70 protein-coding genes, 2 rRNA genes and 2 other annotated features (2 of these 74 cut by a window edge) are annotated in these 56,871 nt (G+C 39.6%); all 72 genes read right to left on the bottom strand.

The genetic code is table 11. From position 1 onward, the window contains the following. Positions 1-118, bottom strand: partial view of an Mrp/NBP35 family ATP-binding protein gene (locus ACXKY9_RS00855; protein ID WP_000628846.1) — the beginning only. It extends 950 nt beyond the left edge of the window; the window shows 118 of its 1,068 coding nt (coding positions 1-118); its start codon is at positions 116-118; its stop codon lies off the left edge, out of view. 144 nt (positions 119-262) lie between these two features. Continuing rightward, a complete protein-coding gene (gene cwlD / locus ACXKY9_RS00850; RefSeq protein ID WP_000822439.1) occupies positions 263-976 on the bottom strand; it encodes an N-acetylmuramoyl-L-alanine amidase CwlD in 714 nt (237 codons plus the stop codon). A 66-nt stretch (positions 977-1,042) separates the two neighbouring features. Continuing rightward, positions 1,043-1,471 (bottom strand): DUF2521 family protein, encoded by a 429-nt coding sequence (locus ACXKY9_RS00845; RefSeq protein WP_001101005.1) that lies wholly within the window; start codon positions 1,469-1,471, stop codon positions 1,043-1,045. 162 nt (positions 1,472-1,633) lie between these two features. Next, positions 1,634-2,026, bottom strand: a complete 393-nt coding sequence (gene rpsI, locus ACXKY9_RS00840; RefSeq protein ID WP_000079986.1) for a 30S ribosomal protein S9 — start codon at positions 2,024-2,026, stop codon at positions 1,634-1,636. Positions 2,027-2,047: 21 nt separating this feature from the next. After that, entirely contained in the window at positions 2,048-2,485 is a 438-nt protein-coding gene (rplM, locus tag ACXKY9_RS00835; RefSeq protein WP_001260793.1) for a 50S ribosomal protein L13, read from the bottom strand. A gap of 152 nt (positions 2,486-2,637) precedes the next feature. After that, positions 2,638-3,381, bottom strand: coding sequence for a tRNA pseudouridine(38-40) synthase TruA (truA, locus tag ACXKY9_RS00830; protein ID WP_002098927.1), 744 nt, complete (start codon positions 3,379-3,381; stop codon positions 2,638-2,640). Between the two features lie 14 nt (positions 3,382-3,395). Continuing rightward, a complete protein-coding gene (locus ACXKY9_RS00825) occupies positions 3,396-4,190 on the bottom strand; it encodes an energy-coupling factor transporter transmembrane component T family protein (protein WP_001186525.1) in 795 nt (264 codons plus the stop codon). Next, positions 4,178-5,059: an energy-coupling factor ABC transporter ATP-binding protein gene (locus ACXKY9_RS00820; protein ID WP_000406535.1), complete on the bottom strand. Its 882-nt coding sequence runs from the start codon at positions 5,057-5,059 to the stop codon at positions 4,178-4,180. Before ACXKY9_RS00820 ends, ACXKY9_RS00825 begins: the two co-directional genes overlap by 13 nt. After that, on the bottom strand, positions 5,035-5,877 hold the full coding sequence (locus ACXKY9_RS00815; protein WP_000711759.1) for an energy-coupling factor ABC transporter ATP-binding protein: 843 nt from the start codon (positions 5,875-5,877) through the stop codon (positions 5,035-5,037). The genes ACXKY9_RS00820 and ACXKY9_RS00815 overlap by 25 nt, the downstream gene beginning before the upstream one ends. Positions 5,878-5,980: 103 nt before the next feature. Continuing rightward, entirely contained in the window at positions 5,981-6,343 is a 363-nt protein-coding gene (gene rplQ / locus ACXKY9_RS00810) for a 50S ribosomal protein L17 (protein ID WP_000331490.1), read from the bottom strand. Between the two features lie 35 nt (positions 6,344-6,378). Further along, positions 6,379-7,323 (bottom strand): DNA-directed RNA polymerase subunit alpha, encoded by a 945-nt coding sequence (locus tag ACXKY9_RS00805; protein WP_000569643.1) that lies wholly within the window; start codon positions 7,321-7,323, stop codon positions 6,379-6,381. 180 nt (positions 7,324-7,503) lie between these two features. Beyond that, the gene (rpsK, locus tag ACXKY9_RS00800) at positions 7,504-7,893 is read right to left on the bottom strand and encodes a 30S ribosomal protein S11 (RefSeq protein ID WP_000101798.1); all 390 of its coding nucleotides are present in this window, start codon (positions 7,891-7,893) and stop codon (positions 7,504-7,506) included. Positions 7,894-7,917: 24 nt separating this feature from the next. Then, the gene (gene rpsM, locus ACXKY9_RS00795; RefSeq protein ID WP_000090788.1) at positions 7,918-8,283 is read right to left on the bottom strand and encodes a 30S ribosomal protein S13; all 366 of its coding nucleotides are present in this window, start codon (positions 8,281-8,283) and stop codon (positions 7,918-7,920) included. A gap of 21 nt (positions 8,284-8,304) precedes the next feature. After that, the gene (gene rpmJ / locus ACXKY9_RS00790; RefSeq protein ID WP_000868344.1) at positions 8,305-8,418 is read right to left on the bottom strand and encodes a 50S ribosomal protein L36; all 114 of its coding nucleotides are present in this window, start codon (positions 8,416-8,418) and stop codon (positions 8,305-8,307) included. Between the two features lie 35 nt (positions 8,419-8,453). Beyond that, positions 8,454-8,672, bottom strand: coding sequence for a translation initiation factor IF-1 (gene infA / locus ACXKY9_RS00785; RefSeq protein WP_001029884.1), 219 nt, complete (start codon positions 8,670-8,672; stop codon positions 8,454-8,456). 68 nt (positions 8,673-8,740) lie between these two features. Beyond that, positions 8,741-9,487, bottom strand: a complete 747-nt coding sequence (map, locus tag ACXKY9_RS00780) for a type I methionyl aminopeptidase (RefSeq protein WP_000582539.1) — start codon at positions 9,485-9,487, stop codon at positions 8,741-8,743. Continuing rightward, on the bottom strand, positions 9,487-10,137 hold the full coding sequence (locus ACXKY9_RS00775) for an adenylate kinase (RefSeq protein WP_001048989.1): 651 nt from the start codon (positions 10,135-10,137) through the stop codon (positions 9,487-9,489). The genes map and ACXKY9_RS00775 overlap by 1 nt, the downstream gene beginning before the upstream one ends. Positions 10,138-10,193: 56 nt before the next feature. Continuing rightward, positions 10,194-11,495 carry a preprotein translocase subunit SecY gene (secY, locus tag ACXKY9_RS00770; protein WP_000490117.1) on the bottom strand — a complete coding sequence of 434 codons (1,302 nt, stop codon included), beginning with the start codon at positions 11,493-11,495 and terminating at the stop codon, positions 10,194-10,196. Then, the gene (gene rplO, locus ACXKY9_RS00765; RefSeq protein WP_000766081.1) at positions 11,495-11,935 is read right to left on the bottom strand and encodes a 50S ribosomal protein L15; all 441 of its coding nucleotides are present in this window, start codon (positions 11,933-11,935) and stop codon (positions 11,495-11,497) included. Before rplO ends, secY begins: the two co-directional genes overlap by 1 nt. A gap of 33 nt (positions 11,936-11,968) precedes the next feature. Then, on the bottom strand, positions 11,969-12,151 hold the full coding sequence (gene rpmD, locus ACXKY9_RS00760) for a 50S ribosomal protein L30 (protein ID WP_001085234.1): 183 nt from the start codon (positions 12,149-12,151) through the stop codon (positions 11,969-11,971). A 13-nt stretch (positions 12,152-12,164) separates the two neighbouring features. Then, the gene (gene rpsE, locus ACXKY9_RS00755; protein ID WP_000554646.1) at positions 12,165-12,665 is read right to left on the bottom strand and encodes a 30S ribosomal protein S5; all 501 of its coding nucleotides are present in this window, start codon (positions 12,663-12,665) and stop codon (positions 12,165-12,167) included. Positions 12,666-12,686: 21 nt separating this feature from the next. Continuing rightward, on the bottom strand, positions 12,687-13,049 hold the full coding sequence (gene rplR, locus ACXKY9_RS00750) for a 50S ribosomal protein L18 (protein WP_000628816.1): 363 nt from the start codon (positions 13,047-13,049) through the stop codon (positions 12,687-12,689). Positions 13,050-13,080: 31 nt separating this feature from the next. After that, positions 13,081-13,620: a 50S ribosomal protein L6 gene (rplF, locus tag ACXKY9_RS00745; RefSeq protein ID WP_000086558.1), complete on the bottom strand. Its 540-nt coding sequence runs from the start codon at positions 13,618-13,620 to the stop codon at positions 13,081-13,083. A gap of 32 nt (positions 13,621-13,652) precedes the next feature. Continuing rightward, complete coding sequence (gene rpsH, locus ACXKY9_RS00740; protein WP_000245511.1) at positions 13,653-14,051, bottom strand: 30S ribosomal protein S8; 399 nt, start codon at positions 14,049-14,051, stop codon at positions 13,653-13,655. Positions 14,052-14,080: 29 nt separating this feature from the next. After that, positions 14,081-14,266, bottom strand: a complete 186-nt coding sequence (rpsN, locus tag ACXKY9_RS00735) for a 30S ribosomal protein S14 (protein ID WP_001085700.1) — start codon at positions 14,264-14,266, stop codon at positions 14,081-14,083. Positions 14,267-14,299: 33 nt separating this feature from the next. Continuing rightward, positions 14,300-14,839 (bottom strand): 50S ribosomal protein L5, encoded by a 540-nt coding sequence (gene rplE / locus ACXKY9_RS00730; protein ID WP_001080831.1) that lies wholly within the window; start codon positions 14,837-14,839, stop codon positions 14,300-14,302. Between the two features lie 26 nt (positions 14,840-14,865). Further along, entirely contained in the window at positions 14,866-15,177 is a 312-nt protein-coding gene (rplX, locus tag ACXKY9_RS00725) for a 50S ribosomal protein L24 (protein ID WP_000558200.1), read from the bottom strand. 38 nt (positions 15,178-15,215) lie between these two features. After that, complete coding sequence (rplN, locus tag ACXKY9_RS00720) at positions 15,216-15,584, bottom strand: 50S ribosomal protein L14 (RefSeq protein ID WP_000615912.1); 369 nt, start codon at positions 15,582-15,584, stop codon at positions 15,216-15,218. Positions 15,585-15,627: 43 nt separating this feature from the next. Further along, positions 15,628-15,891, bottom strand: a complete 264-nt coding sequence (rpsQ, locus tag ACXKY9_RS00715; protein ID WP_000004106.1) for a 30S ribosomal protein S17 — start codon at positions 15,889-15,891, stop codon at positions 15,628-15,630. 20 nt (positions 15,892-15,911) lie between these two features. Further along, complete coding sequence (gene rpmC, locus ACXKY9_RS00710) at positions 15,912-16,112, bottom strand: 50S ribosomal protein L29 (protein ID WP_000855718.1); 201 nt, start codon at positions 16,110-16,112, stop codon at positions 15,912-15,914. Next, positions 16,102-16,536 (bottom strand): 50S ribosomal protein L16, encoded by a 435-nt coding sequence (rplP, locus tag ACXKY9_RS00705; RefSeq protein ID WP_000928969.1) that lies wholly within the window; start codon positions 16,534-16,536, stop codon positions 16,102-16,104. The genes rpmC and rplP overlap by 11 nt, the downstream gene beginning before the upstream one ends. Before the next feature lies 1 nt (position 16,537). After that, on the bottom strand, positions 16,538-17,197 hold the full coding sequence (gene rpsC, locus ACXKY9_RS00700; RefSeq protein WP_000529956.1) for a 30S ribosomal protein S3: 660 nt from the start codon (positions 17,195-17,197) through the stop codon (positions 16,538-16,540). A 3-nt stretch (positions 17,198-17,200) separates the two neighbouring features. Beyond that, the gene (gene rplV / locus ACXKY9_RS00695; protein WP_001148024.1) at positions 17,201-17,542 is read right to left on the bottom strand and encodes a 50S ribosomal protein L22; all 342 of its coding nucleotides are present in this window, start codon (positions 17,540-17,542) and stop codon (positions 17,201-17,203) included. 17 nt (positions 17,543-17,559) lie between these two features. Next, positions 17,560-17,838 (bottom strand): 30S ribosomal protein S19, encoded by a 279-nt coding sequence (rpsS, locus tag ACXKY9_RS00690; RefSeq protein ID WP_000124454.1) that lies wholly within the window; start codon positions 17,836-17,838, stop codon positions 17,560-17,562. A gap of 60 nt (positions 17,839-17,898) precedes the next feature. Beyond that, a complete protein-coding gene (gene rplB / locus ACXKY9_RS00685) occupies positions 17,899-18,729 on the bottom strand; it encodes a 50S ribosomal protein L2 (RefSeq protein WP_000511583.1) in 831 nt (276 codons plus the stop codon). A gap of 28 nt (positions 18,730-18,757) precedes the next feature. Further along, positions 18,758-19,048, bottom strand: a complete 291-nt coding sequence (gene rplW / locus ACXKY9_RS00680) for a 50S ribosomal protein L23 (RefSeq protein WP_001205558.1) — start codon at positions 19,046-19,048, stop codon at positions 18,758-18,760. Further along, positions 19,048-19,671, bottom strand: a complete 624-nt coding sequence (gene rplD, locus ACXKY9_RS00675; RefSeq protein WP_001127258.1) for a 50S ribosomal protein L4 — start codon at positions 19,669-19,671, stop codon at positions 19,048-19,050. Before rplD ends, rplW begins: the two co-directional genes overlap by 1 nt. A gap of 25 nt (positions 19,672-19,696) precedes the next feature. Next, entirely contained in the window at positions 19,697-20,329 is a 633-nt protein-coding gene (rplC, locus tag ACXKY9_RS00670) for a 50S ribosomal protein L3 (protein WP_000160207.1), read from the bottom strand. Positions 20,330-20,363: 34 nt separating this feature from the next. After that, entirely contained in the window at positions 20,364-20,672 is a 309-nt protein-coding gene (gene rpsJ, locus ACXKY9_RS00665) for a 30S ribosomal protein S10 (RefSeq protein ID WP_001040596.1), read from the bottom strand. 399 nt (positions 20,673-21,071) lie between these two features. Then, on the bottom strand, positions 21,072-22,259 hold the full coding sequence (tuf, locus tag ACXKY9_RS00660; RefSeq protein ID WP_001029614.1) for an elongation factor Tu: 1,188 nt from the start codon (positions 22,257-22,259) through the stop codon (positions 21,072-21,074). Between the two features lie 117 nt (positions 22,260-22,376). After that, positions 22,377-24,455, bottom strand: a complete 2,079-nt coding sequence (gene fusA / locus ACXKY9_RS00655) for an elongation factor G (protein ID WP_000090370.1) — start codon at positions 24,453-24,455, stop codon at positions 22,377-22,379. Positions 24,456-24,663: 208 nt separating this feature from the next. After that, a complete protein-coding gene (gene rpsG, locus ACXKY9_RS00650; protein WP_001137491.1) occupies positions 24,664-25,134 on the bottom strand; it encodes a 30S ribosomal protein S7 in 471 nt (156 codons plus the stop codon). Between the two features lie 29 nt (positions 25,135-25,163). Next, positions 25,164-25,586 (bottom strand): 30S ribosomal protein S12, encoded by a 423-nt coding sequence (rpsL, locus tag ACXKY9_RS00645; protein WP_001142341.1) that lies wholly within the window; start codon positions 25,584-25,586, stop codon positions 25,164-25,166. Between the two features lie 114 nt (positions 25,587-25,700). Continuing rightward, on the bottom strand, positions 25,701-25,949 hold the full coding sequence (locus ACXKY9_RS00640; protein WP_000121837.1) for a 50S ribosomal protein L7ae-like protein: 249 nt from the start codon (positions 25,947-25,949) through the stop codon (positions 25,701-25,703). 113 nt (positions 25,950-26,062) lie between these two features. Next, positions 26,063-29,674: a DNA-directed RNA polymerase subunit beta' gene (gene rpoC / locus ACXKY9_RS00635; protein ID WP_000567939.1), complete on the bottom strand. Its 3,612-nt coding sequence runs from the start codon at positions 29,672-29,674 to the stop codon at positions 26,063-26,065. 37 nt (positions 29,675-29,711) lie between these two features. Then, positions 29,712-33,245, bottom strand: coding sequence for a DNA-directed RNA polymerase subunit beta (gene rpoB, locus ACXKY9_RS00630; RefSeq protein ID WP_000147553.1), 3,534 nt, complete (start codon positions 33,243-33,245; stop codon positions 29,712-29,714). A gap of 291 nt (positions 33,246-33,536) precedes the next feature. Beyond that, positions 33,537-34,136, bottom strand: coding sequence for a class I SAM-dependent methyltransferase (locus tag ACXKY9_RS00625; RefSeq protein WP_000763262.1), 600 nt, complete (start codon positions 34,134-34,136; stop codon positions 33,537-33,539). A 76-nt stretch (positions 34,137-34,212) separates the two neighbouring features. After that, a complete protein-coding gene (gene rplL / locus ACXKY9_RS00620; protein ID WP_000159736.1) occupies positions 34,213-34,572 on the bottom strand; it encodes a 50S ribosomal protein L7/L12 in 360 nt (119 codons plus the stop codon). A 67-nt stretch (positions 34,573-34,639) separates the two neighbouring features. After that, the gene (rplJ, locus tag ACXKY9_RS00615; protein WP_000048716.1) at positions 34,640-35,140 is read right to left on the bottom strand and encodes a 50S ribosomal protein L10; all 501 of its coding nucleotides are present in this window, start codon (positions 35,138-35,140) and stop codon (positions 34,640-34,642) included. A 39-nt stretch (positions 35,141-35,179) separates the two neighbouring features. Beyond that, positions 35,180-35,324, bottom strand: a sequence feature (ribosomal protein L10 leader region). Between the two features lie 49 nt (positions 35,325-35,373). Further along, on the bottom strand, positions 35,374-36,066 hold the full coding sequence (gene rplA / locus ACXKY9_RS00610) for a 50S ribosomal protein L1 (RefSeq protein ID WP_001987630.1): 693 nt from the start codon (positions 36,064-36,066) through the stop codon (positions 35,374-35,376). 176 nt (positions 36,067-36,242) lie between these two features. Beyond that, positions 36,243-36,668, bottom strand: a complete 426-nt coding sequence (rplK, locus tag ACXKY9_RS00605) for a 50S ribosomal protein L11 (RefSeq protein WP_001085872.1) — start codon at positions 36,666-36,668, stop codon at positions 36,243-36,245. Positions 36,669-36,835: 167 nt separating this feature from the next. After that, positions 36,836-37,369, bottom strand: a complete 534-nt coding sequence (gene nusG, locus ACXKY9_RS00600; protein ID WP_000415794.1) for a transcription termination/antitermination protein NusG — start codon at positions 37,367-37,369, stop codon at positions 36,836-36,838. A gap of 131 nt (positions 37,370-37,500) precedes the next feature. Beyond that, positions 37,501-37,680: a preprotein translocase subunit SecE gene (gene secE, locus ACXKY9_RS00595; RefSeq protein ID WP_001241323.1), complete on the bottom strand. Its 180-nt coding sequence runs from the start codon at positions 37,678-37,680 to the stop codon at positions 37,501-37,503. Positions 37,681-37,712: 32 nt separating this feature from the next. Beyond that, positions 37,713-37,859 (bottom strand): 50S ribosomal protein L33, encoded by a 147-nt coding sequence (rpmG, locus tag ACXKY9_RS00590; RefSeq protein ID WP_014481927.1) that lies wholly within the window; start codon positions 37,857-37,859, stop codon positions 37,713-37,715. A 136-nt stretch (positions 37,860-37,995) separates the two neighbouring features. Then, positions 37,996-38,655: an RNA polymerase factor sigma-70 gene (locus ACXKY9_RS00585; protein WP_000387193.1), complete on the bottom strand. Its 660-nt coding sequence runs from the start codon at positions 38,653-38,655 to the stop codon at positions 37,996-37,998. Between the two features lie 67 nt (positions 38,656-38,722). Next, positions 38,723-39,235: an NYN domain-containing protein gene (locus ACXKY9_RS00580; protein ID WP_000997886.1), complete on the bottom strand. Its 513-nt coding sequence runs from the start codon at positions 39,233-39,235 to the stop codon at positions 38,723-38,725. Positions 39,236-39,238: 3 nt separating this feature from the next. After that, complete coding sequence (rlmB, locus tag ACXKY9_RS00575; RefSeq protein WP_000200237.1) at positions 39,239-39,982, bottom strand: 23S rRNA (guanosine(2251)-2'-O)-methyltransferase RlmB; 744 nt, start codon at positions 39,980-39,982, stop codon at positions 39,239-39,241. Then, on the bottom strand, positions 39,979-40,386 hold the full coding sequence (locus ACXKY9_RS00570; protein ID WP_000564261.1) for a Mini-ribonuclease 3: 408 nt from the start codon (positions 40,384-40,386) through the stop codon (positions 39,979-39,981). The genes rlmB and ACXKY9_RS00570 overlap by 4 nt, the downstream gene beginning before the upstream one ends. Before the next feature lie 2 nt (positions 40,387-40,388). Then, complete coding sequence (gene cysS, locus ACXKY9_RS00565; protein ID WP_000152277.1) at positions 40,389-41,786, bottom strand: cysteine--tRNA ligase; 1,398 nt, start codon at positions 41,784-41,786, stop codon at positions 40,389-40,391. After that, positions 41,767-42,432 (bottom strand): serine O-acetyltransferase, encoded by a 666-nt coding sequence (gene cysE / locus ACXKY9_RS00560; RefSeq protein WP_000476497.1) that lies wholly within the window; start codon positions 42,430-42,432, stop codon positions 41,767-41,769. Before cysE ends, cysS begins: the two co-directional genes overlap by 20 nt. 150 nt (positions 42,433-42,582) lie before the next feature. After that, positions 42,583-42,829, bottom strand: a binding site (T-box leader). 47 nt (positions 42,830-42,876) lie between these two features. Beyond that, complete coding sequence (gene gltX / locus ACXKY9_RS00555; RefSeq protein WP_000415143.1) at positions 42,877-44,334, bottom strand: glutamate--tRNA ligase; 1,458 nt, start codon at positions 44,332-44,334, stop codon at positions 42,877-42,879. An 89-nt stretch (positions 44,335-44,423) separates the two neighbouring features. Next, entirely contained in the window at positions 44,424-44,900 is a 477-nt protein-coding gene (ispF, locus tag ACXKY9_RS00550) for a 2-C-methyl-D-erythritol 2,4-cyclodiphosphate synthase (RefSeq protein ID WP_000488391.1), read from the bottom strand. A gap of 116 nt (positions 44,901-45,016) precedes the next feature. Beyond that, complete coding sequence (ispD, locus tag ACXKY9_RS00545; RefSeq protein WP_000288282.1) at positions 45,017-45,697, bottom strand: 2-C-methyl-D-erythritol 4-phosphate cytidylyltransferase; 681 nt, start codon at positions 45,695-45,697, stop codon at positions 45,017-45,019. Between the two features lie 16 nt (positions 45,698-45,713). After that, on the bottom strand, positions 45,714-46,823 hold the full coding sequence (locus tag ACXKY9_RS00540; RefSeq protein ID WP_000919677.1) for a PIN/TRAM domain-containing protein: 1,110 nt from the start codon (positions 46,821-46,823) through the stop codon (positions 45,714-45,716). A gap of 160 nt (positions 46,824-46,983) precedes the next feature. Continuing rightward, on the bottom strand, positions 46,984-48,057 hold the full coding sequence (gene disA / locus ACXKY9_RS00535) for a DNA integrity scanning diadenylate cyclase DisA (protein ID WP_000392158.1): 1,074 nt from the start codon (positions 48,055-48,057) through the stop codon (positions 46,984-46,986). A gap of 3 nt (positions 48,058-48,060) precedes the next feature. Then, positions 48,061-49,437, bottom strand: coding sequence for a DNA repair protein RadA (gene radA, locus ACXKY9_RS00530; RefSeq protein WP_001085202.1), 1,377 nt, complete (start codon positions 49,435-49,437; stop codon positions 48,061-48,063). A 95-nt stretch (positions 49,438-49,532) separates the two neighbouring features. Beyond that, positions 49,533-51,968 (bottom strand): ATP-dependent protease ATP-binding subunit ClpC, encoded by a 2,436-nt coding sequence (gene clpC, locus ACXKY9_RS00525; protein ID WP_000971187.1) that lies wholly within the window; start codon positions 51,966-51,968, stop codon positions 49,533-49,535. 22 nt (positions 51,969-51,990) lie between these two features. Continuing rightward, positions 51,991-53,055 (bottom strand): protein-arginine kinase McsB, encoded by a 1,065-nt coding sequence (gene mcsB, locus ACXKY9_RS00520; RefSeq protein ID WP_000050842.1) that lies wholly within the window; start codon positions 53,053-53,055, stop codon positions 51,991-51,993. Between the two features lie 4 nt (positions 53,056-53,059). Then, on the bottom strand, positions 53,060-53,608 hold the full coding sequence (gene mcsA, locus ACXKY9_RS00515) for a protein-arginine kinase activator protein McsA (protein ID WP_000128398.1): 549 nt from the start codon (positions 53,606-53,608) through the stop codon (positions 53,060-53,062). Between the two features lie 170 nt (positions 53,609-53,778). Continuing rightward, entirely contained in the window at positions 53,779-54,240 is a 462-nt protein-coding gene (gene ctsR, locus ACXKY9_RS00510; RefSeq protein ID WP_001244565.1) for a transcriptional regulator CtsR, read from the bottom strand. A 208-nt stretch (positions 54,241-54,448) separates the two neighbouring features. Further along, a 5S ribosomal RNA gene (gene rrf / locus ACXKY9_RS00505) occupies positions 54,449-54,564 on the bottom strand. A gap of 48 nt (positions 54,565-54,612) precedes the next feature. After that, positions 54,613-56,871 (bottom strand): 23S ribosomal RNA (locus ACXKY9_RS00500) (it continues 663 nt past the right edge of the window).

Here is a 56,871-nt window from a genome sequence, read left to right as displayed (position 1 = left end):
GTTCCTTCTCTGGCTTGACTGTTACCTCTTTAATTGCACTTGTTTCTTTTAATGTTTTATGTAAAAACGGATCTACAATCCCTTCTAACGCTTCAACCACTTGCTCTTTCGTTATCATAATTAGCCCAGCCCCCTGTATGAAAAATAACGTAATGTTAATTGAATTTATCTCTGCTTATCCTTGAAATAAATGCGTTTACATTTCCAGTATAACATATTTTCCGAAAACTTCGTTAACGAGAGAAGCTCAAAAAAATCCTCCTTATTCTGGAGGATTTCCTTTTTCCGTGAAATAACGTAATATACCACGGTATATTGCAGCTGCTACCTTTTGCTGATATTTCTCCGAATTTAACATATACCTTTCGTTCACATTCGATAAAAAGCCAGCTTCAATTAAAGCACCTGGTGTTTTAGAATACTTTAATAAATATACATGCGAAATTGTCTTAGCAGAACGATTCGTGTTTTCTAAACTTGTTCTCAATTCAGCCTGTATAAATTTTGCAGCACGTTCATTTTCAATCGAAGAGCGGTAATAGAACGTTTGTGCGCCTTTCGATCCACTACTAGTTAAAGCATTTAAATGAATACTTGCAAAAAAGTCTACATCAGGTTTATTGATGATTTCTACACGTTTTTTTAAATCCTCTGCTTTACGTCTACTATATGACTTTGTATCTTTGTTAGCTAAATCATAATCTCCCTCACGCGTTAAAATAACTAGTGCACCTTGTTCTTGTAAATAGTCTTGTACCTTTTTTGTAATTTCAAGCGTAATATCCTTTTCTATAATATCCTTTCCACCAACAGCCCCTCCATCTGGTCCACCATGCCCAGCATCTAATACAATTACTTTCCCTGATAAGGGTAAATTCCAAGCTCGCCACGATTTTGTAATTTGAAATTCTTGTTTAACTAAAAAAAACAATACAACCGCAGCGAGTGCAAAAGAGATAATTCGAATTCTCTTCATACCTTTCCTCCTCCAGCTAGTCCCTCTAATTACTTATATGGGACAAGAGGAAAGTTTATGCTTGTCTTAATGAAGCTTTAATCGATATCTTCTTTCACCTTTTTCATACCCTTCTTGCCACCACAATCCTATAAACTGCTGACAAGATTCAAAAAGTAATTCCTCATCTTTCAACTTTATTTCTCGCATAGTCATACTCGTTAAAAATTGAAATAGCGTTTCAGTTAATTGTTGTTCTTCTTCTAAAGCTCTATATTTCACATCAAAAAACGATTCACCATAATAACCAAATTTACTGTATCTCGCTCCTAATAAATAAGATTCTATCCCTAATTCAATACAGTAATCTTCATACTGACGATGAAGCTCTTGCATTTGAAAGGCATCACGAATATTTGAACGCAATGTTTTTAATGATAATTCCCGCAACATCTTCCGCTCGTATTTTAACTGCTTTTCTTTTTGTTTTTCTTGTAAGCTGACAATGACATTCATAGTACTTATAAACCTCCCTAATACGTATTAGTCTAAACTTCTAAAGAAGAAGCATACGCGTGGCGGTAGCACTAAAATATTCCAAGCTATAAAAATTGCAAAAGAGGAATGAAACATAAAAAAACCCCAACCAAAATGGTTGGGGTTTGTAGTTCGCAAAAATTAACGTTTTGAGAACTGAGGTGCACGACGTGCGCCTTTAAGACCGTATTTTTTACGCTCTTTCATACGTGCGTCACGAGTTAATAGACCTGCACGTTTTAGTGTTAGACGGTATTCTGGATCAGCTTTTAATAAAGCGCGAGAAATACCGTGACGAATAGCACCAGCTTGACCAGTGTATCCACCACCATTTACGTTTACAAGTACATCGTAGTTACCTAAAGTTTCTGTTGCAACTAGAGGTTGTTTCACTACTTCACGTAATGCAGCAAATGGGATATAGTTTTCAAAATCACGACCGTTAATGATAACGCGTCCTTCGCCTGGAACTAGGCGTACGCGCGCTACTGAACTCTTACGACGTCCAGTGCCATAGTATTGAACCTGTGCCAAAGTAAGCCCTCCTTTAATTAATTATCCGCGAAGTTCGTAAACTTCTGGTTTTTGTGCTTGGTGTGGATGCTCTGCTCCAGCATACACGTTAAGTTTCTTAGAAACTTGACGGCCTAAGCGTCCTTTTGGAAGCATGCCTTTAATTGCAAGCTCTAACATTTGTACAGGGTAGTTTGTACGCATTTCAAGAGCTGTTCTTTGCTTAAGTCCACCTGGGTGGTTAGTGTGACGGTAGTAAATTTTATCGTTTAATTTATTACCTGTTAAATGAATTTTCTCAGCGTTAATAATAATTACATGATCACCCGTGTCAACGTGTGGTGTAAATGTAGGTTTGTTTTTACCACGTAAAATGGATGCTACTTCACTAGCAAGGCGACCTAAAGTTTGACCTTCAGCATCAACCACATACCATTTACGCTCAACTTCGTTAGCTTTTGCCATAAAAGTCGTACGCATGTGTTTCCCTCCTCGTTATCTTTTCCATAGAAAAAATCTATTGTTTATCTTAAACACGATTTCCTTCCGGGGCTAATCGTGGTTTTAGAAACAATACCATATGTTATGATATACTTTTGAGTTTCTAATGTCAAGCAAATGTTACACCAGGATTAGTTGTTATAGTTTACCTCCCATAAGTAAAGCCCATGACCTGGAGCCATCTTTCCAGCAAACTGACGATTTTGTTTCGCTAAAATCTCTGGAATGCTATCAGGATCAAGCTTTCCTTGCCCTACGCTAAGTAACGTACCAACAATAATTCTGACCATATTATATAAAAATCCATTACCTACAAAACGAAAAATTATTTCATCATTTTGTTCAATTAACTCGATTTCATAAATTGTTCGCACTTTATCTTTTTTGTCAGTTTTTGCCGAACAAAAAGAAGTGAAATCATGTGTTCCAATAAAATAAGGAATTGCTTTTCTTATAGAGTTGATTTCGAGCGGGTATGGATATTGATATACGTAATTTCTACGGAATACATCCGCAGTCTTTGATAATAATACACGATAACGATATTCTTTTTTCTCAACACCGTAACGTGCATGAAATTCTTCTGTTTTTTTCTCTACTTGCCTAATAACAATATCATCTGGCAACATTGTGTTTAAAGCATTAATCCATTGCCACTCTTCAAGAGACAAAGGAGTATCAAAGTGTATTACTTGTCCTTTTGCATGAACTGTAGAATCTGTTCTACCAGATGCCTGAACACGAACAAGTTCTCCCTTATGCAATTTCTGCAATGCTTTTTCTATCTCCTGTTGAACAGTACGATGGTTCGGCTGAATTTGATAACCACAAAAATGCATGCCATCATATGCAACCGTACATTTTATTCTATCCATTTCTCTATTCTCCATTACGATCGCACCCATGCCAAAATACAAGCTAAACAAAATAAGCTGACAATCGTTACTGTATCGCTTTTTTTCCAGCGTAGTTGCCTAAATTTAGTACGTCCTTCACCACTTTGATATCCACGAGCTTCCATCGCAATGGCTAAGTCCTCTGCACGCTTAAAAGCACTGATAAACAGAGGAACGAGCAGTGAAATAATAGCTTTCATTCTATCTTTTATCGGTCCCCCGGCAAAATCAATACCACGTGACGCTTGTGCTTTCATTATTTTACTCGTTTCATCCATTAATGTCGGGATAAAACGAAGAGAAATTGACATCATTAATGCGATTTCATGAACAGGAACCTTTATACGCTTCAACGGCTTTAATAACGTCTCCAAACCATCTGTAATTTCAATAGGTGTCGTCGTTAACGTTAATAATGTCGTCATTAAAATAATAACGAAGAATCGTACAGAAATGTATATCCCTTGCTCTAATCCTTTTTCATATATCGAAAACCAACCAAGCTGGAATAGTACATCCCCCTCCTTATTTGTAAAAATATGCAGGAAAAATGTAAAAAGAAAAATCCATAAAATTGGTTTTAAGCCCGAAAGTACATAACGAATCGGCACTTTTGCAAAAAATAAAGCAATGAGTGCATATAAAAATAAAAATCCATATGAAATCGCATTATTTGCTAAGAAAACAACAAATACATATAAAAAGACAATCAGCAGCTTCGTACGTGGATCAAGTTGATGAATAAGTGAATTCCCCGGGATATATCTCCCAATAATCAACTGCTGCATGATTCATGACCACCTTTTCGTAACACCTGCACAACTTCATGAGTAAGATCCTCTAAAGATAAGGTAGCCTTTGGAATTGAAATACCAAACTTCTCTTCAATTGCACGTTTATACTTTAATGACATAGGAAGATCCACACCAATTTTCTCTAGTTCATCGGCATGTGAAAATACTTCCTCTGCACTTCCTTGCAAAAAGACCGTTCCTTTATGCATAACTACAATCTGCTCCGCATACTGAGCAGCATCCTCCATATTATGCGTTACAAGGATAACTGTAAGCCCCTTTTCCTTGTGCAGCTTATAAAACATCTCCATAAGTTCGTTCTGCCCTTTTGGATCTAGTCCTGCTGTAGGTTCATCTAATACAAGCACTTCAGGTTCCATCGCCAGTACACCCGCTATAGCAACACGTCTCATTTGTCCACCACTTAATTCGAACGGAGAACGTGTTAACAGTTCCGGTTCTAGCCCTACAAGTTCAATTGCCTTTCTAGCCTTTTGCCTTGCTTCGTCTACAGATACTCCAAAATTAGTAGGGCCGAAACAAATATCTTTCTCCACAGTCTCTTCAAACAACTGATGTTCTGGGAATTGAAAGACAACCCCTACTTTTTTACGTAGTGGCTTTAACTTTTTTTCTTTCTTTCCTGCCGAAATCAAATGTTCACCAATTTGAACTGTACCATTTGTCGGCTGCAATAAACCATTTAAATGTTGAATCATCGTTGACTTACCTGAACCAGTATGACCAATAATGGCATAATAGCCCCCACTTGGAAACGACACATCTACATCATAAAGTGCGCGTCTTTCAAATGGAGTTTTATATTGATAACGATGCTCTACTTTTTGGAATGTAATCTCCAAAGTTCGTTCACCAAGCTTTCCATTGTAAGATGCGTATTTTGCAAGAGAATTTCATTTCTTTTTAATAATTCTGCTATTTTCACTGAAAACGGTACATCTAAGCCAATTTCTTGGAGCATATGAGAGGATTTGAAAATTTTTTCTGGAGTCCCTTCCTCTAATATTTCTCCCTTATTTAAAATAATGACACGATCTGACTGTGCCGCTTCTTCTAAATCGTGCGTAATCGATAACACGGTAATACCTTTTTGAGTAACAAGTTGTCTAACCGTTTCTACTACTTCACGTCTCCCTTGAGGGTCTAGCATTGACGTTGCTTCATCTAATATTAAAATAGATGGTTGAAGTGCTAAAACGCCTGCTATTGCCACTCGCTGCTTTTGCCCACCAGATAAGGAATGAGGCTCATCATTAAGAAAATCTTCCATACGGACAAGTCGCAAGGCCTGTTCTAATCTTTCAATCATTTGTTCTCTTGGCATTCCGATATTCTCTAAGCCAAATACAACATCATCTTGCACTGTTGTTCCAACAAATTGATTATCTGGATTTTGAAATACCATTCCAATTTGTTTTCGAACATCCCATACCGTTTCCTCTGATAAAACCATTGTATCATTTACTGTAATAGTCCCTGCTTCTGGCAAAAACAAACCATTCAATAATTTTGCAAGTGTAGACTTTCCTGAACCGTTTTGTCCAATAATAGATACCCATTCTCCCTCATATAAGGAAAATGAAACATCTTTTAATGCATAAGTGGCTGCCCCAGGATATTGAAATGATATATTTTCTATCCGAAGTTTCTCTTTTTTCAATATAAGGCACCCTTTCCTTCGCACAGTTAGCCTATTTTTATATTTAAAAAAAAGGGCCATGACCAGTTTCTTGAAAAGAACTGTCCTGCCCTTTTAATTATCATTATACTAACTCGATAATTACCATTGGTGCTGCGTCTCCGCGACGTGGACCAATTTTTGCAATACGAGTGTATCCGCCTTGGCGCTCAGCATAGCGTGGAGCTACATCAGCGAATAGTTTTTGAAGTGCATCTTGACCAGTCTCAGCGTTAGCTACTTCATTGCGAATGAAAGCTGCTGCTTGACGACGAGCATGAAGATCTCCGCGTTTACCTAAAGTGATCATTTTTTCCACTACAGAACGAAGTTCTTTTGCACGAGTTTCTGTCGTTTGGATGCGCTCGTTGATAATTAAATCAGTAGCTAAATCACGTAACATAGCTTTACGTTGCGCACTTGTACGGCCTAATTTTCTGTATGCCATTCGTAGTTCCCTCCTTTGTTGATGGGTTTAAATCCTCAGTCGTCTTTACGTAAACCTAAACCTAATTCCTCAAGTTTATGTTTAACTTCTTCTAAGGATTTACGTCCTAAGTTACGAACTTTCATCATATCTTCTTCTGTTTTGTTCGCAAGCTCTTGTACAGTATTAATTCCTGCACGTTTTAGGCAATTATAAGAACGAACAGAAAGGTCTAGTTCTTCGATAGTCATCTCAAGAACTTTCTCTTTTTGATCTTCTTCCTTCTCGACCATAATCTCAGCATTTTGTGCTTCATCAGTTAAACCAACAAAGATATTTAAATGCTCAGTTAAGATTTTGGCACCTAAAGAGATAGCTTCTTTTGGCCCGATGCTTCCATCCGTCCATACATCAAGCGTAAGCTTATCATAATTAGCCACTTGTCCGACACGTGTCTTTTCCACTTGGTAAGTCACACGTGATACTGGAGTATAAATAGAATCAATAGGAATTACTCCTATTGGTTGATCTTCGCTTTTATTTGCATCAGCTGGCGTATACCCACGGCCACGCTTTGCAGTTAAACGCACGCGGAAATGCGCATCTTTTGCTAACGTTGCAATGTGTAAATCTGGATTTAAGATTTCTACATCACTATCGTGAGTAATATCAGCAGCTGTGACAATACCTTCGCCCTGTACATCAATTTCCAACGTCTTCTCTTCTTCAGAGTAGATTTTAAGAGCTAACTTTTTCAAGTTTAAGATGATCGTCGTAACGTCTTCTACTACGCCCTCAACTGTTGAAAATTCATGTAATACGCCATCGATTTGGATAGCAGTAACAGCGGCACCAGGGAGTGAGGATAAAAGAATACGACGTAAGGAGTTACCCAAAGTAGTACCATATCCACGCTCAAGCGGTTCAATTACGAATTTACCATATTTAGCATCTTCGTTAAGTTCAACCGTTTCGATTTTCGGCTTTTCGATTTCAATCATTAACTAAACCCTCCTTCAAAACGTCGAAACCCCGGTTAAACAAAGGTATAACCCCTGTCTAACCGAAAGTCCCCCTTAGGCAGTTCCCGATTGTGCACAACAAGCGATGTTTCTGTACGAAATTTCTCGATAATGCATCATATCCATTATAGACAAAAGGGAAAATTCTATACAGAAAAATTACACACGACGACGTTTTGGTGGACGACATCCATTATGAGGAACTGGAGTAACATCTCTAATTGCTGTTACTTCTAGACCTGCAGCTTGAAGAGCACGAATTGCAGCTTCACGACCAGCACCAGGACCTTTAACAGTAACCTCTAAAGTTTTTAAACCGTGTTCCATTGCAGCTTTAGCAGCAGTTTCAGCAGCCATTTGCGCAGCGAATGGAGTAGATTTACGAGATCCACGGAAACCAAGTGCACCAGCACTAGACCAAGAAAGTGCGTTACCGTGAGTATCTGTAAGTGTTACGATTGTGTTGTTGAAAGTAGAACGAATATGAGCTATACCAGCTTCAATATTCTTTTTCACACGTTTTTTACGAGTGTTTGTTTTACGTGCCATTGTTAGTTCAACCTCCTTTACTTATTATTTCTTTTTATTTGCTACTGTACGACGTGGACCTTTACGTGTACGAGCATTGTTTTTAGAGTTTTGACCACGAACTGGTAAACCACGACGGTGACGAAGACCACGGTAAGAACCGATCTCCATTAGACGTTTGATGTTAAGAGATACTTCACGACGAAGGTCTCCCTCAACTTTAATACGATCGATGATATCACGGATACGTCCTAATTCGTCTTCCGTTAAATCACGAACTCGTGTTTCTTCAGAAATACCTGCTTCAGCAAGAATTTTTTCAGCAGTTGTGCGACCAATGCCGAATACGTAAGTTAAAGAAATAACAACGCGTTTGTCTCGAGGAATATCTACACCTGCGATACGTGCCATTACGAATGCACCTCCTTCTGATTAACCTTGTTTTTGTTTATGTTTAGGGTTTTCACAAATAACCATTACTTTTCCACGTCTACGAATAACTTTACATTTTTCGCAGATTGGTTTAACTGACGGTCTTACTTTCATGTCTCGAACCTCCTTAAAGATTACGGAGTGCTATATTATTTAAAACGGTACGTAATACGACCACGATTTAAATCGTACGGAGATAATTCTACCGTAACTTTGTCTCCTGGTAAAATACGAATGAAGTTCATACGGATTTTACCAGAAACGTGAGCCAATACGACATGCCCATTCTCTAATTCTACTTTGAACATAGCATTTGGCAACGTTTCAAGAACGGTACCTTCGACTTCAATTACATCATCTTTAGCCATTCAATAGTTCTCCCTTCTTCAAATCAGTAACATTTTACACTGCTCTGAAATCCCGGAGAGCCAGCTACTTATAAAGTGGTAAGGATTTCGTATCCTGCTTCTGTAAGAGCAATCGTGTGCTCAAAATGGGCACACCATTTACCATCTACCGTTACCACTGTCCAGTCATCAGATAGTGTTTTTACATATCGTCTTCCTTGATTCACCATCGGCTCAACACAGATGACCATTCCCGGCTTTAATCTAGGGCCTCTATTTGGTGGACCATAGTGCGGGATTTGAGGGTCCTCATGTAAGTCTTGCCCGATTCCGTGACCAACATACTCCCTAACGATCGAGAATCCATTCTCTTCAGCATGGGTTTGAACCGCATGTGAGATATTTGATAATCTCTCGCCTGGTTTTACTTGTTCTAGACCAAGATACAACGATTTTTCTGTGACATCAAGTAGCTTTTGAACAGATTCAGAAATGTTTCCAACTGGATACGTCCATGCAGAATCTCCATGGTACCCATTGTATTTCGCACCAATATCGATACTGATGATATCGCCCTCTTTGAGCTTGCGCTTCCCTGGAATTCCGTGTACAAGCTCTTCATTTACAGAAGCACATATGCTCCCCGGAAATCCGTTGTATCCTTTAAAAGATGGCGTAGCACCATATTTTTGAATCGTCTTTTCCGCTATTTGATCGAGCTCTTTCGTTGTAATTCCTGGAGTAATGTGCTGTTTCAACTCTTGATGAGTCAAAGCAACGATCCTGCCAGCTTCTCGCATGATTTCTATCTCGCGAGGAGTTTTGCAGATTATCATTACGCTAAGCCTCCGATGAGAACATCGATATCAGCAAATACTTTATTGATATCTTGCTCACCATTAATGCTTTGTAAGTAACCAAGCTCTTCGTAGAAATCAAGCAAAGGTTTTGTTTGCTTAATATTTACATCTAAACGATTTGCTACAGTTTCTTCATTGTCATCAGAGCGTTGATATAATTCGCCACCACATTTATCGCACACATCAGCTTTTGCTGGTGGATTGAATTCTAAGTGGTAAGTCGCACCGCACTCTTTACAAATGCGACGGCCTGTAAGGCGTTTTAATAACAACCCTGAATCCACATTAATGTTTAAAACATAGTCGATTTTTTTGCCAAGATCTTTCATAATTTCTTCAAGAGCTGATGCTTGTGCAACAGTTCGTGGGAAACCGTCTAGTAAGAAACCTCTTACGCAGTCGTCTTGACTTAAACGTTCACGAACGATTCCGATCGTAACTTCATCTGGAACAAGTGCACCTTTATCAATAAAAGATTTTGCTTGTAGACCCATTTCAGTTTCAGCCTTCATAGCTGCACGGAACATGTCTCCTGTTGAAATGTGAGGGATGTTATACTTGGCAACAATCTGTTCGGCTTGTGTACCTTTACCAGCACCAGGAAGCCCCATTAAAATTAAGTTCATCCTTGTTCCCCCTCAGAGTACATGAGCATGTAGGGAAGACAATTCTTCCCACTTACTCACTGCTTGATAAACCCTTTGTAATGGCGTTTTACCAGTTGGCTTTCTAGCTGCTTCATTGTTTCTAAAGCAACGCCGACAACGATTAACATACTCGTTCCACCGATCTGTGCAGATGGAGGAAGATTTCCCAATTTCGTAAAGATAACTGGTAAGATTGCAATCGCTGCTAGGAAAATTGATCCTACAAAGGTCAAACGATACAAGATTTTTGTTAGATATTGTTCCGTATTCTTACCCGGACGAATACCTGGAACATATCCACCTTGCTTGTTTAGATTCTCTGACATTTGCTCTGGATTAACCTGAACAAATGCATAGAAATATGTGAAGGCTACAATGAGCGCAACATATATGATCATTCCCACTGGGTGAGAATAGTTAAAGTTTGCAATAATCCACTGCGATACATCATGTTTCGGGAAGAACTGTGCAATAGTCGGAGGCGTAATTAAGAATGAAACAGCAAAAATTACTGGAATAACACCAGCACTATTCACCTTAAGCGGTAAATGTGTGTTTTGTGCTCCAGCATAACCACCATTTCCTCCTGTTACACGCTTCGCATATTGAATTGGGATCTTTCTAACAGCCTGTTGAATGAAAATAACACCCACAATAACTGCTAGCACAGCTAGTAAAATCAATGCAACTTTAACGATACTCATGAACAATTGATCTCCGATATTTTGAAACTGTTGCTGATACACTTGAGATATAACACTTGGGATCGCTGCGGCAATACCGCCAAAGATAAGGATGGAAATACCATTACCTACACCTTTAGCTGTAATCTGTTCACCTAACCACATTAAAAATGCAGTACCAGCAGTCAGTACCGTAGCAATGTATAAATAAGTGCTCCAACCTGGATTCAAAATTAATTGTCCACCTACCATACCGTTAAAACCGATTGACATACCAAACCCCTGAATAAACGCAAGAACAATTGTAAAGTAACGCGTGAATTGCGTTAATTTACGACGGCCCATTTCACCTTGCTTCGACCATTCCGAAAATTTAGGAACAACATCCATCTGCAATAATTGCACGATGATGGATGCTGTAATATACGGCATGATTCCCATCGCAAAGATGGAGAAGTTTTTCAAGGCTCCACCGCCAAATGTATTTAGAATACCTAAAGCATTTAATTGATCTTGTGCCTTCAGTACGTCTCCATTTGTAAATGGCACGGGGATAAACGTGCCAATCCTGAATACGATTAACATCGCTAAAGTGAATAATATTTTACGTCTTATCTCAGCAACGCGCATAAAGTTGGAGATTGTACGAAACATTAGATCACCTCAACTGATCCGCCAGCTGCTTCAATTGCTTCTTTAGCACTTGAAGAGAACTTGTGCGCTTTAACAGTTAGTTTTTTCTCTACTGCTCCGCTTGCAAGAACTTTAACACCGTCGTTTAACTTGCTGATAACGCCAGTTTCCAGCAATAATTCAGGTGTTACTTCTGTACCATCTTCAAAACGATTTAACGTTGATAAGTTTACAATAGCAAACTCTTTACGGTTAATGTTTGTGAAGCCGCGTTTGGGTAAACGACGGAATAATGGAGTTTGACCACCTTCGAAGCCAAGACGAACACCGCCGCCAGAACGTGCGTTTTGTCCTTTATGACCTTTACCAGCAGTTTTACCGTTACCAGAACCGATACCACGACCGACACGGTTACGTACTTTACGAGAACCTTCTGCAGGTTTTAATTCATGAAGTTTCATTCCCAGGCACCTCCTTATATTAATGAGTTATCCTTAAGCTTCTTTTACAGTTACAAGGTGAGAAACTTTGTTGATCATACCAAGAATAGCAGGAGTTTCTTCCTTAACTACAGTTGAATTCAACTTTTTAAGACCTAAAGCTTCTACCGTCGCACGTTGATCTTGTGGACGACCAATTACACTACGAGTGAGGGTAATTTCTAACTTTTTCGCCATTTGTTTTCCCTCCTTAACCTAGTAGCTCTTCTACAGATTTACCGCGTAATTTTGCAACATCTTCAGCGCGCTTAAGTTCGCTTAATCCGTTCACAGTAGCGCGAATCATGTTGATTGGTGTGTTAGAACCAAGAGATTTCGAAAGAATATCTTGTACACCAGCTAATTCAAGGACCGCACGAACAGGTCCACCAGCAATAACACCAGTACCCTCAGCAGCAGGTTTTAAGAATACTTCACCAGCGCCAAAATGACCGTTGATTGTGTGTGGAATTGTTGTACCAACTAATGGTACAGCGATTAAGTTTTTCTTAGCGTCTTCGATAGCTTTACGGATTGCGTCTGGTACCTCTTGTGCTTTACCAGTACCGAATCCAACATGACCGTTTTTATCGCCAACTACAACTAGTGCAGCAAAGCGGAAACGACGACCACCCTTAACAACTTTCGCGACACGATTTATCGTAACTACACGTTCTTCAAGTTCTAATTTACTTGGGTCAATGCGATGCATCAATTTTCCCTCCTTTGACCATTAAAATTGTAATCCAGCCTCACGAGCAGCTTCAGCTAGAGCTTTAACACGGCCATGGTATAAGTAACCACCGCGATCAAATACTACTTCTTTAACGCCTTTCTCTACAGCACGCTTAGCAACTGATTCTCCAACTTTCGTAGCAGCTTCAATATTGCTAGTACCGTTAAGAGCAAGGTCTTTATCAAGAGTAGATGCACTTACTAACGTTACACCATTCACATCATCAATAACTTGAGCGTAAATATGTTGGTTAGAACGGAACACGTTTAAACGTGGACGCTCTGCAGTACCAGTAAGTTTAGCACGTACACGTGCATGTCTTTTCTTACGAGTCGCATTTTTATCAGCTTTAGTGATCATTCTTGTCACTCCTTTCTCTCACCTAACGGGTTTACTTAGCAGTTTTACCTTCTTTACGACGAACAACTTCGCCTTCGTAACGAATACCTTTACCTTTGTAAGGCTCAGGAGCACGTACAGCACGGATGTTAGCAGCGAATTCGCCAACACGTTGCTTGTCGATACCTTTAATTACGATCTTAGTTGGTGCAGGTACTTCAACTTCAAGACCTGCTTCCGGAGTCATTTCTACTGGATGAGAATAACCTACGCTTAATACAAGTTTATCACCTTGTTTTTGAGCACGGTAACCAACACCGACTAATTCAAGTCCGCGTGCGAAACCTTCAGTTACACCTTCAACCATGTTTCCGATTAAAGCACGAGTTGTACCGTGTAATGCACGGTGTTCCTTCTGTTCAGATGGACGCTCAACTGTTAATGTATTCTCTTCAATTTTGATAAGCATATCAGCATTGAAAGTACGAGTTAATTCACCTTTAGGGCCTTTTACTGTTACAGTATTGTCTTCTGCAACTGTAATAGTAACACCTGCAGGGATTTCAAGAATCTTTTTACCAATACGAGACATGTGGTCACACCTCCGTTCGTTTTAAATATATATTACCAAACGTATGCTACTACTTCTCCACCAGTTTGTAATTGACGAGCGTCTTTGTCTGTCATTACTCCCTTAGATGTAGAAACAAGAGCGATACCTAATCCGTTAAGTACACGTGGTACTTCGTCAGCTTTAGCGTAAACGCGTAAGCCAGGTTTACTGATACGTTTTAATCCAGTGATTACACGTTCATTGTTTGCACCATATTTCAGGAAAATACGAAGGATACCTTGTTTGTTATCCTCGATGTATTCTACATCACGAATGAAACCTTCACGTTTTAAAAGTTCAGCGATCTCTTTTTTGATTTTAGAAGCAGGAACCTCTAATTTCTCATGACGTACCATGTTCGCATTACGGATGCGAGTAAGCATGTCTGCAATTGGATCTGTCATCACCATGTGTTTTACCTCCTTCCCATTTGTGGGTTTTACCAACTAGCTTTTTTAACACCAGGAATTTGACCTTTATATGCAAGTTCACGGAAACAAATACGGCAAAGTTTAAATTTGCGGTATACAGAATGCGGACGACCGCAGCGTTCGCAACGTGTATACTCTTGTACTTTAAACTTAGGAGTACGCTTTTGTTTCGCTATCATAGATTTTTTAGCCACGTTTTCGCCTCCTCTACTTAGCGTTGGCTTCCATTATTTTTGGAATGGCATACCGAATTGTGTTAAAAGTTCACGAGCTTCTTCATCAGTTTTCGCTGTAGTAACGATTACGATGTCCATACCGCGGACTTTGCTTACTTTATCATAATCAATCTCAGGGAAAATAAGTTGCTCTTTAACACCTAATGTATAGTTTCCACGACCATCGAATGATTTCTTAGAAACACCACGGAAATCACGTACACGTGGTAAAGAAACTGATACTAATTTGTCGAAGAACTCATACATTTGCTCGCCGCGTAAAGTTACTTTCGCACCGATTGGCATACCTTCACGAAGACGGAAACCAGCGATTGATTTTTTAGCACGAGTTACAACAGGTTTTTGACCTGTGATTTGTGTTAATTCTTCTACTGCGTTGTCTAACGCTTTTGAGTTAGATACCGCGTCACCAACACCAGTGTTGATTACGATCTTTTCGATTTTTGGTACCTGCATTACAGATTTATAGTTAAACTTGCTCACTAGAGCAGGAGTAATTTCCTTTTGGAACTTCTCTTTAAGGCGATTCAATGAAGTGACCTCCTTTCTTAAGAAAATTATTTATCTAATAATTCACCAGATTTTTTTGCAATACGAACTTTTTTACCATCTTCTACTTTGAAGCCTACACGAGTAGGTTCACCTGTTTTCGGATCTAAAATCATAACGTTAGAAACGTGAATAGGTGCTTCTTTAGTAATAATTCCACCTTGTGGATTTAATTGAGATGGCTTAGAGTGCTTCTTAACGATATTGACACCCTCAACGATAACACGGTTTTGCTTTGGGAAAGCCACAAGGATAACGCCTTGTTTTCCTTTGTCTTTACCAGTGATTACCTGTACTTTATCACCTTTTTTTACATGCATCTTAATTCTGCACCTCCTTAGCAAGGCAATACCTTAAATTATAGAACTTCTGGAGCTAAAGAAACGATCTTCATGAAGTTGCTATCACGTAATTCACGAGCTACTGGTCCGAAGATACGAGTACCACGTGGGCTCTTATCGTCTTTAATGATAACCGCTGCGTTTTCATCAAATTTGATGTAAGAACCGTCCGGACGACGAGCTCCGCTCTTCGTACGTACCACTACTGCTTTAACAACGTCACCTTTTTTAACAACGCCACCTGGTGTTGCTTGTTTTACCGTAGCAACGATAATGTCACCAATGTTAGCATATTTACGACCAGAGCCGCCTAATACTTTAATTGTTAAAAGTTCACGTGCACCAGAGTTGTCAGCAACTTTCAAACGAGATTCTTGTTGGATCATGTTATGAAACCTCCCTTCGGACTAAAAATTCCGATTCGTCTATTTAGATAATAACCGCTTCTTCAACGATTTCAACTAAACGGAAACGCTTAGTAGCAGAAAGCGGGCGAGTTTCCATGATTTTAACGATATCGCCAAGTTTCGCTTGGTTTTGCTCATCATGGGCTTTGTACTTCTTAGAATACTTAACACGTTTTCCGTACAAGGAATGAGTTTTGTAAGTTTCAACTAAAACTGTAATCGTTTTGTCCATTTTGTCAGACACTACACGACCAGTATAAACTTTGCGTTGGTTACGTTCGCTCACTATGCAAACCTCCCCTCAATTTATCGATTAATTCCGATCTCTCTTTCACGAACTACAGTTTTCATACGAGCAATTGCTTTACGCACTTCACGAATGCGAGTTGGATTCTCTAATTGTCCTGTAGCAAGTTGGAAGCGAAGATTAAACAACTCTTCCTTTAAAGCTTTAACTTTTGTTTCGATTTCGGCAGTGGTTAATTCACGAATATCATTAGTTTTCATTAGATTCACCACCATTTTCTTCACGTTTTACGAATTTACATTTCACAGGTAACTTGTGAGCTGCAAGACGTAATGCTTCGCGTGCTACCTCTTCAGATACACCCGCGATTTCAAACATAATTTTCCCAGGTTTTACTACTGCTACCCAGCCTTCTGGTGCCCCTTTACCGGAACCCATACGTACTTCTAGAGGTTTTGCAGTGTAAGGTTTAGAAGGGAAAATTTTAATCCATACTTTACCGCCACGTTTCATGTAACGAGTCATTGCACGACGAGCAGCTTCGATTTGACGGTTTGTAATCCATGAAGCAGCTTGTGCTTGTAAACCGAATTCACCGAAAGCAATTTCAGTTCCACCTTTAGCACGACCACGCATTTTACCACGATGCTCTCTACGATATTTTACGCGTTTTGGCATTAACATATTATTTTCCTCCTTCCTCAGAAGCTTTCTTTTTTGTAGGAAGGACTTCTCCACGGTAGATCCATACTTTTACGCCTAATTTACCGTATGTTGTATCAGCTTCAACTGCTGCATAGTCAATATCAGCGCGAAGTGTATGAAGTGGAACAGTTCCTTCACTGTAAGATTCTGCACGAGCGATATCAGCTCCGCCAAGACGACCAGAAACCTGTGTTTTAATACCTTTAGCACCTGCACGCATAGCACGTTGAATAACTTGCTTTTGTGCACGACGGAATGATACACGGTTTTCTAATTGACGAGCGATGTTTTCGCCTACTAATTTAGCGTTAAGATCAGCTCTCTTAACTTCTAAAATGTTGATGTGTACACGCTTGCCTGTTAATTGGTTAAGAGCTTTACGAAGTGCTTCAACTTCAGTACCACCTTTACCAATTACCATACCAGGTTTTGCAGTGTGAATTGTAACATTTACACGATTTGCTGCACGTTCGATTTCTACTTTAGCAACAGCAGAATCTTTTAAGCGTACATTAATGTACTCACGGATTTTGATGTCTTCATGTAATAATGTAGCGTAATCTTTCTCAGCGAACCAACGAGATTCCCAGTCACGGATAACGCCGACACGAAGACCAATTGGATTAACCTTTTGACCCATCGATTATCCCTCCTTCTTTTCTGATACCACAACTGTGATGTGGCTTGTGCGTTTGTTAATTTGGCTTGCACGACCCATTGCACGTGGACGGAAACGTTTTAACGTTGGACCTTCGTCAACGAAAACTTTTTCAACAACTAGGTTGTTAATGTCCATCTCATAATTGTGCTCTGCATTTGCGATTGCAGATTTTAAAACTTTTTCTACAACTGGAGAAGCAGTTTTTGGTGTGTGGTTAAGGATAGCAATCGCTTCACCCACTTGCTTACCTCGGATTAAGTCTACTACTAAACGAACTTTACGAGGAGCAATACGAACTGTTCTCGCTACTGCTTTAGCTTGCATTGAAGTGCCTCCTCTCATTATCTTCTAGTTTTCTTATCGTCAGCAAGGTGACCTTTGTACGTACGAGTTGGTGCGAATTCACCTAACTTATGGCCAACCATATCCTCAGTGATGTACACAGGTACGTGTTTACGACCATCATATACAGCGATTGTGTGTCCGATGAACTGAGGGAAGATTGTTGAACGGCGAGACCAAGTTTTAACAACTTGTTTTTGCTCAGATGCAACTAATTTTTCCATTTTGCTCATTAAGTGATCATCGACAAATGGTCCTTTTTTTAAGCTACGAGCCATTTTGGTGCCTCCCTTCGTGATTGGCGTACGGTTCTAGAAATGAACCGTACTACAATCCCATTATTTTTTACGACGACGAACGATGAATTTGTCAGACGCTTTGTTTTTCTTACGAGTCTTGAATCCAAGAGTTGGTTTACCCCATGGAGACATTGGAGACTTACGTCCGATTGGAGAACGTCCTTCACCACCACCGTGTGGGTGATCAACCGGGTTCATTACAGAACCACGAACTGTTGGGCGTTTACCTAACCAGCGAGAGCGACCTGCTTTACCGATTTTGATAAGTTCGTGTTGTTCGTTACCTACTTGACCGATTGAAGCGCGACAAGCAGATAATACAAGACGTACTTCACCAGAAGTTAAACGTACAAGTACGTATTTACCTTCTTTACCAAGTACTTGAGCAGATGTACCAGCAGAACGAACTAATTGTCCGCCACGACCAGGCTTAAGCTCGATGTTATGAACAACAGTACCTACTGGAATGTTGATTAATGGTAATGCGTTACCGATTTTAATGTCAGCTTCTGGGCCAGACATAACTTCCATACCTACTTCTAAAGATTTAGGAGCAAGAATGTAACGTTTTTCACCGTCAACGTAGTTAATTAATGCGATATTCGCAGAGCGGTTTGGATCGTATTCGATCGTAGCAACGCGTCCTGGAATTCCATCTTTGTTACGCTTAAAGTCGATGATACGGTATTGACGCTTATGTCCGCCACCTTGATGACGTACAGTGATTTTACCTTGGTTATTACGACCAGCCTTCTTGCTTAAAGGAGCAAGTAATGACTTTTCGGGTCTATCAGTCGTGATTTCAGCGAAATCATTCGTAGTCATATTACGACGACCGTTAGTAGTTGGATTATACTTTTTGATTCCCATCTCAATTTCCCTCCTTCTTTAGTAAGAATTAAACGCCTTGGAAGATTTCGATTTCTTTGCTGTCAGCAGTTAGCTTAACGATTGCTTTACGACGACGGCTAGTAAAACCAGCGTGACGACCAACGCGTTTTGCTTTCGGCTTGTAGTTCATGATGTTCACTTTTTCTACTTTAACACCAAAGATCGCTTCAAGAGCATCTTTAACTTCTGTTTTATTAGATTTAACGTCCACATCGAACGTGTATTTTTTTTCAGCCATCATTTCCATAGAACGTTCAGTGATAACTGGGCGCTTAATGATATCACGAGGATCTCTCATTATGCAAGCACCTCCTCTACTTTTTCCACTGCCGCTTTTGTCATGATTAGCTTATCATGATGAAGCACGTCTAAAACGTTTACGCCATCAGCAGTGATTACTGTTACTCCAGGGATATTGCGAGCAGATAACTCTACAGATTCGTTTGCATCAGCAGTTACGATAAGAGCTTTCTTCTCAACAGTTAATCCTTTAAGTACTGCTAGCATATCTTTTGTTTTTGGTGCATTTAACACTAGGTCTTCAAGAACTACAATGTTGTTCTCAACTACTTTAGTAGCTAATGCAGATTTGATTGCTAAACGACGAACTTTCTTAGGAAGTTTGTACGCATAGCTTCTTGGTGTAGGTCCGAATACCGTACCACCACCACGCCATTGAGGAGAGCGGATAGACCCTTGACGAGCACGTCCAGTTCCTTTTTGACGCCATGGTTTACGACCACCACCGCGAACTTCAGAGCGAGTTTTTACTTTGTGTGTACCTTGACGTAAAGATGCACGTTGCATCATTACAGCTTCGAAAAGTACAGCTTCATTTGGTTCGATACCGAAAATAGCTTCAGCTAATTCGATTTCACCAACCTGTGAACCAGTTTGGTTATATACAGTAACTTTTGGCATTGGAATTCCTCCTTCCTATTGTGAATTATTTGCTAACCTTCACAGCGCCTTGAACAACTACAAGAGATTTCTTAGCACCTGGAACGTTACCTTTTACTAGTAATAAGTTGCGCTCAGTGTCAACTTGAACGATTTCTAAGTTTTGGATAGTAACTTGGTCTCCACCCATACGTCCAGCAAGTTTTTTGCCTTTGAATACACGGTTCGGAGCAACTGGGCCCATTGAACCTGGACGACGGTGATAGCGAGAACCATGAGACATAGGTCCGCGAGATTGTCCGTGGCGTTTGATAACACCTTGGAAACCTTTACCTTTAGAAATTCCTGTTACATCAACGATTTCACCTGTAGCGAATACGTCAACTTTTACCTCTTGACCAACCTCTAATCCGTCCACGTCTGCATCGCGGATTTCGCGAATGAAGCGCTTAGGAGTTGTAGATGCTTTAGCAGTGTGGCCTTGTTCAGGTTTGTTAGTTAACTTTTCACGTTTATCTTCAAATCCTAACTGAATTGCATTGTAGCCATCAGTTTCAGTTGTTTTCTTTTGAAGAACAACGTTTGGATTAGCAGCGATAACTGTTACTGGGATTAACTCACCGTTCTCAGCAAATACTTGAGTCATACCGATCTTTCTTCCTAAGATTCCTTTGGTCATGAGTTACACCTCCTACATTTTTAAGTTATATAAATTATAGTTTGATTTCGATATCTACACCAGATGGTAAGTCTAAACGCATTAATGAATCTACTGTTTGTGGAGTAGGACTCACGATGTCGATTAGACGTTTGTGCGTGCGCATTTCGAATTGCTCACGAGAATCTTTGTACTTATGAACAGCACGAAGAATTGTGTAAACAGTTTTTTCAGTTGGTAATGGGATCGGACCAGAAACTGTTGCCCCAGAACGCTTAGCTGTTTCTACAATTTTCTCAGCTGACTGATCAAGAATACGGTGATCGTAAGCTTTTAAACGGATACGAATTTTTTCTTTTGCCATTATTTTCCCTCCTTCGTTCGCCTATTTCTAAAATAGACCTTCTCCATGGAAATTTCCCCACACCATGCCATGGCAAAGCGGCCGGGTGTGTCAGCAACCTTCCACTTCATCGCAGTCAAAGACCAACATTGTCTATTATACAATGTTATTCGTCTAGATGCAAGCATCTTTTTGTTTGCATCTGCTTTTCTCTACTTTTGCTATTATACATGGCACTTTAAAGAATTTCAAGTTTTCATCTAACAGAATTCATTTTACAGTTTCTGGATTATCTTTTATTGTTTTTATATTACTATAGAAGAAACTCGTCAAAACAAAAAAACACTCTCTTATCCCTTATATAAACGCAAACAAAAAACCTAAGGGAAAATCCCTTAGGTTTTTTTATATCAGTTAAGATTACTCAACGATAGTAGCAACTACACCGTAACCTACTGTACGTCCACCTTCACGAATAGAGAATTTAGTTCCCTCTTCGATAGCGATTGGAGCGATAAGTTCGATAGTCATTTCGATGTTGTCACCAGGCATTACCATTTCAGTACCTTCTGGTAATTGGATGATACCAGTTACGTCAGTTGTACGGAAGTAGAACTGAGGACGGTAGTTAGCGAAGAATGGAGTGTGACGTCCACCTTCTTCTTTAGATAATACGAAAACTTCAGCTTTGAATTTAGCGTGAGCTTTTACAGAACCGCTTTTTGCAAGTACTTGTCCACGTTGGATGTCTTCACGAGCAACCCCACGAAGTAAAGCACCGATGTTGTCTCCAGCTTGAGCTTGGTCAAGAAGTTTACGGAACATCTCTACACCAGTTACAGTTGTAGAAGCATTTTCTTCAGCAAGACCGATGATTTCTACTACGTCACCAACTTTAACGATACCGCGCTCAACACGACCAGTAGCAACTGTACCACGACCTGTGATAGAGAATACGTCCTCTACAGGCATTAAGAATGGTTTGTCAGTTTCACGTTCTGGAGTTGGGATGTAAGCATCAACTTCAGCCATTAATTCAATGATTTTTGCTTCCCAATCAGCTTCTCCTTGAAGAGCTTTAAGAGCAGAACCTTTGATTACAGGAATGTCGTCGCCTGGGAATCCGTATTCAGATAATAGGTCGCGAACTTCCATTTCTACTAATTCTAATAATTCTTCGTCATCTACCATGTCGCATTTGTTTAAGAATACAACGATGTAAGGAACACCTACTTGACGAGAAAGAAGGATGTGCTCACGTGTTTGAGGCATTGGGCCATCAGCAGCAGATACTACTAAGATACCGCCGTCCATTTGAGCAGCACCAGTGATCATGTTTTTAACATAGTCAGCGTGACCTGGGCAGTCAACGTGTGCATAGTGACGAGTTTCAGTTTCGTACTCAACGTGTGCAGTTGAGATTGTGATACCGCGCTCTCTTTCTTCTGGAGCAGCATCGATTTGATCGTATCCGCGTGCTTCAGCACCACCAGCTTTTGCAAGAACTGTAGTGATCGCAGCAGTTAATGTAGTTTTACCATGGTCAACGTGGCCGATTGTACCGATGTTAACATGGGGTTTAGAACGTTCGAATTTAGCTTTAGCCATTCTAAATTCCTCCTTAGTTTATATAGGTTATTTTATATTTAGACTAGAAAGTGAAACTTACGTCCCACTTTCTAAGCTTACATAAGTAGTTATACTTGAACAATCGATAAAAATCAATTATTCACCTTTATTTTTTTTGATAATTTCTTCAGAAACAGACTTTGGTACTTCTTCATAGTGGTCAAACACCATAGAGAATGTTCCGCGTCCTTGAGTGTTAGAACGTAATGACGTTGCATAACCGAACATTTCAGAAAGTGGAACCATAGCGCGAACAACTTGTGCGTTACCGCGAGCTTCCATACCTTCTACACGTCCACGACGAGATGTTACGTCACCCATAATGTCACCCATGTACTCTTCAGGAATTACAACTTCAACTTTCATCATTGGCTCAAGAATTACTGGGCTACATTTAGAAACCGCAGCTTTAAGTGCCATAGATGCAGCGATTTTGAACGCCATCTCAGATGAATCGACATCATGGTAAGATCCGTCAACTAATGCAGCTTTAATGTCAACTAGTGGATAACCAGCTAGTACACCATTTTTAAGTGCATCTTCAAGACCTGCTCCAACAGCTGGGATGTATTCACGAGGAACTACACCACCGACGATCTTGTTTTCGAATTCGAATCCTTTACCTTCTTCGTTAGGTTCAAACTCAATCCAAACGTGACCGAATTGTCCACGACCACCAGATTGACGAGCGAACTTACCTTCAACTTTCGCAGCAGCGCGGAAAGTCTCACGGTATGCTACCTGAGGAGCACCAACGTTTGCTTCCACTTTGAATTCACGACGCATACGGTCAACGATGATATCAAGGTGAAGTTCACCCATACCAGCGATGATAGTTTGGCCAGTTTCTTGGTCAGTGTGAGCACGGAATGTTGGATCTTCTTCAGAAAGCTTAGATAATGCTGTACCCATTTTATCTTGGTCAGCTTTAGATTTTGGTTCGATAGCTACAGAGATAACTGGCTCTGGGAATTCCATAGACTCAAGGATAACAAGGCTCTTCTCGTCACAAAGAGTATCACCAGTAGTAGTATCTTTTAAACCTACAGCAGCAGCGATATCACCAGCGTAAACTGTTGAAATCTCTTCACGGCTGTTAGCGTGCATTTGTAGGATACGACCTACACGCTCACGCTTACCTTTAGTTGAGTTTTTCACGTATGATCCAGAGTTTAACACACCAGAGTACACACGGAAGAACGTTAACTTACCAACATAAGGGTCAGTCATGATTTTGAATGCTAAAGCTGCGAATGGTTCTTCATCGCTAGACTTACGTTCTACTTCTTCATCTGTATCCGGTAGAGTACCTTTAATAGCAGGTACATCTAGTGGAGATGGAAGGTAGTCGATAACTGCGTCTAACAGAATTTGAACACCTTTGTTTTTGAATGCAGAACCACAGATTACTGGGAAGAATTCTACAGAAGTTGTAGCCTTACGGATACCAGCTTTAAGCTCTTCTACAGTGATTTCTTCACCTTCTAGGTACTTCATCATCATTTCTTCATCAAGCTCAGCTACCGCTTCAATAAGTTTTCCACGGTATTCTTCAGCTAATTCTTTGTGCTCTTCAGGAATTTCAACACGTTGAATGTCTGTTCCTAAATCGTTACCGTACATGTAAGCACACTCTTCAACAAGGTCAATGATACCATTGAACTCATCTTCAGCACCGATTGGTAACTGAATTGGATGTGCGTTTGCTTGTAAACGATCGTGGATTGTTCCTACAGAGTATAAGAAATCTGCACCGATCTTATCCATTTTGTTAACGAATACGATACGAGGTACGCCGTAAGTAGTAGCCTGACGCCAAACAGTTTCTGTTTGTGGTTCTACACCAGATTGCGCATCAAGTACTGCTACAGCGCCATCAAGTACGCGTAAAGAACGTTCTACTTCTACTGTGAAATCTACGTGTCCTGGAGTATCAATGATGTTTACACGATGACCTTTCCATTGTGCTGTAGTTGCAGCAGAAGTAATTGTGATACCACGCTCTTGCTCTTGCTCCATCCAGTCCATCTGAGATGCACCTTCGTGAGTTTCACCGATTTTATGAATACGTCCTGTGTAGTACAGAATACGCTCAGTTGCTGTTGTTTTACCAGCATCGATGTGAGCCATGATACCAATATTACGAGTGTTTTCTAAAGAGAACTCTCTTGCCATTTGGTGTCTTGCTCCTTCCATATATGGATTGGATTTTTTTATTTTAAGTAGCAAAAAAGCCACTTTATATTGTTACACATGTCAGTATGTCCAGTACTCTCATTATGTAAAACGAGCGCCCGATGAAAGGGAGAGGCATTCTCCCTCTCCACACTTCCATAAGCGACAAATAAAGCGGTTTATGCTTACATTTATTTTACGTTGAATCCTACCAACGGTAATGAGCAAATGCTTTGTTAGCTTCTGCCATTTTATGAGTGTCTTCACGTTTCTTAACAGATGCACCAGCGTTGTTAGCTGCATCTAAGATTTCGTTAGCAAGACGCTCTTCCATAGTTTTTTCACCACGAAGACGAGCGTAGTTTACTAACCAACGAAGACCTAAAGTTGTACGGCGTTCTGGACGAACCTCAACTGGAACTTGGTAGTTAGCACCACCAACACGACGAGCGCGTACTTCAAGAACAGGCATGATGTTCTTAAGAGCTTGCTCGAATACTTCCATTGGCTCTTTACCAGTACGTTCGTTTACGATATCGAACGCATTATAAAGAATTGTTTGAGATTTACCTTTTTTACCGTCAACCATCATTTTGTTGATAAGGCGTGTTACTAGCTTCGAATTGTACATTGGATCTGGTAACACGTCACGTTTCGCAACAGGTCCTTTACGAGGCATATTGAGTTCCTCCTTTCATTTTAAAGTTATTATTTTTTAGCAGGTTTTGGTCTCTTAGTACCATATTTAGAACGTCCTTGCATACGTTTGTCAACACCAGCTGTGTCAAGCGCACCACGAACGATGTGGTAACGTACCCCCGGTAAATCCTTTACACGACCACCGCGAATTAATACTACGCTATGCTCTTGTAGGTTATGACCGATACCTGGGATGTAAGCTGTAACCTCGATACCGTTTGTTAAACGTACACGAGCGTATTTACGTAACGCTGAGTTAGGTTTCTTTGGAGTCATTGTACCAACACGAGTACATACACCACGTTTTTGAGGTGCAGAGATATCAGTTGATTTTTTCTTTAAAGAGTTAAAACCTTTGTTTAACGCAGGTGATTTAGATTTCCATACTTTATCAGTACGACCATTTCTCACTAATTGGTTAATAGTAGGCATTTGATTATCCTCCCTTCGCATGTTTGTATGACCACATATCCAGGTGGTTCATTATTAGTTGAAAACAAAGTTTTTGCAAGGAAGAGCAAATGCTCTCTCCTCACAAAAACAGTTTTAACTTATTATTCCTATTGCTGAAGCTCCCACTTGAATCCCCGAAGCTTTACCAAGCTTACGAACTGATTCAACTTTTGTTATGGGCACGTTATATTGCATTGCAACACGAATGATAGCATGGGTTAACCGCATGTCAGCATCCTCTGCGATGACAACTTCTTTAACTGTACCATTTTTGATTGCCTCCAATGTGCGTTTATGACCAACGACTACATTTTCAGCAGTTGATACTTTTTGATAAGACATATAAATATCCTCCAAAGCATCGTTCAGGAGCAACCTTGATTATAGTAACATTTTGACTCATACAATGTCAACTAAGATTAATTGTTTTTATACAAAATTTATGCCGGAAAATTTTACTGTTCCACATAAACCTCATCGTTTTCTACATTCATGTCATCTTGTGTTGTTTTTACAAGATCCACTTTGCGATAACGATTCATACCTGTTCCAGCAGGAACAAGTTTACCGATAATAACATTTTCTTTTAATCCTAGAAGTTCATCGCGTTTACCCTTAATTGCTGCATCAGTTAAGACACGAGTTGTTTCTTGGAACGATGCTGCAGATAAGAATGAATCTGTTTCAAGTGAAGCTTTTGTAATACCAAGTAGAACAGGTCTAGCTGTTGCTGGTTGCTTACCTTGCAGTAAGACCTTAGCATTCGCATCAGTGAACTGATGGATATCTAGTAATGTTCCTGGTAATACATCTGTTTCACCTGCATCACTTACACGAACTTTACGTAACATTTGACGTACCATTACTTCTACGTGTTTGTCACCAATTTCTACCCCTTGCATACGGTATACTTTTTGAACTTCACGTAATAAGTATTCTTGAACCGCCGTAATGTCCGTTACTTTTAGTAATTCTTTCGGATCAATAGAACCTTCTGTTAACTCTTTACCGTGGCTAATTGGCTGTCCTGGAGTTACTTTCAGACGAGCACCGTAAGGAATAGCATACGTACGAGCTTCAACTTCACCCTGTACAACTACTTCTTGGCGATCTTTAACGTCGTTGATCGCTGCGATAACACCGTCGATTTCACTGATAACTGCCTGACCTTTCGGATTACGAGCTTCGAAGATCTCTTGGATACGAGGTAAACCTTGAGTGATATCATCTCCGGCAACCCCACCTGTATGGAATGTACGCATCGTTAACTGTGTACCTGGCTCACCGATAGATTGAGCTGCGATAATACCTACCGCTTCTCCTACTTCTACGTCTGTTCCAGTTGCTAAGTTACGACCGTAACACTTCTTACATACACCGTGGCGAGTGTTACACGTAAACGCTGAACGAATGTTTACAGTTTCAACACCCGAATTTTCAACGATATGAGCGATATCTTCAGTAATTAATTGATTTTCAGCAACTAATACTTCACCTGTTTCAGGATGTTTTACAGTTTTTCTTGCAAAACGTCCAACAAGACGATCATATAATGACTCGATAACTTCATTACCCTCTTTAATCGCACCGATTAATAAACCGCGATCTGTTCCACAATCATCTTCACGAACGATTACATCTTGTGCAACGTCAACAAGACGACGTGTTAAGTAACCAGAATCGGCAGTTTTAAGTGCTGTATCAGCAAGACCTTTACGCGCACCGTGCGTAGAGATGAAGTACTCAAGTACTGTTAAACCTTCACGGAAACTCGATTTGATTGGAAGTTCGATGATACGACCAGATGGATTGGCCATAAGACCACGCATACCAGCAAGCTGAGTAAAGTTAGATGCGTTACCACGGGCACCTGAGTCACTCATCATGAAGATTGGGTTGCGTTTATTCAAGGATTTCATCAGTTTTCCTTGGATAACATCTTTTGCATTACTCCAAATAGAGATAACGCGATCGTAACGTTCTTCTTCCGTGATTAAACCGCGACGGAATTGTTTAATTACATTATCTACTTTTGCTTGTGCTTCGTGGAGAATTTCATCTTTTTCGCCTAATACAAGAATGTCAGATACCCCAACTGTAATACCAGCTTTTGTAGAGTACTTGAATCCTAAGTTTTTCATACGGTCAAGCATGCGAGACGTTTCTGTAATTTGGAAACGTTTGAATACTTCCGCAATGATGTTACCAAGGATTTTCTTGCTAAATGGCGCCACTTCTTCGCGACTAGCAATAATTTCTTTAATGTTCGCACCTTTTTCAACAAAATATTTCGCTGGTGTTTCTTTTTCAAGGTTTGAATTTGTTGGTTCATTAATATAAGGGAACGACTCTGGTAAGATTTCGTTAAATATTAATTTACCAACTGTTGTTAATAGAAGCATACTCTTTTGCTCTTCAGTAAATGTTGCGTTGTTTACTGCACTTGCAGCTACTGCAACACGTGTATGAAGATGAACATATCCATTTTGATATGCAAGCAATGCTTCGTTTGCATCTTTGAAGACCATACCTTCACCGATTGCACCTTCACGCTCAAGTGTTAAGTAATAGTTACCTAATACCATATCCTGAGATGGAGTAACAACTGGTTTACCGTCTTTCGGGTTCAAGATGTTTTGTGCCGCTAACATAAGAAGACGAGCTTCAGCTTGAGCTTCTGATGATAAAGGTACGTGAACGGCCATTTGGTCACCGTCAAAGTCCGCGTTGTATGCAGTACATACAAGTGGGTGAAGACGGATTGCGCGACCTTCTACTAATGTAGGTTCAAACGCCTGGATACCAAGACGGTGAAGTGTTGGTGCGCGGTTTAGAAGTACTGGATGTTCTTTAATCACAGACTCTAAAACGTCCCAAACTTCAGGTTGTACACGCTCGATTTTACGTTTCGCACTCTTAATGTTATGTGCTAATCCTTTTTCAACTAACTCTTTCATTACGAAAGGTTTGAACAGTTCAAGCGCCATTTCTTTTGGTAATCCACATTGATACATCTTTAAGTTCGGTCCTACAACGATTACAGAACGACCAGAGTAGTCAACACGTTTACCTAATAAGTTTTGACGGAAACGTCCTTGTTTACCTTTAAGCATGTGAGATAGTGATTTTAATGGACGGTTACCTGGTCCAGTAACTGGACGGCCACGACGACCATTATCGATTAATGCGTCTACAGCTTCTTGTAACATACGTTTTTCGTTTTGAACGATGATGCTTGGTGCACCTAAGTCCAATAGACGTTTTAAACGATTGTTACGGTTAATTACACGACGGTATAAGTCGTTTAAGTCAGAAGTAGCAAAACGTCCACCGTCTAACTGTACCATTGGGCGTAGTTCTGGCGGAATTACTGGTAGAACATCTAAGATCATCCAAGACGGTTCATTTCCAGAGTTACGGAATGCTTCTAATACTTCTAGACGTTTAATAGCACGAGTACGGCGTTGTCCTTGTGCTGTTTTTAATTCTTCTTTTAAGAAGTCTACTTCTTTATCTAAATCGATGTCTTGTAGTAGCTTTTTAATTGCTTCTGCACCCATAGCAGCTTGGAATGTGCTACCATATCGATCACGATATGCACGGTATTCTTTTTCAGAAAGTAATTGCTTCTTATCAAGTGGTGTATCTCCACTTTCTGTTACAACATAAGAAGCGAAATAAATTACTTCTTCAAGCGCGCGAGGGGACATGTCTAAGACAAGTCCCATGCGGCTCGGGATACCTTTGAAATACCAAATATGAGATACAGGAGCAGCTAATTCGATATGACCCATACGTTCACGACGTACTTTTGCACGCGTTACTTCAACGCCACATCGATCACAAACTACACCTTTATAACGTACACGTTTGTATTTTCCGCAATGACATTCCCAGTCCTTTTGTGGTCCGAAAATACGCTCACAGAACAAGCCATCTTTTTCAGGCTTTAACGTACGATAGTTAATAGTTTCTGGTTTCTTAACTTCACCGTATGACCAAGAACGAATCTTGTCAGGTGAAGCAAGTCCAATCTTCATATATTCAAAGTTATTTACATCTATCAAGGGGCCTACCTCCCTTTTAGTCTACAGGTTATCCCAATTATTCCTTAGTTGTCTCAACTTCGACATTCAATTTATCTGCTGATTGATGATCATCGTCATCTTCTGTATCACGCATTTCAATTTCTGTATCGTCGCTAGACATCATTTTAACGTCCATACCTAAACTTTGCAGCTCTTTAATCAATACTTTGAATGATTCAGGAACGCCTGGTTCTGGAACATTTTCGCCTTTAACAATTGCTTCATAAGTCTTAACACGTCCAACAACATCATCAGACTTCACTGTTAAGATTTCTTGAAGAGTATAAGCAGCACCGTAAGCTTCAAGTGCCCAAACCTCCATCTCACCGAAACGCTGTCCACCGAACTGAGCTTTACCTCCAAGAGGTTGCTGCGTTACAAGTGAGTATGGTCCAGTAGAACGAGCATGAAGTTTATCGTCAACCATGTGCGCAAGTTTAATCATATACATGACACCAACAGATACGCGGTTATCGAATGGTTCACCAGTACGTCCGTCATACAGGATTGTTTTCGCGTCATTTGCCATACCAGCTTCTTCAATTGTGCCCCAAACATCTTCCTCACGAGCACCATCGAATACTGGTGTTGCAATGTGAATGCCAAGGTATCTTGCTGCCATACCAAGATGAAGCTCTAATACCTGACCGATATTCATACGAGATGGTACCCCTAATGGGTTTAACATGATATCGATTGGCGTACCGTCTGGTAAGTAAGGCATATCTTCTTCTGGTAAAATACGAGAAATAACACCTTTGTTACCGTGACGTCCGGCCATCTTGTCACCTTCAGAAATTTTACGTTTTTGAACGATATATGCACGTACAAGTTGATTCACGCCTGGTGGCAATTCATCGCCATCTTCACGGTTGAATACTTTTACGTCTAAGATAATACCGCCACCACCGTGTGGTACACGTAGTGATGTATCACGTACTTCACGCGCTTTTTCTCCAAAGATAGCATGTAATAGACGTTCTTCAGCTGTTAATTCTGTTACACCTTTAGGTGTTACTTTACCAACAAGTAAATCTCCATCTTTTACTTCAGCACCAACGCGAATGATACCGCGCTCGTCAAGGTTACGTAATGCGTCTTCCCCAACGTTTGGAATGTCACGTGTAATTTCTTCTGGTCCAAGTTTCGTATCACGAGCTTCTGATTCATATTCTTCAATATGAATAGAAGTGTACACATCATCTTTTACAAGGCGCTCACTCATGATGATCGCATCCTCGTAGTTATAACCGTCCCAAGTCATGAAGCCAACAAGCACGTTACGTCCAAGTGCTAGTTCACCTAATTCCATAGAAGGACCATCCGCAAGGATTTCACCTTTTACAACTTCATTTCCAACACTTACGATTGGACGTTGGTTGTAACAAGTTCCTTGGTTAGAACGAATGAATTTTTGCATTTTGTAGCGATCTAAGTCGCCTTTTACTGTTTGACCGTCAACTTCTACATAGCGACGTACCCAAACTTCACGTGCTTCTACGCGCTCAACAACACCAGGATGTTTACAGATTACTGCAGCACCTGAGTCTTTTGCTGATACGTACTCCATACCTGTACCTACAATCGGAGATTCCGGATTCATTAACGGAACCGCCTGACGTTGCATGTTCGCTCCCATAAGTGCGCGGTTAGAGTCATCGTTTTCTAAGAACGGAATACAAGCTGTCGCTGCCGACACTACTTGTTTTGGAGATACATCCATGTAGTCGATGCGTTCTCTATTTGTGACAATGTTTTCACCACGGAAACGAGCTACGATATCTTCACTTAGGAATTCACCTTCGTCAGATAATTTCATATTCGCTTGGGCTACAACATAATTATCTTCTTCATCTGCTGTTAAGTAATCAACATGCCCTGTTACAAGACCAGTTTCTGGGTCAACACGACGGTATGGTGTTTCAATGAAACCAAACTCATTTACTTTCGCGAACGAAGATAATGAGTTAATCAAACCGATGTTTGGTCCCTCTGGTGTTTCAATCGGACACATACGACCGTAGTGAGAGTAATGAACGTCACGCACTTCAAAGCCTGCGCGCTCACGCGTTAAACCACCAGGTCCTAATGCAGATAGTCTTCGTTTGTGAGTTAACTCTGCTAATGGATTTGTTTGGTCCATAAACTGAGATAACTGAGAACTTCCGAAGAACTCTTTAATAGATGCAATAACAGGACGAATATTAATTAGTGCCTGTGGTGTAATCGCATTTGTATCTTGGATCGACATTCTCTCACGAACAACACGTTCCATACGAGAAAGACCGATACGGAATTGATTTTGTAATAGTTCTCCAACAGAACGCAGACGACGGTTTCCTAAATGGTCAATATCATCTGTATCCCCTACTTTGTATAGTAGGTTGAAGAAGTAACTGATAGAAGCAAGGATATCACCTGGTGTGATGTGTTTCACATCACGAGTAATGTTTGCATTACCAATTACATTAATTACGCGTTCGCCTTCCGACTCAGGAGCATAAATCTTAATAGATTGCAGCTCAACATCGCCTTCTACCACTCCACCCATTGGTTTCGCTGTTTTGAATCCAATGTTTTTCTCTAAGTAAGGTAAAATGCGATCAAGTGTACGACGATCTAAGATTGTTCCTTCTGCCGCTAAAATTTCACCAGTTTCTGGATCCACTAATGTTTCAGCTAAACGTTGATTAAACAATCTGTTTTTAATGTGTAACTTCTTGTTGATCTTATAGCGACCTACATTTGCTAAATCGTAGCGCTTTGGATCGAAGAAACGAGACACAAGTAAGCTCTTAGCATTTTCTACTGTTGGTGGTTCACCAGGACGTAGACGCTCATAAATTTCAAGCAATGCTTTTTCTGTGCTATCTGTGTTGTCTTTTTCTAATGTGTTGCTTAAGTATTCGTTATCACCTAAAAGCTCGGTGATTTCTTGATCAGAGCCAAACCCTAATGCGCGTAACAAAACAGTTACAGGAAGTTTACGCGTACGGTCAATACGCACATATACAACATCCTTAGCATCTGTCTCATACTCTAACCAAGCTCCGCGGTTTGGAATTACAGTAGCAGTAAAACCACGTTTTCCGTTTTTATCCACTTTGCCACTATAGTATACGCTTGGAGAGCGAACTAACTGGGAAACGATAACACGTTCTGCACCGTTAATTACGAATGTTCCAGTCTCTGTCATGAGTGGGAAATCTCCCATGAACACATCTTGTTCTTTTACTTCACCAGTTTCCTTGTTGATTAGACGCACTTTTACACGAAGTGGTGCTGCATACGTCACATCACGCTCTTTGCATTCGTCTACAGAGTATTTAGGTTCACCTAAGCTGTAGTCGATAAATTCAAGCGATAGATTTCCCGTAAAGTCTTCAATCGGAGAAATGTCTTGGAACATTTCTCGCAAACCCTCATCAAGAAACCACTGATAAGAAGAGGTTTGAATTTCGATAAGATTTGGTAACTCTAATACTTCACTAATACGGGCATAACTTCTTCGTTGGCGGTGGCGTCCGTATTGAACTAGTTGACCTGTCAACTGCTTCACCCCTCAAATCATGAGTATTATAAATGCACAAAAAAATTTGTGCAAAATCACAAATAAATACAACTACTGCTATTAGCGTAGTCTCTTTCTCTTAAAGATAAATACGTTGAGTCTTTCTACCTGCTCAAAAAAGAAAAATGGCTTCTATAAGAAAACCATCATTCTGTTTCATAATCTGCTGATTTTACTATCTTTTCCAAGAGAAACAAAAATATACATCTTTCTCAACGCAGAAAATCATATATTGGCATTGTATAATGTTAACATAGCCAAAAATAACCGTCAACGTTTTTTTGATTTTATGATATAATATCCTTTTTTCTTTTCTACAACCTCAACTTCAGAAAATACTTCTTCTAGTTTTTTTAGCGCAGACGGTGCACCTTGTTTCTTTTGAATAACAATCCAAAGCTCTCCATCTGGAACTAAATACTCCACAGCTTTTTCTAAAATCTCATGTACGATATCTTTACCCGCACGAATTGGAGGGTTAGATAGAATAGCAGCATACTTACCATCTACATTTTCATAGACGCTACTTTGAAAAATACGTATATTCTCGATTTTGTTATTAGCGGCGTTTTCTTTCGCAAGCCCAAGTGCCCTCTCGTTCACATCCACCATGTGAACTTCACGACCTTGAAACTCTTTCGCTAACGACAAACCAATAGGACCGTATCCGCAACCTACGTCTAATATATCACCTTTAATATCTGGCATTTGAAACGCTTCAATTAAAAGACGGGAACCAAAGTCCACTTCGTTTTTCGAGAACACCCCATGGTCAGATAAGAAAGTGAATCGAGATCCACGAAGGGCAAACTCCCATCGCTTACGATCACTTTTACTAGAAGGGTCGTTAGAAAAATAATGGTCTGCCATATGGCCACCTCTTTTCTTTACAGTTAAAAAAAAAGCTCGCATGAGAGCGAGCTTTTTTTAAAGCATCAAAAGTTAATTACTTAACTTCTACAGCAGCGCCAACTTCTTCAAGTTTAGCTTTGATTTCTTCAGCTTCTTCTTTAGCAGCAGCTTCTTTGATTACTTTTGGAGTGTTGTCAACTAATTCTTTAGCTTCTTTTAAGCCAAGACCAGTGATTTCACGAACAACTTTGATAACTTTGATTTTTTGTGCACCAGCGCTAGTTAGTTCCACATCAAATTCAGTTTTCTCAGCAGCAGCTTCTCCAGCGCCACCAGCAACAGCTACAGGAGCAGCAGCAGTTACGCCGAATTCTTCCTCGATAGCTTTTACTAAGTCGTTAAGTTCTAATACAGTCATAGATTTAACTGCTTCAATGATTTGTTCTTTAGTCATTGTAAATATCCTCCCTTAAATAGGTTTGTATTGTTTTATCGATAATACGTAATTATCTTTTAAAAAATTAAGCGCCTTGCTCTTCCTTTTGGTCTGCAACTGCTTTAGTAGCAAGTGCAAGGTTACGGATTGGAGCTTGAAGAACGCTAAGAAGCATAGAAAGTAAGCCTTCACGTGATGGAAGAGTAGCGATTGCTTTAACCTCATCAAGTGTTACAAGTTTACCTTCGATTACGCCCGCTTTAATTTCTAAAGCTTCATGATCTTTAGCGAAGTCGTTTAATACTTTCGCAGGAGCAACTACATCCTCGTTACTGAACGCGATTGCGTTTGGTCCTGTTAAGAATTCATTTAACTCAGCCATTTCAGCAGATTCTGCAGCACGACGAGTTAGAGAGTTTTTGTAAACTTTGAACTCAACGCCAGCTTCACGTAATTGCTTACGTAATTCTGTTGCTTCAGAAACTGTTAAACCACGGTAGTCAACAACGATTGTAGATTTACTAGCGCGAAGTTTGTCCGCGATTTCAGTTACAACTTGTTGTTTAGTTTCGATTACTTTGCTCATGTTATTACACCTCCTGTAGATTATATAGAAGATGTACCGAAAGTGCACTAAAAACCTCCATGCCCAACTTGTAGACATGGAGGCATATAGTCACAGAAAAAAGATTCCGCTTCGTATATTAACACCTAGGTAGGAAATTAAGTCTATTGACACCTACTGTCTACGGTACACTAATTAAATTCACAACATAAATGATTATATTAAAACTTCTTTATGAAGTCAACTTCCAAAATTTACGCTAATGTAGAAACGTCTACACGTACGCCAGGTCCCATTGTAGAAGCAACTGTTACGTTCTTCATGTAAGTACCTTTTGCAGCAGCTGGCTTAACTTTTTGTAAAGTGTCAGCAATTGTTTTGAAGTTTTCTACTAATTTAGCATCTTCGAAAGATACTTTACCGATTGGAACGTGGATGTTACCAGCTTTATCAACGCGGTATTCAACTTTACCAGCTTTGATTTCGTTAACAGCTTTAGTTACATCGAAAGTAACTGTTCCAGTTTTAGGGTTTGGCATTAAACCTTTAGGTCCTAATACGCGACCAAGTTTACCAACTTCACCCATCATGTCAGGAGTTGCTACTACTACATCGAAATCGAACCAACCTTGTTGGATTTTACCGATGTAATCAGTATCGCCTACGAAGTCAGCTCCAGCAGCTTCAGCTTCTTTAGCTTTTTCACCTTTAGCAAATACTAATACACGTTGTACTTTACCAGTACCGTGTGGAAGAACAACTGCACCACGGATTTGTTGGTCAGCTTTCTTAGGGTCAACACCTAAACGGAATGCAGCTTCTACAGTTGCATCAAATTTAGCTGTGTTTGTTTTCTTTACTAATTCTACTGCTTCTGTTGCAGAGTAAGCAGCTGCACGATCAACAAGCTTTGCAGCTTCTACGTACTTTTTACCTCTTTTAGCCATTTTTATTTCCTCCTCGAATGTGGTTTTAGCGGAATAACCTCCCACGTTTACGCCTGTTTTCAGGTATAACCTGAGGATGAGCGCCATCCATTTATTTAAAAACGATAATCATTTACGATAATAAAGGTTGCGAATTGGAATTCCAGACCCGCAACCTTTTTTAAAAACAAATCGAATTAGTCTTCGATAACGATGCCCATACTGCGTGCAGTACCTTCAACCATACGCATTGCAGCTTCTACGCTAGCAGCGTTTAGGTCAGGCATTTTAGTTTCAGCGATTTCGCGTACTTTATCACGCTTAACAGTTGCCACTTTATTACGGTTTGGTTCACCAGAACCAGACTCAATACCAGCTACTTTCTTAAGAAGAACAGCAGCAGGAGGAGTTTTAGTAATGAAAGTGAATGAACGGTCCTCAAATACCGTAATTTCAACAGGGATGATAAGACCAGCTTGATCTGCTGTACGAGCGTTAAACTCTTTACAGAAGCCCATGATGTTAACACCTGCTTGTCCTAATGCTGGACCAACTGGTGGAGCTGGGTTAGCTTTACCTGCAGGAATTTGAAGCTTTACCATTTTAATTACCTTTTTAGCCACGAGACACACCTCCTTAAGTCCGTGATGTGGTCAATTGGACAGTGATTTGCCCTCCCACGTCATATTTTATCTGTAAGGATAAAATCTTTCAAAAAACGTCTCCGATAACGAAGACGTACTGACTTAAAAGATATTATCACTTTTTACAATTCATTTCAAGTTTCATTTTATAATTTTTCAATTTGATGGAAGTCAAGTTCAACTGGAGTCTCGCGACCAAACATATCCACAAGCACGCTAACCTTTTTCTTCTCCACATCAATTTCTTCAATAGCACCTGTATAATCTGCGAATGGCCCCTCATTTACACGTACTGTCTCATGAAGTTCAAAGTCGAAATCAACCACTTCGTTGTCCATTCCCATATGTTTCATAATGGTAACAACTTCCTCTTCTAATAGAGGTGATGGTTTAGATCCAGAACCAGAAGAACCAACGAACCCAGTTACACCCGGCGTGTTACGTACAACATACCAAGAGTCATCAGTCATGATTAATTCTACTAATACATAACCTGGGAACACTTTTCTTTTCATTAATTTTTCTTTTCCGTTTTTCATTTCTACTTCTACTTCTTCCGGGACAACAACACGGAAAATTTTATCTTGCATACCCATTGATTCTACACGTTTCTCTAGGTTTGCTTTTACTTTATTTTCATATCCAGAATAAGTATGGACAACATACCAACTTTTTTCCATTCATTTAGGACGAGCGTCCTTCCCTCCCTGACGTACATTTTTTTGCGCAAATGAAAAAACCCGTTCACCGGGCTTTTACACAGTTCTTATAAATAACATTATATCATGGATAAGTGCTTCTTATTCAAGAATTAACCAAGAATTAACCGAATTAAAGAAGAAATGCCCATATCAACTACTGCGAAGAAAATCGCAAAGAACACAACTGTAGCAACAACAGTCGCTGTTGAGCGGAGTAATTCATCTTTTTTAGGCCAACTTACTTTTTTCATTTCGCGACCTACATCGCCGAAAAAGTTCGTTAAACGCATCTGCGGGACCTCCAGTGTATTATTTCAATTATTTATTTTGTTTCCTTGTGAACTGTATGCTGATTGCATGTTTTACAAAACTTTTTTATTTCAAGTCGCTCTATTGAGCTCGTATCTTTCATAGTAGAGTAGTTTCGATTTTTACACTCTTCACATGAGAGTACAACTTTTTTCCTCATTAGTTACACCAACCTTGTAACATTATGTCCCTAAAAATGTATCATACAATAAAAGACAATGTCAATGACATGCATTTTGTACTCTCTACAAAAGAAAACAGGTGATTTATTTTACACCTGCAGCACTTGTTACTTCTTATGAATTTAAAGTTGTACTTTCTCTCATTTCCATATATCGTTCCAATTTCCTCTTTACTCTTTGTAAAGCGTTATCAATAGATTTCACATGCCTGTTTAACTGTTCTGAAATCTCTTGATAAGAACGACCATCTAAATATAAAGAAAGCACTTTCCTTTCTAAATCGCTTAATAATTCAGATATTTTTGATTCTATGTCTGTATATTCTTCCTGGCTAATGATCATCTCTTCAGGATCAGTCACCTTCGCTTCAGAAATAACATCCAATAACGTTCGATCAGATTCCTCATCGTAAATCGGCTTATCTAAAGACACATACGAATTTAAAGGAATATGTTTTTGTCTTGTTGCCGTTTTAATAGCGGTAATAATTTGTCGAGTGATACATAGTTCAGCAAATGCTTTGAATGAAGACAGCTTGTCCTCTTTATAATCACGAATTGCTTTAAACAACCCTATCATACCTTCTTGAACAATGTCTTCTCGATCGGCACCCACTAAAAAGTAAGATCTTGATTTCGCACGAACAAAGTTCTTATACTTGTGAATTAAATATTCTAGAGCGTCAGTATTACCTTTTCGAACTAACTCAACGATTGCCTCATCCTCTAAATCACGAAATGTAACGTCGCCTATACTTACGAAGCCTGCTTCCACCTTGATCCCTCCGACCGCTATTTATTTAGCAATATTATACAGTAAAAAGATAAAGAGCGTCAATGCTTCAACGCTCTCCTCTTCTTAATTTTTCTAATTTTTCTGTAATATCCTTACTAAATATCTTTCGCATGGCGGGCTGCTGTTCTTTCGTGTCTTTTGTACGCCTTCTTACTTGTTGTTCCATCGCTTGTACTTCCAACTCTAATTCACGCGCAGATTTTCGAAGGGCACCTTGCCCAAATATAACCCATTGTTCTGTATAATCAGAAGTCGCAACATATATTTGTGTATTTATATTTCTAAGCTCTATCGCAAGTTGCTCTATCTTTTCGTCTGCAGTTTGATTCTTTCGTGTGAATATTACTTCTACACGAGATTGTTTCATCTTTTTTTCAATACCATGGACTGTATAGGCATCAAAGACTATCATCACTTTTGTGCCTGTATAACCTTGATAATCCGCCATCTTATCAATAAGCGCATCTCTTGATGATTGTAAATCTACATCCCGCAGTTTCTTCAAATCTCCCCAAGCTCCGATAATGTTGTAGCCGTCAACGATTAAAATATCGTTCATTTTTTATTTACCAATTTCGTGACGTTTACGATATACCTCATACATTAACAAACTTGCGGCTACTGAAGCATTTAAGGATGTAACTTTACCAACCATCGGTAGAGTGATTAAGAAATCACACTTTTCACCAATAATACGACTCATACCTTTTCCTTCACTACCAATTACTAATCCAATCGGCATTGTACCATCTAAATTACGGTAATCCGTTTTCCCTTTGGCATCTGTACCAGCAATCCAAAGTCCACGCTCTTTTAATTCATCAATTGTACGAGATAAGTTTGTTACGCGCGCAACAGGAATGTATTCAATCGCTCCTGTTGATGCTTTCGCAACTGATGCGGTAAGTCCCACAGCTCTTCTCTTCGGAATAATAATTCCATGAGCTCCTGTTGCATCAGCAGTACGCATAATAGAACCTAGATTATGCGGATCTTCAATCTCATCTAAAATCAAGAAGAACGGATCTTCATTACGTTTTTCTGCCACTTTGAATAAATCTTCTAACTCTGCATACTGATATGCAGCTACTTGAGCAATTACACCTTGATGATTACCCTCAACTAATTGATCTAACTTTTTCTTTGGTGCATGTTGTAAAATAATCTTATTTTCTTTCGCTAACGCTAGTACAATTTGTACTTGTCCTTTGGCAGCACCTTCTGCGATCCAAATTTTATTAATATCTCTCCCTGATCTTAACGCTTCAATTACAGGGTTACGTCCGATAATATATTCACTAGTCATGATGATGTGCCCCCTTCCTTTTCTTCTAAAACTGCAATTGCCTTATATACAATTTCGTCTAATCTTTCACGATTATTTAATAAATGATGATAACCAATTAGTGCTTCAAAGGCTGTACTATGTCGATATGTTTGTACATCCGTATTTTTCGGAACTGTACCTGAATTTGCATTACGCCCTCTTCTTAATACCGCCTCTTCTTCCTCTGTCAAAAATGCCGTCTCTAATAAATGATAAACAACTTTCGCCTGTGCTTTTGCTGAAACAAAGCTCGTCCCTAAGCGATGTAATTGATTAGGGCGAACTTTTCCTTTTTGAAGGAGGTGATAGCGGATATATTGTTCATATACCGCATCACCCATATACGCTAACGCCAAGCTGTTTAATTGCTTTGCATCAATCATCCTTATCCTCTTTTCCATCTTGTACCTTGAGCGGTATCTTCTAAAATAATATTACGTTCTTTTAAATCGTCACGAATTTGATCAGACAATGCGAAATCGCGATTTTTACGAGCTTCAATGCGCTTTTGGATAAGCTCTTCAATTTCTTTATCCAGTAATTCTTCTTTTGATAATTCTAATCCTAAAATATCAAATAACGTTTCCAGTTGTTTTACGTATGCTTCAATCACAACTTTAGATGTATGCTCTTCAAGTAAATATTGATTTGCATGATTTGCTACGTTGTATAATTCGGTAATTGCATTTGCAGTGTTAAAGTCATCATTCATTGCCTCTTCAAATGCAGTCTGGAATTTCTCTATTTCAGCTAACCATTTCTCATTATGGTCCGTTAAATCCGTACTACTCTCCATACGATGCTTTAAGTTTCCATAAGCTGTTTTAATTCTTTCCAGTCCATTATTCGTACTTTGTAATAACTCTTCACTAAAGTTAATCGGGTGACGATAGTGTACTGATAACATAAAGAATCTAATTAACTGCGGGTCGTATTGCTTAATAATATCGTGAACTAAAATAAAGTTACCCAGCGATTTAGACATCTTCTCATTGTTAATATTAATATATCCATTATGCATCCAGTAACGTGCAAACGTTTTTCCAGTCAATGCCTCTGACTGCGCAATTTCATTTTCATGATGCGGGAACGCCAAGTCTTGCCCACCAGCATGAATGTCAATTGTATCCCCTAAATACTTACGCGCCATTGCTGAGCATTCAATATGCCATCCTGGACGTCCTTGCCCCCAAGGGCTTTCCCAGAAGATTTCTCCTTCTTTCGCAGCTTTCCATAAAGCAAAATCAAGAGGGTCTTGTTTCTTTTCCCCTACCTCAATACGAGCACCGTGACGTAAATCTGCGATTGGTTGATGTGATAATTTACCGTAACCTTCGAATTCCTTCGTCTTAAAGTACACATCACCCTCTGATTCATATGCATACCCTTTATTCACAAGTTCTTGAATAAATTCAATAATGATATCCATATTTTCTGTTACACGAGGATGAACTGTTGCGTGTTTGCAACCTAGTGCTGTTACATCTTCAAAGTACGCTTCAACAAAACGATCAGCAATCGTTGGTACATCTTCACCTAATTCATTTGCCGCTTTAATTAATTTATCATCTACGTCCGTAAAGTTAGATACATATTGCACATCGTATCCTTTGTATTCTAAATAACGACGCACTGTATCGAATACCATAGGAGGTCTTGCATTCCCAATATGAATGTAGTTATAAACTGTAGGTCCGCATACATACATCTTTACCTTATTTTCTTCTAATGGAACAAACTCTTCTTTTTGACGTGTTAACGTATTATAAATGTGAATAGTCATTTTTATCCTTCCTTTCTACCTTTAATTCCAATTGTTTCTTCAATTTATCAAGTTCTACTTCCATAGCCTTTAATTTATCAAAAATCGGATCTGGAAGGTCAGAGTGATTTAATTCTTGACCAATCTTTACTCCATTTTGAATAACGACACGGCCAGGTATACCTACAACTGTAGAATGTGCAGGAACTTCTTTTAATACGACAGACCCTGCTCCGATTTTAGAATTCTCTCCCACAGTAATAGACCCAAGAACTTTAGCACCCGTCGCAATTAATACATTATCCTGAATTGTTGGGTGCCTCTTCCCTTTTTCTTTTCCTGTACCACCTAATGTAACCCCTTGATAAATCGTTACATTATCACCAATTTCACAAGTTTCTCCAATTACAACTCCCATTCCATGATCTATAAAAAAGCGTCGACCAATAGTTGCTCCTGGATGGATCTCAATGCCAGTAAAAAAGCGGCTCACTTGTGAAACAAAACGTGCAAGAAAGAAAAAATTTCTTTTATAAAAAGCATGTGCAATTCGATGGGCCCAAACTGCATGTAATCCAGAGTAAGTTAAAATGACTTCGAAATAACCTCTTGCCGCTGGATCCTGTTCAAAAACGACTTCAATATCTTCCCGAAGCCTCTTAAACATCGGTGTTCCCTCCCCTTTATGGGCTGCTTTTTTGTCGAACGAACTAACTCCCCTAACTCATCACTTCTCCCCTAATTCTTTATATAAGGAGATAAATTCTATATTCATACCTATTTACACGGTATAAAAAAAAGGCGTCTCTGTCATATTGACAGAGACGCCTTTTAAGCGCGGTTCCACTCTGTTTAGGCTTAAAAAAGCCTCAAACTCATCCATGATAACGGTGTACACCGCTCCTGCTTACTTTGCGGCCTAAGACATCCCACGAAGCAATTCGCTGTTCAGCAGAAGACTCGAAGGGGCATTTCAAAAATCCGCTTATAAACCACTCCCAGCCTAAAGGTGGTTCTCTCTGTAAAAAGCCTGATTTTCTACTTCTCCTTCTCGTCGCTTTTCCTTATTAGGTTTTAGGTATACTTATTATATTTCTAAACCTAGAAAATGTTAACCAATTACTTTTTGAAGACGATTTAAAACTTTTTCTTTTCCAAGAAGTGCAATAGCATTCGGAAGCTCTGGACCATGCGTTTGTCCTGTAGTTGCAACACGGATTGGCATAAATAAATTTTTACCTTTATGTCCTGTTTCCTTTTGAACTGCTTTAATCGCTGCCTTAATTGCTGCTGGCTCCATTGCTTCTAGAGCTTCTATTTGACCAGCAAATGCACGAAGTACTTCAGGTACTTGTTCACCATTTAATACTTCTTGTCCTTCTTCTTCATAGTCAACATGATCTTTAAAGAACATTTCAGAAAGCTCTACAATTTCAGCTCCAAAACTCATTTGTTCATGGTATAAAGCAATTACATCACGAATCCAAGCTTGGTCTTGTTCGCTTAAAGTTTCTCCCACACGTCCAGCTTTCACTAAATGCGGTAAGCTTAACTCTACAACCGTATCTAAATCTTGCTTTTTCATATACTGGTTGTTCATCCATTTTAGTTTTTGAGAATCAAATAATGCAGGTGATTTTGATAAACGAGCTGCATCGAACATTTTGATAAACTCATCTTTAGAGAAGATTTCTTCTTCTCCTACCGGAGACCAACCTAGTAGTGCAATAAAGTTAAAGATTGCTTCTGGAAGATACCCAAGCTCTTTATATTGCTCAATAAATTGAATAATAGATTCATCACGCTTACTTAACTTTTTACGACTTTCATTAACAATTAGAGTCATATGACCGAATTGTGGAATATCCCAGCCGAAAGCTTCATAAATCATCATTTGTTTCGGTGTATTTGAAATATGATCATCACCACGAAGTACATGTGTAATTTCCATTAGATGATCATCTACTGCTACTGCAAAGTTATAAGTTGGAATTCCATCTTTTTTCACAATAACAAAATCACCGAAATCATTTGAATGGAACGCAACTTCATCTTTTACAATATCTTTGAATGTGTAGTCACGATCAGCTGGTACACGGAAACGAATACTTGGAATACGTCCCTCAGCTTCAAATTCTTTCACTTGTTCTTCAGTTAATTCACGGTGGTTACCTGCGTAACGAGGTGTTTCACCGCGAGCGATTTGTCCTTCACGCTCTGCTTCTAGCTCTTCTTCTGTCATATAACATTTATAAGCTAGACCACGCTCTAATAAATCTTCATATAATTTTTTATAAATATCTAAACGCTCTGTTTGGCGATATGGTCCAAATTCACCACCAACATCAACACCTTCATCCCAGTCCATACCGAGCCATTTCAAGTATTTTAATTGGCTTTCTTCTCCACCAGCCACGTTACGTTTTACATCAGTATCTTCAATACGAATAATAAATTTGCCATCTAAATGACGAGCAAATAAATAATTAAATAATGCCGTACGCGCATTTCCGATATGTAAGTGTCCTGTTGGACTTGGCGCGTAGCGTACTCTCACTTGCTTTTCCATAATTGGTACACCTTCCATCCTTAATGTCAACACATTCTATAATTGTACACCAAAAAAATGTGATTATCCATCTTACGAATTAAAAACCATTATTTTTTCTGTAATAAAACAACCGCTTGAGAAGCAATCCCTTCTTCTCTACCTGTAAATCCTAATTTTTCTGTTGTTGTTGCCTTTACATTAATGTTATCGATAGACGTTTCTAACAGTTCACTAATGCGCTTACGCATGCTCTCAATATGTGGTGCCATTTTTGGTTGTTGAGCAATAATTGTACAATCTAAATTTCCTAACTCGTAACCTTGTTCACGCACAAATTCCCAAACTTTTTGTAACAATACAGCTGAATCTGCATCTTTAAAAGCTGGGTCTGTATCAGGAAAGTGCTTTCCGATATCTCCTGCTGCAATCGCACCTAAACATGCATCAGCAATCGTATGTAACAATACATCTGCATCTGAATGACCGATTAATCCTTTCTCGTGTGGAATTGTAATTCCACCAATAATCAACGGGCGCCCTTCCGCAAATTCATGTACATCAAAACCTTGTCCAATTCGAAACATCCTTACTTCCTCCTTAAGCTAAACTACTGAGCTTTATGACTCTATATTATATCGCTATCCTTATAAAGAAAAGCCCGGCTGTTGCCGAGCTTTTCTTTATTAACACATCATCAACGTTATTTCTTCTGAACACGTAGGAAACTTTCAGCAATTAATAGATCTTCCGGAGTCGTCACTTTAATATTATAGTAACTCCCCTCTACTACACCTACTTGCTTCCCAACACGTTCTACGAGACTTGCATCATCTGTGCCAAGAAAACAACTTTGCTTTGCGCTTCTATGAGCTTCTAGCAAAAGAGAAACAGAGAATCCTTGTGGTGTTTGTACAGCGTTAAGTTGAGATCGCTCTACCGTTTCTACAACAACACCCTGCTCTACTTTCTTAACAGTATCTTTTACTGGCACTGCACAAATGGAAGCTCCATATTTTTCTGCTGCAATTAATACATCGCGAATCACTTTATTCGTTACGAACGGGCGCGCCCCGTCATGCACAAGAACATATTCGACACCACTCGCATACTGAAGTGCGTTATATACGCTATCTTGTCTTTCGGCTCCACCCTGAATAAATTGTACGTGCTTTTCAATCTGGTACTTCTGCATTAACTCTTCAAAATACGGGCGTTCTTCTTCGTTAATTGCCATAATAATACTTTTGCACGCTTTATCTTTTTCAAAAGCACGCAATGTGTGCACAATAATTGGTACTTCATCTATAAGTAAAAATAACTTATTTTTACCAGCACCCATTCGTTTTCCTTGGCCCGCTGCCGGAATAATTAATGTATACATATTAATAATCCTCTACTTATAATGCTTTTTCTAGCAATTTACGTTTTGCAAAAATCATACGACCAGCCGATGTTTGTAATACGCTAGTAACAAGTACGTCAAGTTGTGAACCCACATACTCTCTACCATCTTCTACTACAATCATCGTACCATCATCTAAGTATGCAACACCTTGATTTTGTTCTTTACCATCTTTCACAACATAAACACTTAATTCTTCACCAGGGAGTACGACTGGTTTAATCGCATTAGCTAAATCATTAATGTTTAACACCGTAACCCCTTGTAATTCAGAAACTTTGTTTAAATTGAAATCGTTTGTTACTACAGTTCCACCAGTGATTTTTGCCAACTTTACAAGCTTGCTATCTACTTCTTGGATATCATCGAAATCGCCTTCATAAATTTCTACCGGAATTGGCATCTCCTTTTGAATACGATTTAAAATGTCTAGCCCTCTGCGGCCACGATTACGCTTTAAAGCATCTGAAGAATCGGCAATATGCTGAAGCTCTTCTAATACGAATTGCGGAATGACAATTGTTCCTTCTAAAAACTTTGTTTGGCAAATATCTGCAATACGTCCGTCAATAATTACACTCGTATCGAGAATTTTCCAATGAGTCGTAGATTTTTCTGCTTCGACCTCTACCTCTTCATTCTCACTATTGTTTTTCTTCTTACCTCCGCGTTGGGGTAATGTAAATAATCCTAGCAATTCATTCCTCTTTTTAAATCCTACTTGGAATCCTAAATATCCAAGTAAAAGGGTGAAGAACACTTGCAACACCGTACTAATAACTGGAATTGTAAATTCACGAATTGGTATCAAAATTAAATATGCAACAATAAGACCAGAGATTAATCCTAATGTACCAAATAAAACATCTGCTACAGGCGCCTTTACAAGAGCCTCTTCAATATGCTTAATAAGTTGAACAATATAATCTACAAGCCAAAATGTTGTTAAAAATAAAATAATTGCACCAATAATTGCACGAACATACGATCCTTCCAACAAAGGAACCGCACCGATATCTAATACATTAATAATTTTTGGGATTAAGTAAATCCCTAACGCTCCCCCGATCACTAAAAAGAAGAGCTGTACAATCCGTTTTAACATCCAACCACCTCCTACTCATTATTAACCATTGTTTCGCTAATCAAAACGCCGAATGCAAAAGCGGACGTGTTTTTTTGTAAATAGTTTTATTTACCAATATATCATATCATATACCAAAAATGTTCTAGTGTCGTTATATTATAGAATCAATGTAATATTCTTAATTGTGTCTACTCATATAGAGATGCTCTTGAATTCTTTTTAGACCTTCTCGTATTTTCTTCGCTCTCACTTCTCCAATTCCTTCCACATCATCCAATTCATTAATAGTTGCTCGGCAAACACCTTGCAATGTTTTAAATCGATTAATTAAATTCTCGATAATAAGTGGCGGAACACGAGAAATCTTGCTTGTGATTCGGTACCCTCTAGGTGTCACACTTTCTTCTAAACTTGTTTGTCCTGGATACCCAAGTAATTTAACTAAATCACTATCCTCTAAAAGTTGTGTATTTGCAAGATCTTGTAACTTTTTCAAGATTTGATGATGGTCTTGTGTTTTCTCCTGGTGATAATCTTTAATTAACAATGCTGCCTCTGCCTCTAAATCAGCTAGTAATTCTGTAAGCTGTAAACGAATTAACCTACCTTCTGTTCCTAGCTCATGAATATAGCTCAATATTTCATTTTTTATACGCAGCACCATTTCAACACTATGTAAAACGTGAACCACCTCGGACATTGTAACGACCTCTTCAAATTCTAGAATACCCAAATTCGTAATGCCGTCATTCCATACAGCCTTATATTTTTCTAGCGTTTGAATTGCTTGATTTGCCTTCGTTAAAATGACACCTATATCTTTTAGTGTATAACGTAAGTTCCCTTGATATAGCGTAATTACATTACGTCTTTGTGAAATGGCCACAACAAGGCTGCCCGTCTGCTTTGCTACACGCTCTGCTGTTCGGTGACGCATACCTGTTTCAATAGAATCAATAGATGAATCCGGAACTAACTGTGCGTTTGCAATTAAAATTTTACTTCCAGTTTCATTTAAAATAAGTGCTCCATCCATTTTTGCTAATTCATATAAACTAGCAGGAGAGAATGCGCAATTAATATGAAAACCACCATCAACAATGCTTTTAATCTGCTCATTATACCCAAGAACAATTAGTCCCCCTGTTTGTGCACGAAGTACATTATCTATCCCTTCGCGCAGTGGTGTTCCCGGGGCCACGAGCTGTAAAATATTAATTATACTTTTGACACGTTGCTTATTTTCTTCCATAGCCTAGCCTCCTAATGTCAAACGAAGCGCTTCTCCTAAATTAGAAACACCTACAACCTCAATCCCCTCTGGAATTGTCCACCCCCCTAAATTTTTTCTAGGAATGATAGCACGTTGAAATCCTAATTTAGCTGCTTCTTGTACACGTTGTTCGATTCTTGATACTCTTCTTATTTCTCCAGTTAATCCAACTTCTCCTATTACCGCATCAGTTGGTGCCGTAGATTTATCTCTAAAACTTGAAGCTATACTTAAGGCAACAGCTAAATCAATTGCCGGTTCATCTAATTTCAAACCACCAGCTACTTTTAAATACGCATCTTGATTTTGTAATAGTAAACCTGTTCTTTTCTCTAGTACCGCCATAATAAGCGAGACACGATTATGATCAATTCCTGTCGCCATTCTTCGAGGATTTCCAAAACTAGTAGGGGAAATTAATGCCTGTATTTCTACTAAAACTGGTCTTGTTCCTTCCATTGAGGCAACTACTGTTGAACCTGCAACTCCAACTGGTCTTTCCTCAAGGAAAATTTCAGAAGGATTTAAGACTTCTGCAAGGCCAAGTTCTTTCATTTCAAAGATACCCATTTCATTCGTAGAACCAAAACGATTCTTTACAGCTCGTAAAATACGATATGTATGGTGTCGATCTCCTTCAAAGTAAAGAACTGCATCGACCATATGTTCTAACATACGCGGCCCCGCAATTGCACCTTCTTTTGTCACATGTCCTACGATGAAAATTGGGATTCCCTTTGTTTTTGCAAGTTTCATTAATTCTGCTGTACATTCACGTACTTGCGCCACGCTACCAGGAGCTGATGTCACCTCAGGTAAATGTATCGTTTGAATAGAATCAATAACAACAAAAGCAGGATTCATCTCTTCAATATGTGCTGCAATACGCTGTAAATCTGTCTCTGATACAACAAATAGATTACTACCATTTACATGTAAACGATCTGCACGAAGTTTAATCTGCTTTGCTGACTCCTCACCTGATATATACAATACATCATATGAAGCATCTGCTAATTGCGAGGAAATCTGTAATAATAACGTTGATTTTCCAATCCCAGGGTCCCCACCAATAAGTACTAAAGATCCATCTACAATTCCGCCACCTAGTACACGGTTAAACTCCTGAAATTTTGTTTCAATACGTGCCTCAGACTTTGTTTCTACTTCTGTAAGACGTCTTGGTTTTGTTACTTCTGTTTGAATTGCATTTGCATAATTTAGGCGTCTGGATGATACAACGGGTTCCATCTCTTCAACAAGCGAATTCCATTGACCACACCCTGGACATTTACCCATATATTTTGGTGATTGATAACCACACTCTTGACATGTGAATTTTGTTTTCTTTTTAGCCATATCTTTTTATATTTCACTTCGCTTTCATCTATAAACATTTGACCTTCTCGTACAAGAAAGAGGGCTATCTCGTAGCCCTCTTAGTTTGTCTATACTTATTTTACCTTTTCAGCACTATGAATGACAAATGTTTCCCCTTCTACATCAAAGATAACTTTTTGTCCTTTCTCAATAGCACCTTTTAAAAGTTCTTCCGATAGTCTATCTTCTACATGCTTCTGAATTGCTCTACGTAGTGGACGAGCACCATATTCACGATCAAACCCTTTATCAGCAATAGCTGCAATCGCCCCTTCTGTTAATTGCAATTCAATTTCTTGTTCTTTTAAGCGATTCACTAACTGATTTACCATAAGAGTCACAATTTCTTGAATATGTTTTTTCTCAAGCATATGGAATACGATAATTTCATCAATACGGTTTAAGAATTCTGGACGAAATGCCTTTTTCAGCTCATCCATTACTTTACCTTTCATATCCGAATAATCACGACTTTCATCTTGTACGTTAAATCCAAGATGTTTGTTACGTTTTAACGCCTCAGCACCAACGTTAGACGTCATAATAACAATCGTATTACGGAAGTCAACTGTACGTCCTTTAGAATCAGTTAAACGACCATCTTCCAATACCTGTAGTAAAATATTAAATACATCAGGATGCGCCTTCTCTACTTCATCTAATAGGACAACTGAATACGGCTTACGACGAACCTTCTCTGTTAATTGTCCGCCTTCTTCATACCCAACATATCCTGGAGGAGAACCAACTAAGCGAGAAGTTGAATGTTTCTCCATATACTCAGACATATCAATGCGAATCATTGCATCCTCATCACCGAACATAGATTCTGCCAATGCTCTTGCTAATTCTGTTTTACCTACACCTGTTGGTCCTAAGAAAATAAATGAACCAATTGGACGTTTCGGATCTTTCAGTCCTGCTCTTGCACGACGAACAGCTTTCGCTACAGCCACTACCGCTTCATCCTGGCCGATGACACGATCATGAAGAATGGATTCTAAGTTTAATAATTTATCAGTCTCTGTTTGTGCAAGTTTAGAAACAGGGATACGTGTCCATGTAGAAACGACATTTGCAATATCTTCTACCGTAACCTCTGAATTTTCTTTTCCTTGTTGTTCTTTCCACTGACGCTTTGTATCTTCCAATTTCTCACGTAAGCGTTGTTCCATATCACGTAAGGAAGCAGCCTTTTCAAACTCTTGACTTTGTACAGCCGCATCTTTTTCTTTTCGAATTTCCTCAAGATTCACTTCAAGCTCTTTTAAGTTTGGTGGTGTTGTATAAGAACGTAAGCGAACCTTTGAAGCAGCTTCATCAATTAAATCAATTGCTTTATCTGGTAAGAAACGATCCGTAATATAACGATCGGAAAGTTTCACAGCTGCATCAATTGCATCATCTGTAATAGACACACGGTGATGGGCCTCATAACGATCGCGTAAACCTTTCAAGATTTGAGTTGATTCTTCTAGACTCGGCTCATCAACATGAATTGGCTGGAAACGTCTCTCTAAAGCTGCATCCTTTTCAATATATTTACGATACTCATCTAAAGTTGTCGCACCAATACATTGTAATTCTCCGCGTGCTAAAGATGGTTTTAAAATATTTGATGCATCGATTGCACCTTCTGCTCCACCTGCACCGATTAATGTATGAAGTTCATCAATAAATAGAATAATATTCCCTGCTTGACGTATTTCATCCATTACTTTCTTTAAACGATCTTCAAACTCACCACGATATTTCGTCCCAGCTACCACTGTTCCCATATCTAGTGTCATAACACGCTTATCTCTTAACGTTTCAGGAACTTCATTATTTACGATTTGCTGTGCTAACCCTTCAGCAATTGCTGTTTTACCTACACCAGGCTCTCCAATTAACACTGGATTGTTTTTTGTTCTACGGCTTAACACTTCAATTACACGTTGAATTTCTTTACTACGTCCAATAACAGGATCCAAACGATTCTCACGTGCAACAACTGTTAAGTCGCGCGCTAAACTGTCTAGTGTCGGTGTATTGGCATTTGTCGATGAACCACCTTGGTGACCTGAACTTGCCTCGTTACTTCCAAGAAGTTGTAACACTTGTTGTCTTGCTTTGTTAAGGCTGACGCCTAAATTATTTAAAACACGTGCCGCTACACCTTCACCTTCACGGATTAAGCCAAGTAAAATATGTTCTGTTCCAACGTAAGAATGTCCTAGCTTACGCGCTTCATCCATAGACAATTCAATAACTTTTTTAGCACGAGGTGTATAATGTACAGTTTGAGAAGCTTCTGTTCCACGTCCAATTAACGCTTCTACCTCTTTTTGCACTTTCTCCGGGCTCAATCCAAGAGCAATTAACGCTTTTGCTGCAATTCCTTCACCTTCGCGTACAAGCCCAAGTAAAATATGTTCTGTTCCAATATTATTATGCCCAATGCGAATTGCTTCCTCTTGAGATAAAGCTAATACTTTCTGTGCTCTTTCTGTAAATCTTCCAAACATCATAGAAATCGCCTCCTACTTGCGCTTAGTTTTTTTCAATACGTAATCGCTCACGGATTAAGGTTGCTCTTCGATAATCTCTTTCTTCTGGTCCTAAAGGTCCTCCTGCGTATTGTTGTAAAATACCTGGTTGCGTAAGAACCATTAGCTCAGTCAAAATATTTCTCGATATACCTTTTATATATCCTAGATCAATACCAAGTCGTACATCCGATAAGCAAGTTGCCGCTTCTGCAGATTGAATTAAACGACTATTTGCTAGTATACCGTAAGAACGATAAACCTTATCTTCAAGCTCAATACTCGAATTTTGTACAATTAATTCTCTGGCCAATTTTTCTTGTTGTATAATTTGCTGCATGACACTCTTTAAATCTGCAATAATATCTTCTTCGGATTTCCCTAGCGTCATTTGATTTGATACTTGAAATATATTACCTAACGCTTCGCTACCTTCACCGTATATTCCTCTTACTACTAAACCTAATTTTTGAATTACTTGTATAATACGGCTAATTCTTTTTGTTAAAACCAGCCCTGGTAAATGAATCATTACAGAAGCTCTTAATCCTGTACCAACGTTAGTAGGACAACTCGTAATATATCCAAGTGATTCATCAAAAGCATATTCAACCTCTTTCTCAATCCAATTATCTATTTGATTGGCGCTTTGAAGCGCCTTTGATAACTGTAGTCCTGGAAATAGGCACTGAATCCTAATGTGGTCTTCCTCATTAAGCATCACACTAATGTGTTCGCTTTCTGATAACAGACATGCTCCATATTCAGTCCCTGCTAGATTTGGACTAATTAAATGCTTTTCGACTAAAACTCTCCTTTGAAGAGGCGTTAATTCATTCATTTTTAATAGTCCAAACTTCCCAAAGGGCTCTACCGCTTTATTTATAAATTTCTTTTTAAATAATTCTTGAACCTTTTGAGCTTCCTCTTCGTTTTGCATAGTAGAAAATTGATATTGCTTAAAATTACGAGCCAAACGAATTCGACTACTTAAAACAATATCAGAATCAGGGCCATCCCCCTTCATCCATGGACTAATCGCTTCATTCATAATTTTGTCCAGTGACATAGAACTACTCCCCCTCTCTATGCTCACTAAGCTGAGTTTCAAGCCCTCGAATTTCATCTCTTACCTCAGCAGCTTTCTCAAACTCCTCATTCTGTACATATTGTTTCAGAATAAGTTTTAGTTCATCTAATTCTTTCTTTAAGTGGATATTTCCTTCCATTCGTTCCGGAATTTTTCCACAATGTTCTGTATGTCCACCATGAAGTCGTTTTAACAATGGGTTTAAGTGTCCTTTAAATGTATCGTAACAAGAAGCACAACCAAGGCGTCCCACCTTTGTAAAATGTTCGTATGTCATCTTACAACCTGGACATCTTATTGTATTTGTATTTGAAAACCCGTTTTTTCCTTCTCCAAACATTGTTGATTCACCGTGTAATAAACCAGCAAATACATCATGAAATGAAAAGTTAGACTGTGATGATTGAAAGAAAGACGTATAGCCACTTTGCTCTGCACATTGCTCACAAAGATGAACTTCCGCCTTCTTCTCGTTGATTACTTTTGTATAATGTAAAGTTGCTGGTCTTATATTACAGTTTTGACAAGTCATCAATATCCCCACCTTTACAACAGGAACGATCTACCTCATGATACTTTTCATACATTACTAGATTGTCCTCTTTCCTTAATCCATTTAGATAAAAGTACATGCTCTTTTTCAAAACTTCTACAATATTTAACTGCCCTATCTTAATTATCATTCTTTTACAAAAGCTGTATTTATTTATATTTCAGTGTTCTTAACATTGCGCATAATATTCGAGCCCTAAGTTCATCTCGAGAAGGAATATCCATTGATAATACAGAACGATCTAGTACACTTAACATTAGTTTTGCTTCACGGCCTGTTATGATTCCCTCTTCTAATAAACGTATAATCATACTCTCTGCATTCCCTTGTGCAACGCTATGATCAATCATATGAAGCATTTGATCAATAATGTCTATATCATCATGCAGTTTGACTTTTATAATGCGAATGTAACCTCCTCCACCACGTTTACTTTCTACTACAAATCCTCTTTCTAATGTAAAACGGGTATTGATTACATAATTGATTTGAGATGGTACGCACTCGAATCGATCCGCAATCTCATTTCTTTTGATTTCAATCACATTATTATTACTTAAGTCAATAACTTGCTTTAGATATTGCTCAATGATATCAGATATATTTCTCATTTATCCGCCACCTTTATTGACTTTGACTATCTTTGACTTTAATTATATACGTATTAATAAAATTTGCAACTCTTTTGCTTATTCACTATCCTAGCCACATTCCCCTGCATTTAATCAAAATAGTAATTATTTAAGCACATTTTTTTAATTACTATGGATTATAAAAGAAAACACGAAAAAACACGAGTCATTTGACTCGTGTTTAGTTGCTTGGCGACGTCCTACTCTCACAGGGACAAGGTCCCAACTACCATCGGCGCTAGAGAGCTTAACTTCCGTGTTCGGTATGGGAACGGGTGTGACCTCTCTGCCATCATCACCAAACTATGAAGGCATATTCCTTCAAAACTAGATAACATTGCTACATATTATATGGTTAAGTCCTCGATCTATTAGTATTCGTCAGCTCCACATGTCACCATGCTTCCACCTCGAACCTATCAACCTGATCATCTTTCAGGGATCTTACTAGCTTACGCTATGGGAAATCTCATCTTGAGGGGGGCTTCATGCTTAGATGCTTTCAGCACTTATCCCTTCCGCACATAGCTACCCAGCTATGCCCTTGGCAGAACAACTGGTACACCAGCGGTGCGTCCATCCCGGTCCTCTCGTACTAAGGACAGCTCCTCTCAAATTTCCTACGCCCACGACGGATAGGGACCGAACTGTCTCACGACGTTCTGAACCCAGCTCGCGTACCGCTTTAATGGGCGAACAGCCCAACCCTTGGGACCGACTACAGCCCCAGGATGCGATGAGCCGACATCGAGGTGCCAAACCTCCCCGTCGATGTGGACTCTTGGGGGAGATAAGCCTGTTATCCCCGGGGTAGCTTTTATCCGTTGAGCGATGGCCCTTCCATGCGGAACCACCGGATCACTAAGCCCGACTTTCGTCCCTGCTCGACTTGTAGGTCTCGCAGTCAAGCTCCCTTATGCCTTTGCACTCTACGAATGATTTCCAACCATTCTGAGGGAACCTTTGGGCGCCTCCGTTACACTTTAGGAGGCGACCGCCCCAGTCAAACTGCCCACCTGACACTGTCTCCCGGGTCGATAAGACCCGTAGGTTAGAATTTCAATACAGTCAGGGCGGTATCCCACCAGCGCCTCCACCGAAGCTAGCGCTCCGGTTTCAATGGCTCCCGCCTATCCTGTACAAACTGTACCAAAATTCAATATCAGGCTACAGTAAAGCTCCACGGGGTCTTTCCGTCCTGTCGCGGGTAACCTGCATCTTCACAGGTACTATAATTTCACCGAGTCTCTGGTTGAGACAGTGCCCAAATCGTTACACCTTTCGTGCGGGTCGGAACTTACCCGACAAGGAATTTCGCTACCTTAGGACCGTTATAGTTACGGCCGCCGTTTACTGGGGCTTCAGTTCAGAGCTTCGCTTACGCTAACCCCTCTCCTTAACCTTCCAGCACCGGGCAGGTGTCACCCCCTATACTTCGCCTTACGGCTTCGCAGAGAGCTGTGTTTTTGCTAAACAGTCGCTTGGGCCTATTCACTGCGGCTTTCCGTTAAGAAAGCACCCCTTCTCCCGAAGTTACGGGGTCATTTTGCCGAGTTCCTTAACCAGAGTTCTCTCGCACACCTTAGGATTCTCTCCTCGCCTACCTGTGTCGGTTTGCGGTACAGGCACCTTTTATCTCGCTAGAAGCTTTTCTTGGCAGCGGGGAATCAAAGACTTCGCTCCATAAGGAGCTTCCCCATCACAGCTCAGCATACGCGATAAGCGGATTTGCCTACTTATCAGCCTAACTGCTTGGACGTGCACAACCAATCGCACGCTTCTTCTATCCTTCTGCGTCCCTCCATTGCTCAAACGATAAAGAGGTGGTACAGGAATATCAACCTGTTGTCCATCGCCTACGCCTGTCGGCCTCGGCTTAGGTCCTGACTAACCCTGAGCGGACGAGCCTTCCTCAGGAAACCTTAGGCATTCGGTGGACGGGATTCTCACCCGTCTTTCGCTACTCATACCGGCATTCTCACTTCTAAGCACTCCACCAGTCCTTACGGTCTGACTTCACTGTCCTTAGAACGCTCCCCTACCACTGATACCATTGGTATCAATCCGCAGCTTCGGTGGTGTATTTAGCCCCGGTACATTTTCGGCGCAGAGTCACTCGACTAGTGAGCTATTACGCACTCTTTAAATGGTGGCTGCTTCTAAGCCAACATCCTAGTTGTCTAAGCAACTCCACATCCTTTTCCACTTAATACACACTTTGGGACCTTAGCTGGCGGTCTGGGCTGTTTCCCTTTTGACTACGGATCTTATCACTCGCAGTCTGACTCCTAAGGATAAGTCATTGGCATTCGGAGTTTGACTGAATTCGGTAATCCGATGAGGACCCCTAGTCCAATCAGTGCTCTACCTCCAAGACTCTTACACTTAAGGCTAGCCCTAAAGCTATTTCGGGGAGAACCAGCTATCTCCAGGTTCGATTGGAATTTCTCCGCTACCCACACCTCATCCCCGCACTTTTCAACGTGCGTGGGTTCGGGCCTCCATTCAGTGTTACCTGAACTTCACCCTGGACATGGGTAGATCACCTGGTTTCGGGTCTACGACCACGTACTAAACGCCCTATTCAGACTCGCTTTCGCTGCGGCTCCG

It is taken from the genome of Bacillus sp. 2175 (assembly GCF_057812155.1).
This window is presented reverse-complemented; position numbering and strand designations above follow the sequence as displayed.

What these genes read in the sequence shown, in the direction of transcription:
- cwlD (WP_000822439.1), bottom strand. Translation starts at nt 976, where the DNA reads ATGAAGAGAATTCGAATTATCTCTTTTGCACTCGCTGCGGTTGTATTG.
- ACXKY9_RS00845 (WP_001101005.1), bottom strand. Translation starts at nt 1,471, where the DNA reads ATGAATGTCATTGTCAGCTTACAAGAAAAACAAAAAGAAAAGCAGTTA.
- rplM (WP_001260793.1), bottom strand. Translation starts at nt 2,485, where the DNA reads ATGCGTACGACTTTTATGGCAAAAGCTAACGAAGTTGAGCGTAAATGG.
- truA (WP_002098927.1), bottom strand. Translation starts at nt 3,381, where the DNA reads ATGGATAGAATAAAATGTACGGTTGCATATGATGGCATGCATTTTTGT.
- ACXKY9_RS00825 (WP_001186525.1), bottom strand. Translation starts at nt 4,190, where the DNA reads ATGCAGCAGTTGATTATTGGGAGATATATCCCGGGGAATTCACTTATT.
- rplQ (WP_000331490.1), bottom strand. Translation starts at nt 6,343, where the DNA reads ATGGCATACAGAAAATTAGGCCGTACAAGTGCGCAACGTAAAGCTATG.
- ACXKY9_RS00805 (WP_000569643.1), bottom strand. Translation starts at nt 7,323, where the DNA reads ATGATTGAAATCGAAAAGCCGAAAATCGAAACGGTTGAACTTAACGAA.
- rpsK (WP_000101798.1), bottom strand. Translation starts at nt 7,893, where the DNA reads ATGGCACGTAAAACAAACACTCGTAAAAAACGTGTGAAAAAGAATATT.
- rpsM (WP_000090788.1), bottom strand. Translation starts at nt 8,283, where the DNA reads ATGGCACGTATCGCAGGTGTAGATATTCCTCGAGACAAACGCGTTGTT.
- rpmJ (WP_000868344.1), bottom strand. Translation starts at nt 8,418, where the DNA reads ATGAAAGTAAGACCGTCAGTTAAACCAATCTGCGAAAAATGTAAAGTT.
- infA (WP_001029884.1), bottom strand. Translation starts at nt 8,672, where the DNA reads ATGGCTAAAGATGATGTAATTGAAGTCGAAGGTACCGTTCTTGAAACG.
- map (WP_000582539.1), bottom strand. Translation starts at nt 9,487, where the DNA reads ATGATAATCTGCAAAACTCCTCGCGAGATAGAAATCATGCGAGAAGCT.
- ACXKY9_RS00775 (WP_001048989.1), bottom strand. Translation starts at nt 10,137, where the DNA reads ATGAACTTAATTTTAATGGGGCTTCCTGGTGCTGGTAAAGGTACACAA.
- secY (WP_000490117.1), bottom strand. Translation starts at nt 11,495, where the DNA reads ATGTTTCGTACAATCTCCAACTTTATGCGCGTTGCTGAGATAAGACGT.
- rplO (WP_000766081.1), bottom strand. Translation starts at nt 11,935, where the DNA reads ATGAAACTTCATGAATTAAAACCTGCAGAAGGTTCTCGTAAAGTACGT.
- rpmD (WP_001085234.1), bottom strand. Translation starts at nt 12,151, where the DNA reads ATGGCGAAAAAGTTAGAAATTACCCTCACTCGTAGTGTAATTGGTCGT.
- rpsE (WP_000554646.1), bottom strand. Translation starts at nt 12,665, where the DNA reads ATGCATCGCATTGACCCAAGTAAATTAGAACTTGAAGAACGTGTAGTT.
- rplR (WP_000628816.1), bottom strand. Translation starts at nt 13,049, where the DNA reads ATGATCACTAAAGCTGATAAAAATGCGACTCGTAAGAAAAGACATGCA.
- rplF (WP_000086558.1), bottom strand. Translation starts at nt 13,620, where the DNA reads ATGTCTCGTATTGGTAAAAAGATTCTTGAAATCCCTGCAGGTGTTACT.
- rpsH (WP_000245511.1), bottom strand. Translation starts at nt 14,051, where the DNA reads ATGGTGATGACAGATCCAATTGCAGACATGCTTACTCGCATCCGTAAT.
- rplX (WP_000558200.1), bottom strand. Translation starts at nt 15,177, where the DNA reads ATGCATGTAAAAAAAGGTGATAAAGTACAGGTAATCACTGGTAAAGAC.
- rplN (WP_000615912.1), bottom strand. Translation starts at nt 15,584, where the DNA reads ATGATCCAACAAGAATCTCGTTTGAAAGTTGCTGACAACTCTGGTGCA.
- rpmC (WP_000855718.1), bottom strand. Translation starts at nt 16,112, where the DNA reads ATGAAAACTAATGATATTCGTGAATTAACCACTGCCGAAATCGAAACA.
- rplP (WP_000928969.1), bottom strand. Translation starts at nt 16,536, where the DNA reads ATGTTAATGCCAAAACGCGTAAAATATCGTAGAGAGCATCGTGGTAAA.
- rpsC (WP_000529956.1), bottom strand. Translation starts at nt 17,197, where the DNA reads ATGGGTCAAAAGGTTAATCCAATTGGTCTTCGTGTCGGCGTTATCCGT.
- rplV (WP_001148024.1), bottom strand. Translation starts at nt 17,542, where the DNA reads ATGCAAGCTAAAGCAGTAGCGAGAACAGTTCGTATTGCTCCTCGTAAA.
- rpsS (WP_000124454.1), bottom strand. Translation starts at nt 17,838, where the DNA reads ATGGCTCGTAGCTTAAAAAAAGGACCATTTGTCGATGATCACTTAATG.
- rplB (WP_000511583.1), bottom strand. Translation starts at nt 18,729, where the DNA reads ATGGGAATCAAAAAGTATAATCCAACTACTAACGGTCGTCGTAATATG.
- rplW (WP_001205558.1), bottom strand. Translation starts at nt 19,048, where the DNA reads ATGAGAGATCCTCGTGATATCATTAAGCGCCCAGTTATCACTGAACGT.
- rplD (WP_001127258.1), bottom strand. Translation starts at nt 19,671, where the DNA reads ATGCCAAAAGTTACTGTATATAACCAAACTGGTTCACAGGTTGGTGAA.
- rplC (WP_000160207.1), bottom strand. Translation starts at nt 20,329, where the DNA reads ATGACCAAAGGAATCTTAGGAAGAAAGATCGGTATGACTCAAGTATTT.
- rpsJ (WP_001040596.1), bottom strand. Translation starts at nt 20,672, where the DNA reads ATGGCAAAAGAAAAAATTCGTATCCGTTTAAAAGCTTACGATCACCGT.
- tuf (WP_001029614.1), bottom strand. Translation starts at nt 22,259, where the DNA reads ATGGCTAAAGCTAAATTCGAACGTTCTAAACCCCATGTTAACATCGGT.
- fusA (WP_000090370.1), bottom strand. Translation starts at nt 24,455, where the DNA reads ATGGCAAGAGAGTTCTCTTTAGAAAACACTCGTAATATTGGTATCATG.
- rpsG (WP_001137491.1), bottom strand. Translation starts at nt 25,134, where the DNA reads ATGCCTCGTAAAGGACCTGTTGCGAAACGTGACGTGTTACCAGATCCA.
- rpsL (WP_001142341.1), bottom strand. Translation starts at nt 25,586, where the DNA reads ATGCCTACTATTAACCAATTAGTGAGAAATGGTCGTACTGATAAAGTA.
- ACXKY9_RS00640 (WP_000121837.1), bottom strand. Translation starts at nt 25,949, where the DNA reads ATGTCTTATCAAAAAGTATCAACTGCTGAAAATGTAGTCGTTGGTCAT.
- ACXKY9_RS00625 (WP_000763262.1), bottom strand. Translation starts at nt 34,136, where the DNA reads ATGGCAGACCATTATTTTTCTAACGACCCTTCTAGTAAAAGTGATCGT.
- rplL (WP_000159736.1), bottom strand. Translation starts at nt 34,572, where the DNA reads ATGACTAAAGAACAAATCATTGAAGCAGTTAAATCTATGACTGTATTA.
- rplJ (WP_000048716.1), bottom strand. Translation starts at nt 35,140, where the DNA reads ATGAGCAAAGTAATCGAAACTAAACAACAAGTTGTAACTGAAATCGCG.
- rplA (WP_001987630.1), bottom strand. Translation starts at nt 36,066, where the DNA reads ATGGCTAAAAGAGGTAAAAAGTACGTAGAAGCTGCAAAGCTTGTTGAT.
- nusG (WP_000415794.1), bottom strand. Translation starts at nt 37,369, where the DNA reads ATGGAAAAAAGTTGGTATGTTGTCCATACTTATTCTGGATATGAAAAT.
- secE (WP_001241323.1), bottom strand. Translation starts at nt 37,680, where the DNA reads ATGCGTTTAACGAACTTTTTCGGCGATGTAGGTCGCGAAATGAAAAAA.
- rpmG (WP_014481927.1), bottom strand. Translation starts at nt 37,859, where the DNA reads ATGAGGAAAAAAGTTGTACTCTCATGTGAAGAGTGTAAAAATCGAAAC.
- ACXKY9_RS00580 (WP_000997886.1), bottom strand. Translation starts at nt 39,235, where the DNA reads ATGAACGATATTTTAATCGTTGACGGCTACAACATTATCGGAGCTTGG.
- rlmB (WP_000200237.1), bottom strand. Translation starts at nt 39,982, where the DNA reads ATGACTAGTGAATATATTATCGGACGTAACCCTGTAATTGAAGCGTTA.
- ACXKY9_RS00570 (WP_000564261.1), bottom strand. Translation starts at nt 40,386, where the DNA reads ATGATTGATGCAAAGCAATTAAACAGCTTGGCGTTAGCGTATATGGGT.
- cysS (WP_000152277.1), bottom strand. Translation starts at nt 41,786, where the DNA reads ATGACTATTCACATTTATAATACGTTAACACGTCAAAAAGAAGAGTTT.
- cysE (WP_000476497.1), bottom strand. Translation starts at nt 42,432, where the DNA reads ATGTTTAAGAGGCTTCGGGAAGATATTGAAGTCGTTTTTGAACAGGAT.
- gltX (WP_000415143.1), bottom strand. Translation starts at nt 44,334, where the DNA reads ATGGAAAAGCAAGTGAGAGTACGCTACGCGCCAAGTCCAACAGGACAC.
- ispF (WP_000488391.1), bottom strand. Translation starts at nt 44,900, where the DNA reads ATGTTTCGAATTGGACAAGGTTTTGATGTACATGAATTTGCGGAAGGG.
- ispD (WP_000288282.1), bottom strand. Translation starts at nt 45,697, where the DNA reads ATGTATACATTAATTATTCCGGCAGCGGGCCAAGGAAAACGAATGGGT.
- ACXKY9_RS00540 (WP_000919677.1), bottom strand. Translation starts at nt 46,823, where the DNA reads ATGTTAAAACGGATTGTACAGCTCTTCTTTTTAGTGATCGGGGGAGCG.
- disA (WP_000392158.1), bottom strand. Translation starts at nt 48,057, where the DNA reads ATGGAAGAAAATAAGCAACGTGTCAAAAGTATAATTAATATTTTACAG.
- radA (WP_001085202.1), bottom strand. Translation starts at nt 49,437, where the DNA reads ATGGCTAAAAAGAAAACAAAATTCACATGTCAAGAGTGTGGTTATCAA.
- clpC (WP_000971187.1), bottom strand. Translation starts at nt 51,968, where the DNA reads ATGATGTTTGGAAGATTTACAGAAAGAGCACAGAAAGTATTAGCTTTA.
- mcsB (WP_000050842.1), bottom strand. Translation starts at nt 53,055, where the DNA reads ATGTCACTGGACAAAATTATGAATGAAGCGATTAGTCCATGGATGAAG.
- mcsA (WP_000128398.1), bottom strand. Translation starts at nt 53,608, where the DNA reads ATGACTTGTCAAAACTGTAATATAAGACCAGCAACTTTACATTATACA.
- ctsR (WP_001244565.1), bottom strand. Translation starts at nt 54,240, where the DNA reads ATGAGAAATATATCTGATATCATTGAGCAATATCTAAAGCAAGTTATT.